This window comes from Pseudomonas fluorescens, assembly GCF_000968015.1.
Taxonomy (GTDB): Bacteria; Pseudomonadota; Gammaproteobacteria; order Pseudomonadales; family Pseudomonadaceae; genus Aquipseudomonas; species Aquipseudomonas fluorescens_W.
Map to the genome: position 1 here is coordinate 1 of NZ_LACH01000017.1, position 54,991 is coordinate 54,991.

The following is a 54,991-nucleotide window of genomic DNA, read 5'->3' on the forward strand; positions in this document are numbered from 1 at the left end:
CGGCGTTCCGACGATAGGGCCGCCAAAATCTGCACACATTTTACAGAGACCCCCGATGAGACTGTCCCGCTTCTTTATCGACGCCCCCTTGAGCACTGGCGAACACGAGTTGCCCGAGGCCCAGGCCCATTACATCAGCCGCGTTTTGCGCATGGCCGAAGGTGATGCGCTGCAACTGTTCGACGGTTCGGGCCATGAGTTTCGCGCCACGCTGGTGGAGGTCGGCAAGAAGCGCGTCGTCGTGCAGATCGATGAAAGCTTCGTCGGGCAGATTGAGTCGCCATTGTCGATCCATCTCGGCCAGGGCTTGTCCCGCGGCGAGCGGATGGATTGGGCGATTCAGAAAGCCACCGAACTGGGTGTCACTGAAATCACCCCGATCTTCAGCGACCGCTGTGAAGTCCGACTCAAGGACGAACGCGCCGACAAACGCCTGATGCACTGGCGCCAGGTGGCGATCAGCGCGTGCGAGCAATGCGGGCGTTCACGGGTGCCGGTGATTCATCCGCCGCTGCTGCTGGCGGACTGGTTGAAGCAGACCCAGGCAGAATTGAAGTTGGTGCTGCATCCGGTGGCCGAACCCTTGGTGAGCCATGCGAAACCGGCGACGCTGGCGTTTTTGATCGGCCCGGAAGGCGGGTTGTCCGATGCTGAGGTGGATCAGGCCAAGAGTACCGGGTTCCATGCTGCTCGACTTGGGCCTCGGGTGTTGCGGACAGAGACCGCGCCGGTAGTTGCGCTTGCGGTTGCCCAACAGTTGTGGGGTGACTTCTAGGGCCCTATCGTCGGAACGCCGCCCGGAGCAAGCTCGCTCCCACAGGGGTATGCATTCCAAAGTGGGAGCGTGCAAGGATCAAGAGGAGATTACTGCACCGGATCACTCACCGGTTTGGCGATGATTGCCTTCAGTTCGCTGGTCATCGGAAATTCCAGGTTCAGGCCTTTGGGCGGAATCGGTTGCTGGAACCAGCGCTGGTAGATGCCATTGATCTCGCCCGAGCTGTACAGATCGGCGAGGGTCGAGTTCACCAACTGAAGAAACTGCGGATCATCCTTGCGCACCATGCAGCTGTAGATTTCCCGCGACTGCTCCTCACCCACCACAACCCAGTTATGCGGATCGCGGGCCTTGGCGCGTTCGCCGTAAAGCAGCGCGTCATCCATATAGAACGCCGCTGCCCGACCTGACTGCAACATCTGGAACGCTTCGCCGTGGTCCTTGGCGCTGATCACGAACATATCGATCTTGTGATCGATGTTGTAGCTCTTCAGAAACCGTTCGTTGGTGGTGCCCGCGGTGGTCACGACGTTCTTGCCACGCAGGTCGGCGAAGCTTTTGATGCCACTGTCCTTCGCCGTGAGCAACTGCCCCTTCACGTAGATAAACCCGTAAGAAAACGCCACTTGCTGCATGCGCTCGGCGGTCACGCCGGTGGAGCCGCACTCAAGGTCGACCGTGCCGTTCTGCACCAGCGGAATGCGCGTTTGCGAGGTCACCAGGTTGTACTTCACCTGCAGGTCCGGCAGCTCGAGCTTTTGCTTGATGCGCTCGACAATCTTGCTCGCCAGGTCCACCGAATAGCCCATCGGCTGCCCCGTGTGATCACCCACGTAGGAGAACGGCACCGACGCGTCGCGATAGCCCAGGGTGATGCTCTTGGCATTGGCAACCTTGTTCAGCGTGCCGGTCAGTGGCGCTTCGTTGGCCTGGACCTGACTGGCGAGCAGCAGACCGAGGGTGCAGCCGATCAACGTGATTTTTTGCATTGTTATTCTCCGTTGTGGGTCAGTTGATTAGCGGCGGGCGGCGATCACGGTGATTTCCACCAGCACCTCTGGACGGGCCAGTTGCGCCTGCAAGGTGGTGCGGGTCGGTGCTTTGCCCGGTGACAGCCACTGCGACCACACCTCGTTCATGGCGGCAAAGTCGCGGCCAATGTCGTTCAGGTAAATGGTCGCGTTGAGCAGATGATCCTTGTCGCTGCCAGCTTCGGCCAACAACGCATCGATCTTCGCCAGCACTTCGGCGGTCTGGCCGGTGACGTCGGTGCTATCACCCGGAACCTGTCCCGAGAGAAACACCAGATCGCCAAAGGTCACCGCGCCAGAGAGACGACTGTTGCTGTTGATTCGGTTGATGTTCATCGGTTTTTCCTTTTCAAGTCAGGCGACGCGGGGGGCGAGGCCCTGCATTTCAATTGAAGGTGCGCGCCGGGCGATCAACTCGCTGAGCAACCGGGCGCTGCCACAAGCCAGGGTAAAACCCAGGGCGCCATGGCCGAGGTTGAGCCAGAGATTGCGGTACGCCGTGGCCCCGATCAACGGCACGCCGCTGGGGGTGGCCGGGCGCATGCCGGCCCATTCGATGGCGGCGTCGTAATCGCCGGCATTGGGCAAGGTTTCCTGTGCCTGGCGTTTGATCAGCGCCAGCCGTTTGGGGTCGATCGCCGGGTCGAAACCGACAATGTCGACCATCGCTGCCACGCGCAGCTGTTCACCGATGCGGGCGTAAACGATCTTGCGGTTGTAATCGGTGATGCTCAGTTCTGGCGCACGATGTTCGGCGCGGATCGGCAAGGTCAGGCTGTAGCCCTTGAGCGGATACAGCGGCAGGTTCATGCCCGGCAGCGCCAGCGCCGGACTGCGATGACCGGCGGCAATCACCAGTTGTTCGACCGGCAGCACCTGCGAACCCATTTCGACGGCCTGCACCGCGCCGTCCGCGTGGCGAATGCCGGTGACCTCGCGGCCGAGCAAAAACTCGCAACGCCCCGACGCCCGGAGTCGAGCCAGCAGTTTCTGGCAAAAAGCATGGCAATCGGCGACCTCCTCGTCAGGCGTATAAATCGCGCCCACAAACGGCGCCTCGGCGAGTGCAGGCTCCAGCTGCGCGCATTCGGCCCGCGACAGAACGTGCTGCTGTTGCGGATCGGCCAAGCCATGGCGAGCATGCTCAAAACTCGCGGGTTCACGAAACGTCACCAGTTTGCCGTTGCGCCGCCAGTCGAAACCATCGAGGCGGTCTTCTTCGCGCCAGCCTTGCAGCGTGGCCTGGCTCAGCAGCGCCAGACGCAGCAGGTGCGCGCCGTTGCGCTGATTCACCGAACGGCGGCAGGCCGCCAGGAAGGACGCCATCCAGCGCCATTGCGCCGGGTCCAGACGCGGGCGCAGCTTCAACGGCGAGTCACCGCGCAACATCCAGCCAAGCGCCTGCAACGGTACGCCGGCATCGGCCAGCGGCGCGACGTAACGGTAGGACAACTGGCCGCCGTTGGCGAAACTGGTCTCGCTGCCCAACGAATCCCGGGCCTCGATCAGCGTTACGTCGATGCCGTCGCGAACCAGTGCGTAAGCCGTCGTCAGCCCGATGACGCCGCCACCGATAATGCAAACCCGCTGAGCCATGTCTGTCCTTAACCGTTGTTGAAACAGGCTTCAGGTTAGGACCAGGTGACAGGCGTTGAACAATGCTTAAAGATGCCTGACCCATAAACAAAGGTTATGGACTTGCCATGCGACTGCGACACATCGAGATTTTCCAGGCCATTCGCCAGACCGGTTCGGTCAGTGGCGCCGCACAGTTGCTGCACGTGTCGCAGCCGGCGGTAAGCAAAGTGCTGCAACACGCCGAACAGCAACTGGGCTTCCCGTTGTTCCTGCGGGTGCGCGGTAAATTGCAGGCCACGCCCGAAGCGCTGGAACTTGAGCGTGAAGTCGACAAGGTCACCGAAAGCCTGCAAGGCGTGCGACGTCTGGCCCAGAGCCTGCGGCGCGAGCCGGGTCGCAGCGTACGGATCGGCGCGATCCCGGCGCTGGCCCTGTCACTGCTGCCGCCGGCCATCAACGAGTGGACGCAACACTACCCGGACATCATCTGCGAACTGTCCAGCGCCCACAGCCGTGAGCTGATGCAGAATTTGTTGATGCGCGAAGTGGATGTCGCCCTGACCTTGCAGCCGCCGGATCATCCGGGCCTGAAGGCGCAAGCCCTGGCCTGCGGGGTTTTGGTGGCGCTGGCGCCGTTGGGTTATTGGGCCGACGACGCCCTGGGTCAACCGTTGCCGTTGAGCGAACTGGCCGGCGCGCCGCTGATCGGCCTGTCCAGCGCCGACCCGCTGGCAGCCAGGCTCGACAGCTACCTTGAGGCGGTCGATCCGCCGCCACGGGTTCGCATCGCTGTGCAGACCTATTCGCTGGCGCGGGCGATGGTTGAATCCGGTGCAGGACTGGCGGTGATTGATCCGTTTACCGCACTCGGCGCATCCCCCGCGGCCACGGCGATTCGACCTCTGGCACCCGCACTACCGATCACCCTATACGCAGTGACCCGCGCCGACGAACCGCCACCCCACACCTTGAGCGACTTGTTGCAGGTGTTCAGCCGACGGGCGCAGGCGCAACTGGATCGCTTGATCCCTTAGAGGCTTCAAAGGACATAAAACAGAATCGCCACGAAGTGCAGCAAACTCCCGGCGATCACGAACAGATGCCAGATCCCGTGGGCATGGCGCAAACGACTGTCCAGCGCAAAAAAGATAATACCCACGGTGTACAACACGCCGCCCGACGCCAGCCAGGCGAAACCTGTGCTGCCCAACGCCGCCAGTAACGGCTTGACTGCCACCAGCACGATCCAGCCCATCACCGCGTAAATCACGATCGACAAAATCCGCGCTTCCGAACGCGGTTTGATCTCTTGCAGGATGCCGATCAGCGCCAGCCCCCAGACAATCCCGAACAGCGTCCAGCCCCACGGCCCACGTAGCGTCACAAGACAGAACGGCGTGTAGCTGCCGGCAATCAGCAGGTAGATCGAAAAGTGATCGACCTTCTGCATGATCGCTTTCTTGCGCCCACGCACGCTGTGGTAAACGGTCGACGCGCTGTAAAGCACCAGCAAGGTGAACCCGTAAATCGCCACGCTGACGATCTTCCATGGGCTGCCGTCCATGCTGGCGATCACCAGCATCCACACCACCCCCACCACCGCGGCCACCGCCCCGACCAGATGCGTCCAGGCGTTCAATCTTTCCCCGTGATACATGCGTTGCTCACCTCAAAATTCACTGCAACATTGCGCAAACTGTAGGAGCTGTCGAGTGAAACGAGGCTGCGATCTTTTGATCTTGCTTTTAAAAAGATCAAAATCAAAAGATCGCAGCCTCGTTTCTCTCGACAGCTCCTACATAGTTCCAACAAAAACCCGCATGCGTGCACAATCGAGCTATTCGAATAAGAGCGACGCCCATGCTGATCGATGAAGAGTTGACCCTGAAAAAACTCGAGGTGTTCCTGGCCTTCATGCGCACCGGCAACCTGGCCCGGGCCGCCGCCGAATTGCAAACCAGCAATGTCAGCGTGCACCGGGCGATCCATTCCCTGGAAAGCGCCCTGCGCTGCCCACTGTTCAAGCACGAAGGCCGCAATCTCACGCCGCTGGAAAGCGCTTATGTGCTGGAAGAACGCGCGCAGAAGCTGATTCAGGACGTGGTCGAAACCGTGCGCCTGACCCGCGAAGCGGCCGGGTTTTCCGCCGAGCGTTTCAAGCTCGGCTCGCTGTATTCGCTGACGGTGAAAACCGTGCCGCAGCTGATCATGGGCCTGAAGATCCGACGCAGCGAACTCAACATCGACCTGATCCTCGGCTCGAATTTCGACCTGCTGTACAAGCTCAAGAACATGGAAGTCGACGCGATCCTCGTGTCCCTGGACGAGAGCGTCAACGACCCGGACTGCGAGCAGATCCCGCTGTTTTCCGACGATATCTTTCTCGCCACACCGGCGGATTCAAAGTTTGCCCAACGGACCGAAGTCGACCTTGCCGAAGTGCGCGATGAGACATTCATTACGCTGACCCAGGGCTTTGCCACGCACCAGGACGGTAATCGGGTGTTCAAGCAGGCGGGGTTCGAACCGAAGGTGGCGATGCAGGTCAACGACATCTTCACCCTGCTGAGCATGGTCAGCTCGGGCGTGGGTTATGCGTTGCTGCCGGGACGGATTGCCGCAGTGTATGAGAACAGGGTGAAGCTGATTCCGTTGCAGGAAAAGTATCGGTTGCAGCAGCACATTGGGGTGGTGTTTTTGAAGGCCAAGGAGCGGGATCCGAATCTGTTGGCGTTGTTGGCGGAGTGTCGGATGTACGCCAATCGCCAGGCCTGAGACCGCAGCGCTCCTATCGCGAGCAGGCTCACTCCTACCCTGGAATGCATTCCCCTGTAGGAGTGAGCCTGCTCGCGATGGCGTCGGTACAGTCAGCGATGATCTACCGGTTCAGCCAACAATCCCGCGAACAATGAAGTACAGCAGCGAAGGCCCCAACAAGCACCCAAGCCCGGTGTGGAACGTCGCGGTCAACGCGCCATAAGGCACCAACCGCCGATCCGTCGCCGCCAACCCGGCCGTCACACCGCTCACCGTCCCGGCCAACCCACCAAACACCATCGCCGAGCGCGGGTTATCCAGCCCCATCCATTTCGCGGCCATTGGCGTGCCGACCATCACAAAAATCGCCTTGATCAACCCGGTGGCAATCGACAACGCCACCACATCGGAACTCGCGCCAATCGCCGCCCCGGTCACTGGCCCGACGATATAAGTCACCGCGCCCGCGCCGATGGTGGTCATGCTGATCGCATCGCGATAACCGAACGCCCAGGCCATGCTTGCGCCGACAATGAATGGCAGGATCGTGCCCAGCAGCAGCGCGATCACGCCAATCAACCCAGCCTTCTTCGCTTCGGTGGCTTGCACTTCAAACGCCGTGGCGACAATGGCAAAGTCCCGCAGCATGGCGCCGCCCATCAACCCGATGCCGGAGAACAGCGACAAGTCCGCCAGACCTTTTTGCCCGCCGGTCATGGTGCCGCCGACCCACGCCAACACCAGCCCGATGACAATCGCAATCGCCGAGCCGTGAATCCGTCCGTACGTCAGGCGCTTGGACAGAACCACTGACACCCACATAATCACGCCGACGAATGCGAACGCCGTGACCAGACCGTTATGTTCCAGGCCTTTCTCGATGAGATCCCACATATCAGCGACCTCCTACTGGTGTGCCGACCGGCGTTATGTCCGCCGGTTCATCGGGCAACGGTTCGCCTTTGTGAGTCCGGCTGATCAGGGCAATGGTACAGCCGCAGATCACTACCGAACCGATCGCCGCCAGCACTGCCACCGGGCCACCGTGCAGGGCGGTGACGACGTTCTGTTGCGCGGCCATTGCGACCACGACGGGAATGTACATGGCGCCCCAGAAACCGACGCCCATCTCGCAATCCTTGGTCATGCCGCCGTGTTTATGCATCCACAAACGTGCGCAAATCAACAGGATCATCGCGATCCCGACACCGCCAACGTTGGATTTCACGCCCAGCAACACGCCGAGCATGTCCCCCACGATCACCCCTGCCAGCGTACAAATCGCCAACAGCGCCACACCGTAAATAATCATTGTTGTTGTCCTCAAAGTGCATCGTCGAATGTTGTTTTTGTTGTTCGAAGGCCTGAGTCGGTGTTCTAGGGTTGGTGGCTTCCCTCCTCACGCAACAGCGCCTGCAAGGTATCGAGCCGCGCACTGTCGAAGGCAATCACGGTGCCCTGCTCGAACACCCGGCGCGCCAGCCCGGTCAGCACCGCACCGGGCGGCAGTTCGATCTGTAGACGTACGCCGCGCTCGTAAGCGCTTTGTACCGTGCCGCGCCAATCCACCACGCGGCACATGTTGAACGCCAGGTCGTCGCGCAAGGCTTCAGTGTTGATAACGGGCCGGGCGCGACTGCCGCTCAGGTAGCCCAGCGTCGGCGTTTTCAGCTGCACCTTGGCGAAGGCTTCGGCCAGGGTTTTCGCCGGTGCTTCCAGCAGCGGACAGTGGGACGGCACGCTGACGGCCAGACGTTTGGCCAGACCTGCACCGCGACTTTTCGCCAACTCGGCGACGGCTTTCATCGCGCCATCGCTGCCGGCAATCACCACCTGGTTATCGGCGTTGATGTTGGCCAGGTAAACCGGTGTTGCGTCGCTGTGAACTTGCGCCAGCAACTCTTCCACCCTGGTCAAGTCCAGACCGATGATCGCGGTCATGCCATAGCCTTGTGGATATGCCTGTTGCATCAGCTCACCGCGCAGGCTCACCAGATGCAACGCATCGCTGAAGCTCAAGGCGCCGGCGACCACCGCTGCCGGGTAGGCGCCGATGGAAAGCCCGGCCACGTAATCCGCCGCCCACCGCAACTGGCGTGAAGCCGCGACGCCGGCAATCAGCAAGCAAAGCTGAACAGCCCTTGTCGACGTCAACGACTCGGCAGAATCCAGCAGCAATGTATCTTCGCCGAGCACTTCACTCGCCTCGGTCACTGTTTCCCGAGGCAAACGATGGAGCATGCCCGGCTGCTGCGCGCCCTGGCCGGGGAACACCAGCAAACTGCTCACGCTGCTTGCTCCTGTGGGTTCCAGGGATTGCCTACCAGACAGGCTTCACTGGCGTTTTTTAGCAGGACCCGTTTCGAGGGACCGGCCCATTCGCGCAGGGCGACAGCGCCGTTTGGCGTTTGCAGTTGCATGTCCACCCAGCACACCGCGGCATCGAGAAACTTCACCAGTTCCTGCCCCTGCACACGAGATAACGGCTGCGGTGTACGCAGGATAAGGTCGAGGTCGCTGCTCTCATGCAACGCCTGAAAACCGCTGGCCATTTCAAACCCGGCACTGCCGCTGACACCCCAAACCCACTCAAAGGAATCGAGCATTGGCCGCAGTTGATTGAGGGCGCGCACTGCCGGCAAATCCCGATCAATCGAGACATGACAAAGCGCTTCCGGCCGCACGTGACGCTGGATCGCGTCGACCGACATCACCGTTGCATACCGCTGCTCACGCAAACGCCCACGCACGCCGACCGCGATGTGATCCGCCGCGCTCAACGCACGCCGAACCACCACCGGTTGACCCCCACGGATCGACTCGATCACCCACGAAGGTGCATCCGCAGGCAACTGCTCCGGGGTCATCCCCCAGAGCAGGTCGTGGGCCAGAAGCGTGTTCACCACTGCTCTCTCAGCAATTGGCGAACCTGGCTCGACGCCGCACGGTTGCTCGCGCCCAAGCGGCTGCTCAGGTCTCGGCCGCTGGTTGCGACATCGCCAATCGCCTGGCTCAGGCATTCAGTCACCCGCGTCAGATCCGCCGCCGTCGGCTGCTCGATCTGTTCCACCGACAAGGTTTCCCAAAGCAGTCCAAGGCTCGCGTAGCTGTCGATGTCATACGCCATCGGCGGCACGCTGGCGGCCAAGGCTTCGAGTTCTTCGACGCTGCGCAAAGTCACCCGCGCCGCCGAAGCCTTGCCCATCGCGTGAACCATCACGCCCGGATCGCGCAGCGCAATCAGCCGATTGGCCTGATACCCATGAGCCAGAAACGCCCCGGACATCGCCTTGCCCACCAGCAAACCGATCACGGCATGGCCGGCCAGTCGGGCGCGGGCATAACTGTCTGCCGCACCGGCCAAAGCCTGATGAATGCCGAGCGCTTCTTCGCGCCGGCCATACGCCTGACTCGGCACATCGACGATGGCGATCAAGGCGCGTTTCTGTGGTTTATCCAAGTCAGCTGCGATGACTTCATCCACGGCCTTCGCCAAGCCCCAACCTTCCAGCAAACCGACCTCGCCATTGCGGGCGCGGACGAAACGGTTGTCGGGATCAGCCACCACCGCGATAAAGCGAACGGGCTGGTCACCCAATACACCGTCGGCAACCTTCAATGAAGCGGGCAAACCATCAACCGGTTTCGCGCCCGCACTCAAGGCGTTGAACCAGTTCAAACCTCTCAGGGAATACGAACTCATGAGCGCTCTCCTTGATACAGATCGCGAACCGTTGACGGCTCGATTTGCGGCTCGGCGTCCAGACGGGCCAACCGTTGCAGGAACAGCTCGGCCTGGCGGCTGCGTTGCTGTTCCGGCAAACCTTGTTGCAACAATTCGCTGACCTGCTGCTGAACCTGCGCCACGTCGTCAGCGACAAAACGATCCACCAAGCCACTGGCGAAACGTTGCTCGCCACCGGTCAGGCTCCAGATAAAGGGACGATCACGGGAGTCATATTCTTCAAGCCCGGCTTCCTGTTCGATCACTTGCGGACCGTTGAGGCCAAGCCGCGCTTCCTGCGTCACCAGCAAATAGCTGCACAACCCGGCAGCAATCGACATCCCGCCAAAGCAACCCACGCTGCCCGCCACCACGCCAACCACTGGCTGGTATTGGCGCAGATCGACAATCGCCGCATGAATATCGGCAATCGCCGCCAGCCCGAGGTTGGCTTCCTGCAAACGCACGCCACCGGTTTCCAGCAGCAACACGGCGCGAGTGGGAATGCCATTGCGGTTGTCTTCGGCCGCCAGCTCCAGTGCACCGGCAATCTTCGCCCCGCCGACCTCACCGAGGCTGCCGCCCTGAAATGCGCCTTCGATCGCGGCGATCACCACCGGCAAACCGCCGATGCTGCCCTTGGCGATCACCACGCCGTCATCGGCTTGCGGCACCACACCCTGGCGCGACAGCCACGGCGACATGACACGCTGAAACGGGTCGAGCAATTCGCGGAAAGTACCGGCGTCGAGCAAAGCCTTGGCACGTTGTCGGCCGCCGAGTTCGACGAAGCTATGCTTGTGCAACAACGCTGCGCTGTCAGTCATGGCCGATCTCCTCAAAGCCTTGTTCCAGACGCAAGCGCACCACGCCCGGTGTGGCGCCGAAATCGTGGATATCAATCGCCATCGCCGGCGGTGTCTGACCGTCGAACATCCGCGCAAACAGATGCTGCCAGCGTTGTTCGCTGCCATTGACCGAGGTCTGCACCTTGATCGTCAGCTTGCCGGCCCGTCCCGGTTCGATCAGCACTTCCAGATCGCCCGAGCCGACACAACCCACCAGCGTCCGGCCGCGTGGCGGCTGCCCGGCGGGGAATTCAAAAGATAAGGTTTCCATCAGAAAGCTCCGGACTCGATGCGGTCGATAAACAGGCAGGCGGCGAACAAATCCGCTGCACCACCGGGCGACGCATTCAATGCGATTAATTGTTCGTCCAATTCGTGCAGACGGCGGCGACCGGCGAGGCTGGCGCTGCCGCCCGCATCGAGCACGGCTTGGGCGCCGAGTTGCATGGTCTGCAGGCCCTGTTCGCCTGCGCGGTAGAGCACGCAGGTGTCGGCCAGATTCGTCATGATCGCCAGCAAGGCATCGAGCCGGGCGTTCTGCTCGCCATGACCGGCGGCGCGGCTGCGTTTGAGTTGTGGCAGCGCCCGTTGAGTCACCGCCGGAAAACCGAGCTGGGCTTCTTCACGGGCACCGCGAGCGCCGTAACGCTGGGCGACTTGCGCGCCGTGGCTCAGAGGACGCGGTGCGTAACGGTCGTCGAGCAAGGCCAGACGTGCAGCACGCAAAGTGATCGAGCCTGCGGCAATGGATTCGGGCTCCAGCGCAGCCGCCGCGACCAACAGACCCAAGGCCCAGATGGCACCGCGATGAGTATTCACGCCGCCCGTGGTGGCGAGCATCACTTCCTCGCCTTCACGACCGATCAGGCCAATGGCTTCTCGCAGCGGCACACCGACTTCGCCAAACTCGATGGCCGCTTCAGCCATTTCCTTGAACGCAGGCCACAGGGACAGCGCCGACGCGTGCATCAGCCCGAGGTGCAAATCGGTGTGCGCGCCATTGCCACGACGGTCGACCAGCGCCGGTTTCGGCGACAGGTCCGCTTCGTCGATCAGCGCGTCCACCGCCAGATCCGCCAGCCGCTCAGCCGGGGACAGGGTTTTCGGTTGCAGGTTAAATGCGTGCATTACCAGCTCCTGAACTTGGCGGGCGGGTTGTAGAGGCCACCGGACCACTCGACCAGATCGGCCACGCTTTTGGCGGCGAGCAATTCGCGGGTGGCGTCGGTACGGCGGATGCCGAGGTCTTCGGGCAAGGCGATCAGGCCTTCGCGGCGCATGCGCGCGGTGTCTTTCGGGTTGTGGCGCAGGCCGATCACGGTGACTCCGGCCACGGCCGCGATCATCGCCTGACGTTCTTCAAGCGAACGCGCCTTGTAGAGATAGGCGATGCCTTCCTCGGTCAGCAGGTGGGTGACGTCGTCGCCGTAGATCATGATCGGTGCCAGCGGCATGCCGCTTTTCTTCGCCACTTCCACTGCGTCGAGGGTTTCGACAAAGGTCGGTTTGCCGCCCTCCTGGAAGGTCTCGACCATTTGCACCACGAGTTTCTTGCCCCGCTCCAGCAACGCTTCGGGCGCATCGTCGTGGCGCATGTCGAGCCAGGCCGGTGTGCCGTGGCGGCGACCGCGTGGGTCATGGCCCATGTTCGGCGCACCACCGAAACCGGCCAGGCGTCCGCGCGTCACGGTGGAGGAATGGCCGTCGCCGTCGACTTGCAGCGTCGCGCCGATGAACAAGTCCACCGCGTATTGCCCGGCCAGTTGGCAGAACATCCGGTTGGAACGCAGGGAGCCATCGCGGCCGGTGAAGAACACGTCAGGCCGGGCGGCGATGTAGTTTTCCATGCCCAATTCGGTGCCGAAGCAATGCACGCTTTCGACCCAACCGCTTTCGATGGCAGGGATTAGGGTTGGATGCGGATTGAGCGTCCAGTTGCGGCAAATCTTGCCCTTCAGGCCGAGGGATTCGCCGTAGGTCGGCAGGATCAATTCGATGGCGGCAGTGTTGAAACCGATGCCGTGGTTCAGGGACTGGACGTTGTGTTTTTCGTAGATCCCGCGGATCGCCATCATCGCCATCAACACGTGCACAGGCTTGATGTGACGCGGGTCGCGGGTGAACAGCGGCTCGATGTAGAACGGCTTGTCGGCCACCACCACGAAGTCGACCCAGGAGGCCGGGATGTCGACGCGAGGCAACTCGCTGACGTCGTCCACCAGTTGATTGACCTGAACGATGACGATGCCGTCGCTGAAGGCGGCCGGTTCGATTAATGCGGGGGTGTCTTCAGTGCTCGGGCCGGTGTAGATGTTGCCGGCGCGGTCGGCCATGAAACCGGCCGAGAGCACGACGTTGGGGATCAGGTCGACCACCAGCCGTGCATAGAGCTCGATGTAGGTGTGGATCGCGCCGATTTCCAGCAGGCCGTCTTCCAGCAACTGGCTGATGCGCAGGCTCTGGGTGCCAGCGAAGGAGAAATCGAGCTTGCGGGCGATGCCGCGTTCAAACAGGTCCAGATGCTCGGAGCGACCGACGCTGGGCATGATCATGTGCAGGTCATGCAGCTTCGCCGGATCAGCCTTGGCCAGCGAGCGGGAGAGAAAATCCGCCTGCTTCTGGTTATTGCCCTCCAGCACCACACGGTCGCCGGGCAGGATCAAGGCCTCCAGCGCCGCAACGATTTTGTCGGTGGGCAAGACCACACCGTCGGCGAGACCCCGTACCAGCTCGAGACGCCGCTGCTTTTCGCTGCGCCGCCGCGTCCATCGCGAGTCGGGGGATATTGTTGTTGTCATGACCACTCCACGGGTTCGCTGTCGTGGGAGTCACCTTAGGAGTGTTGGGTGGGAGGCATCAATCAAGCAGAGAGACGGATCGTTACGCTTGGAGTAATGGTTGTCAGTGCCGACGCCATCGCGAGCAAGCTCGCTCCCACATTAGGTCTCCGTCGTACACAAAACCCCTGTGGGAGCGAGCTTGCTCGCGATGGGGCCAGAACAATCCCCGCCGGTTTCAATGCCGGAGTGCAATGATCGATAAGTCCCAAAACAGGACCGATCGGTCCCTTTTTGGGACTCTTCAACCTTCGCCAGCCAAATGGGTTTTGTGTTTAAAAGTTTCTCCGCAGGAAGGGTGAGCGGCTACGCAGTCTGGCGTCGCTGCCTACAGCATTGCCGGAACCCGCCGACTGGTGCGTTTTTGCGTTGATCTTTATCGTTTCCGGGTCGCTGCCAATTCAGCGACCGGGTCTGGAAAACCCGAAGGACAGGATCAATGCACATGACATAATGCGGCGCTTTTTTGCTCCGTAGCTCTAAGTTATGGCGGCTGTGCGTGGGAGACCTTCGGGTCTGCCGGGTTTGATCCTATCTCGGTTTTTCCAGTCCGCGTACAGCTGCCACCCTTTTCGTCTGGAAAACGAAAAATGGCAGCTCCATCACTACAAGGATCTTTGCCATGTTCAAACCAACTCCCAACCCGCCGGAAACCGACACCGGTTCCGAAGCATCCCTCGAAGCTGAAAAACTCAAGGAAGCCGCCGACCGCGTCTTTTCCTACTACTTCCCACCCCAAGAAAAACCGGGCAAGCGCCGCAAGCATCACCTCTTCAGCGTCTCCCCCGATATCGACACCGAAGCCCTGCTGGCCAATGCATCCGAAGACCTGCTGTCCATCAGCGCCATTGCTGCCGATCTGGCGGACGATGTGGAAGGCTCACGCCGCTCCGTAGCCTTGGCGCTCAGCCGCATGGCGGATGGGGTGCAGTTGTTGGTGGAGCGGGCGCTGGATCATCATGAGTCGTTGCAGATGAAGGCTCAGCCCAGGGTTTAGCGCAGAAACCCTTGTGGCGAGGGAGCTTGCTCCCGTTCGGCTGCGAAGCAGTCGTAAAACCATTGCATGCGGTGTACCTGATACACCTCGGTTACAGGTTTTGGGGCCGCTTCGCGACCCAGCGGGAGCAAGCTCCCTCGCCACAGGGATCCGGTCAGACCAGACCCGCACTCACTAGCAGTTCTTCCAACGCCAGCAAATTCGGCACCTTGGCCACTTGCTCCCCCACCTGCACCGCCGCCTGTTCCAGCGAACACAACGGCACATCCACATAACTCAACTGGCTATCAAGCTTGTAAGACCGCGGAATCCCCTGCACCAGCAAGGCGATGAATTTCAAATCAGGCCGCCCACCAAGGGCATTGAGGATGACAATCCGCGCCCGCTCACCGATCACGATTTTCTGCCCACACGCCGACTCAAAACTCAGCAACGGAATCTGCCGGTTCCGCCACATTACCCGCCCGAGGTACCACGGCGGGGTGTCGAGGTCGAAGGCGCTGGGTTGGTAATCAATAAGCTCCGCAACAGCGACGTTAGGCAGGATCAGGTTGCGGTCAGCCAAGGGCAGCAACAGCCCCGTCAGGTTGCTGGTGCGGTGTTCAAGCATGGGTTTTGCTCCACAGGGCGATGCTTTCGAGCAGCACCGATTCCTGGTACGGCTTGCCAAGGTAGTCGTTGACGCCGATGGCCATGGCGCGGTCGCGGTGTTTCTGCCCGGTGCGGGAGGTGATCATGATGATCGGCAGGTGCTGCAGACGCTCGTTGGCGCGTACCTGGGTCGCGACTTCGAAGCCGTCCATGCGCGGCATTTCGATGTCCAGCAGCATCAGGTCAGGCATGTGTTCTTCAAGCAGCAGCATGGCATCAACACCGTCCTTGGCGGTCAGCACGTTCATGCCGTGGCGTTCCAGCAGACGGCTGGTGACCTTGCGCACCGTCACCGAATCATCGACCACCAACACCAGCAATGGCTTGTGCGGCTCGACCTCCGCCTCCTGAGCCACTGGCTGTTGCGGCACGCGGGCCTGCATCGCGCGGATCGGCGCCAGCAAATCGAGAATCAGCACCACCCGCCCATCGCCGAGAATCGTGGCCCCAGACAAACCCTGCACCGCCGCAAATTGCGGGCCGAGGCTTTTGACCACGATCTCGCGAGTGCCAGCCATGGAGTCGACTTGCACCGCGATGTGCCGCTCGTTGCACTGCACCAGCAACACCGGCAGCGGCAGGCTCTGGCCGAGTAGTTTCGGGCGATGGCTGGTTTTCAGCAGTTCGCCCAGGTAACACAGCTCATAGTGTTGACCGGCGTATTTGTAGGTCGGCGGATCGAGCCGGTAATGCCCTTCAAGCTCGTTGGGCAGCACGCGAACGATACCGTCGATAGTGTTCAGCGGGATCGCGTATTGATCATCAAAGCACTGCACCATCAGCGCCCGGTTGACCGACACGGTAAACGGCAGTCGAATCCGGAAGTGCACGCCCTGCCCCGGCACCGAGTCGATGCTCATGCTGCCGCCGAGCTGCCGGACCTCTTCATGCACCACGTCCATGCCGACGCCGCGTCCGGAAATCTGGGTGATTTTCTCGGCGGTGGAGAACCCCGGTTGCAGGATGAATTGCAACACGTCGCGGTCGCTGATGTCGCTGTCCGGGGCCAGCAACCCGCGTTTGATTGCCTTGCGCCGCACCGCGTCCAGCGGCACGCCGGCACCGTCGTCGCGGATGTCGAAAATGATGTCGCCGCCCTCTCGCGACAGGTCGAGCGTGATACGCCCCTGAGCCGGTTTACCCGCCGCGATACGCACCTCGGCCGATTCCAGGCCATGATCCACGGCATTGCGCAGCATGTGTTCCAACGGCGCGGCCATGCGTTCGAGGACGTTGCGGTCCATCTCGCCTTCGGCATTGCCGACGATGAATTCCACGTCCTTGCCCAGCTCGCTGGAGACCTGGCGGACGATCCGCTTCAAGCGCGGCAGCATCCGTTCGAACGGCACCATGCGCGTACGCATCAGGCCTTCCTGCAATTCGGTGTTGATGCGGCCCTGCTGTTGCAGCAGGTTTTCCGCGTCCTGATTGCGTCGGTCGAGGGTTTCCTTGAGGTCGAGCAAGTCGGAGGCGGATTCGAACAGCGCGCGCGACAGTTGCTGCAACTGCGAGTGGCGGTCCATTTCCAGCGGATCGAATTCTTCGTAACCCAGTCGTTCGGCTTCGACTTGCTGGCGGCTGAGAATCCGCCCTTGGGTTTCCGTGTCGAGACGACGCAACTGGTCGCGCATGCGCTCGATGGTGGTTTCCATCTCGCTCAGGGTCACGCGCGCATCGTTGACCTGTTGTTCGATCCGGCCACGGAAGATCGACGTTTCGCCGGCCAGGTTGACCAGATCGTCGAGCAGTTCTGCCGAGACCTTGACCATGTCCGCGCCGGCATCGGGTTGCGGCGCGGGCGTCTCGACTTTCGGCGTGGTGGACACCACGACCGGTGCCGGGGCTTCGGGCACGGACGGATGACTGAAATTCTTGATCGCGTCGATCAGTTGATCGGCAGGCGGCAATGGCTGACCGGCACGGGCCGCGTCGAGCATCTGCGCCAGCCGGTCGTGGCTGCTTTGCAACAAGCCGAACAACGCGGCGGTGGGTTGCAGCACGCCAGCCGACAGGCCTTCGTAGAGAAATTCCAGCTCATGGGCGAGATCGCCAATCGGCGTGATTTCCACCATCCGCGCACCACCCTTGAGGGTATGCAGATCACGCAGCAGGGTTTCCACTTCCTGACGATTCGACGGCTCGGCCTGCCAGCGCACCAGCGCCGCGCCGGAGTTTTCGATGATGTCGAAACCTTCCTCGAGGAAGATCTCCAGAAGCTCCGGATCATGCCCCGACGAATCCTCGGCCCGTGCCGGTTCGACCGCTTCAACAGCGCTGGCGTTGCCTTGGCGAAACTCACGAATGGCCTCGATCAGCTCACCCGGATCGCCCAATGGCCGCTGGTTCTGCAACTGATCCAGCAGCTGCGCGAGCCGGTCATGACTGTGTTGCAGCAGGTGCGCCAAGGCTTCGCTGTAGGTGTAACGGCGGTCCACCAGCCCTTCGTAAAGGCTTTCCAGTTCATGGGCCAGTTCACCGACCGGCTCGACCTCGGCCATCCGCGCGCCACCCTTGAGGGTGTGCAAATCTCGCTGCAACGACAACAACGGCGCAGCGTTGTCCGGCTCGCTCAGCCAGCGTTGCAAAGCCTGGCCGGCGCTTTCGAGAATATCCACCGCCTCTTCGAGGAAGATCGAAACGATCTCATCGTCCAGCTCAACCTGGGTCGCGGTCTGCTCCAGCTCAGCCGTGGCGCTGCCCAGTTCCCGGATGCTCAACGTGCGGCTGCCATCGCTGCGAATCAGGCCCATGGCCGACGGATCAAGGCTCTCATCGAGCAACCCGCGCAAGGCCCGGATGCGTTCCGGTTGCGGGCTGACTTCCTGGCCGGCGGCCAGTTCGTCGAGCATGTTGATCAGCGCTTCATGGGCACTTTGCGCTTCATGGAAAAACGCCTCGCTGACCGCCAGGCTGCTTTCTTCCACCGCACCATAGAGGTCGAGCAAGGCTTCACAGAGTTCATCCACCGGATGCAGATCCGCCAGATGCGCGCCTTCGCCGAGGGTGGTCAATTCGTCCAGCAATGCGCTGAGTTCCTGACGCTCGCCGGGATGTTGCTGCCAGCGTTGCAACAGGCTTTCGGCGTCCAGCAGGATGTCCATGCCTTGCGCGAGGAAGTTGTTGATCAGTTGCGGATCACGTTTGATGCGCAACCCGGTATTCGGTGCACTCAGGAGCGTTTCCAGACGCTCGGCCAGCAACGCCTGGGTTCGCTCGATCAATGAGCGGGCGCCAGGGATTTCTGCCTGCGGATCACTCTTGAGCTTTCGCAGCCCGAGACGGAACAGTCCTTCGGCTTCGAGTAACAGTTCGACTTCGTCCAGGTCGAGGGCGAGCAGGTGCGCCTTGTACTCCCGGGCCAGATTATCCAGCGGTGTTGCCAGCTCGGCGATCGGCAATACGCCAGCCATGGAGGCGCTGCCCTTGAGCGTGTGCAGCGCCCGCTGCAACTCGTCGCTGGCCTGCAATGGCACGTGCTCGGCGGCTTTATCGAGGAAACGGTTGAGGCTGCCCAAATGGGTTTCGGCTTCGTTGCGGAAGATCTCAAGCAGCAGCGGATCGAGGGCTGCGACATCTTGTGCGTCTTCATCGAGTATCGATTCATCGCCCTTGGCCAAGGCGTGGGCGCGTGCGGCCAATTGGTCAACGTCGTTGCGCTGGCGCTGGGCATGGTTAGCAAACTCGGCCACCAGTTCGGGCAGCAAATTCAGCACATCGCCCAGCAGTTGTTGCACCTCCGGCCCCGGCGGAACGCTGTGTTCCAATACGCGGTTGAGCAGGTTTTCCACCGCCCAGGCCAGTTCGCCCAGGACCAAAGCGCGGACCATCCGGCCACTGCCCTTGAGCGTATGGAAGGCCCGGCGCAGTTCGCTCAGGACCGACTTGCTCTCGGGATCGGCCGACCAGCGTGGCAGGTACTCCCGGAGGATTTCCAGGACTTCATCGGTCTCTTCGAGGAACACTTCCCGCAGTTCATCGTCCACCGGTTCTTCACCGGCAGGCGGCGGCAACAGGCTTCCCGGGGTCGTCAGGGCCGGCGGGTTGACGGAGGACACAGGGCTGGCCAATACATCGGCCAGTGACTTGACGGTCTCAGGGTCGTCCAGCTCCTGCAGATCCTGCATGACCTGCGCTTCACTCGGGCTGAGCACATCTTCAAGCACCGGCACCTGCCGCTCGATGGGAAAAAAGCCGAGTGCGGCCAGACTCTTTTCCGCGACGTCGAGCAACTTTTCGCCCGGCGCTTCGGGGTCGTCGCTGAGGCGCTCCAGGTAATACTCGATGCTGGTGATGACGTCGGCCAGGCTGTCCAGTTCCTGCCAGCCGGGATGATCCAGATCCAGCAGCAGGTGCTCGCGAATGAAGTGGTTGCACGTTTCGATCAGACTCGCCGCACGGCTCAACGGAATCATCGCCAGCGCACCGCGCACTTGGGTCAGCAAGGCCGGCAGTGGCTGCAAGTGCTGGCGGTCCCAATCGGCGTCGATGTAGTCGACGATCATGTCCTTGGCCTGTTGCAGGCAGATGCGCGCTTCCTTGATCACGATCTGATGGATCTGTGTCAGGTCGGTGGTCGGCAGGCGGCTGTCTTCCTGGCTTTCCGGCTCGACGGTGCCGACCATGCCGGCCAGTGTCGCTTCGACGTAGAGCAAGGCACCGGCGACGTCCACCAGGATCGCGTCGTTGGGCTCACGCTGGCCTTGGGCGAGGCTCAGCACCACCGCCAGTTGATCGATGATGACCTTGCGTGGCTGGCCGAAACCGAGCACCGCCAGGGTGTCGGCGATTTGCCGCAGGGGCGCCAGCAGGCTTTCGAGGTCTGAGGTGTGTTGGCGGTCACTGCGCACGAACAGGTCCAGGCGTTCCTTGACCCGCACCAGCTCTTCACACAAAGCGGCCAACACCGAGCGCATGGCATCGCGGTCGGGACCGGCCAGCCGTGCTCGTTCTTCGTCGACCATTGCGCTGTCAGGCAGCGCGTCGTCCAGTCCGTAGCGATCTTTCATGGTCAGCATCTGCCCGGTGGGATGTTCGGCCTTGGCAATGTAGAACAGCAAACTCTTGAGCAACTCCAGCGGCGCTGGCTGATTGATTCCGGGCATGCCCTGTTCGAGCAGGCGCTTCAGTTCTTTATCGGCCTCCTTGAACAGACTACGCAACGCCGGACTGTTAGCAATCGAGCCGCCGCGCATGCCTTCGACCAACGCCGAGGCGACTTGCCACAACGGGCTCAGGGGTGCGTTGCCGCACAGTCCTTCGAGGCGCGCAAAAACCTTGGTCAGGTAACCGAGGTTGGTTTCGCCATCCTGCTCACGCAGCAATCCGACCAAAGCCATCTGCAACATCTGCCGCAACTTGCGCAGCACATTCGGTAAATCTGCCGGCTCCAGCAGTGCCAGCGACTCTTCGTCCAGTGGCGGCAGGTCAGGCAATTGCGGGCTGAACAGGCTGGTTTCCGACAACAGGCTTTCGCCACGGGCGCTGCGCAGATCGTTGATCAGCGGCAGCACCACCAGCGGCAGGTCGCGGCGCGCACCTTGCACCCGGTCGAGGTAAGTCGGCAGCTGCCCAAGGGCTTGCAGCAACAGGTGGAGCGTCTCATCGCGATGACTGACGCGGTTCTGTTGCAAGGCCGTGGTCAGATGCTCCATCTCTTCGGCGAGCAGCGCCGCGCCGTAGAACTCGACCATCTGCAAACTGCCGTGAACCTGATGGATGCACGCCAGGCATTCACTGAGCGCGTGCGTCGCCTGCGGGTCATCAAGCAACGTTTCAATCGCCTGGTGAGCCACTTTCAGCGTTTCGGCAATCTCGCCTTTGACCCACTCAAGGGCCACATAGTCGTGCCGATCACCCATAACCACTCCACTCATCATTCGCGCGCCTCAAGGCGCATCACACTTTATCCGCAGCCTGCGCCTTGGCGGCCGGCAAGGTGAAACCGGACACCGAACGCCGCAACTGGCTGGCCATTTTCGCCAGGTTGCCAATGCTCTCGGCGGTCGCGGTCGAGCCGGACGAGGTCTGCGTGGTGATCTGCTGGATCACGTTCATCGTCAGGGAAATCTGACCGGCCGAAGACGTCTGTTGCTGCGCCGCGTTGGAAATACTCTGGATCAACGCGGCGAGGGTCTTCGACACGCCTTCGATTTCTTCCAGGGCCACCCCGGCATCCTGCGCCAGACGAGCGCCACGTACCACTTCGGTGGTGGTCTGCTCCATGGAAATCACCGCTTCGTTGGTGTCGGTCTGAATCGCCCGCACCAGGGTTTCGATCTGGCGGGTGGCGGCGGACGAGCGCTCGGCCAGCCGCTGCACTTCATCGGCGACCACCGCAAAACCGCGCCCGGCATCACCGGCCATGGAAGCCTGAATCGCCGCGTTGAGCGCAAGGATGTTGGTCTGGTCGGCAATGTCATCGATCAGGCTGACAATGTCGCCGATTTCCTGAGAAGACTCGCCGAGGCGTTTGATGCGTTTGGCGGTGTCTTGAATCTGCTCGCGAATATTGTCCATGCCGTGGATGGTGTTATGCACCACCTCGTTGCCCTTGTTGGCGATTTCCACCGAGCGTTCGGCCACCGCTGAAGATTCCGCAGCGTTGGCCGAGACCTGATCGATGGACTCGGCCATGTCGTTGATCGCGGTGGAGGCTTCGGCAATCTGCTGCGCCTGATGCTCCGAAGCCTGGGCCAGGTGCATGGCGGTGGCCTGGGTTTCCTGCACGGCAGCAGCGACCTGGCCAGCGGTGAGGTTGATGGTCGCCACCAGATCGCGTAATTGGTCCACGGAATAGTTGATCGAGTCGGCGATGGTCCCGGTGAAGTCTTCGGTCACCGACGCGGTCACGGTCAGGTCGCCGTCCGCCAGGTCTTCGATCTCGTCGAGCAGGCGCATGATCGCGTTCTGGTTACGCTCGTTCTTCTCAGCCGTTTCGCGCAGCTGACGATTGGTTTCCCGCACCATCACCAGACCAATGAGGATGATCGACATCAGCGCCAACAGCCCCAGCACGTAGCCGCCAATGGTGTCGGTGTTGCGCCCGCCAGCCAGGTTTTCGAAACCGCCGGCCAAGTGCGAGGCTTCTTCGAGCAGGGTCTGCGACAGGGTGAAAATATTGGTGGCCGATTCACGGACCTTGAACAGCTCCGGCGAGGTTTCAAGGATTTCATCCACCGAACCCGAGACGAATTCGAACAGCTCGGAAATCTCGATCAATCGCGCGCGTGCATCGCGGTCTTCAACCTGGCTGACTTTCAGTGTCGGATTGCCCTGGAGCATGCCATTGAGCACCTGGCCAAATCGCGCCGCATCGCGACCGAAGGCGTCGGCGGCCTGCTGCGAGTTTTCATCACCGGACAGCACGGTGTTCACCGCACCGAGAATTCGTTCAGCCAATAGCGACTGGCGCTGGGCCATGGCCACCTGCGCGGCCGGGGCACCGCGCTGGAGGAGCGTTTCGACGACTTTTTCGTACTCGACCTGCAACTGCGGCACGGTTTCGGCCAGGGTCGCGGCGACTTGATGCAGCGAGAGCACGGTCTGTTCGCTGGAGAGGATCGCGTCGGTGTTTTTCAGCAGGCGTTCCCAGTCCAGTTGCACGGCACGCATTTCCGGGCGCACGGTGGACGGTGCCGGCGGCAGGCCGGTGGAAGGGTCGCCTTTCTTCAGATAGCCCCAGCGTTGGGCAAAGTCGTTGCGCGCATCGCTCAGCAGTTTGAACGCCGCAGCCTTGCCGGCAGCGGCTTCAGTGGCGTTCTTGGCAATGCGCTGGGACAGCACGCGCAGCTCACCGGCGTGGCCGATGTACTGTTTGTCGTACGTGGCCTGGGTGTTGAGGTACGCGAAGTTGGCGAACAGCAGCATGATGAAGACGATCAGCGCCATGAACAGCGCGATGATCTGTGACCGGCTGCGCGACCCTTCTGGCTTGCCTGTTTTTGCTTTTATCATCGGTCCTCGCCTGTTAACCAACACCCTTTAAAGCTTGCTGAAGTACCTGTGGGAGCGAGCTTGCTCGCGATGAGGACATGTCAGTCGATATCAATGCAACCTGTCACACCGCTATCGCGAGCAAGCTCGCTCCCACAGGGGTTGCGCCGCGCGTTAGACCGCTACATGCATGAAACTTTGTGACTGCACCAACGCAAACGGGCTGAACACCTGCCAGGTCTGCTCGCGCTGAAACTGGCCCTGGATGAAGGGTGCAATCGGGCCGCTCAAGGTATCTGCCGGCTCCAGACTGTCCTGGGCAAAATGCTGGAGGCCGAAGACTTCATCGACCATCAACCCGGCAAACACCTCGTTATGCTCGATCACCAATACTCGGCGCTGCTTGCGCACGGCCGACAGCTCATGTCCGAAGAAGCCGCACAAGTCGATGATCGGCAACAGACGCCCGCGCAGGTTGGCCACGCCCTTGACCCAGGGTCTGACCCCCGGCAGCTGGGTACACCTCGGCTCGTGCAACACTTCGCTGACCTCGCCCATCGGCGCGACGTACCAGTGCTCGCCCAGACGGAAGCCGATGCCGCTCCAACTGTCTTGCCGGGTCGGCTGGGACGGCAAGTCCGCCGCCAGCAGACGACAACGCTGGTCGATCTGCAGCAGCAGTTCGAAAGCCGTCAGCGACTCGGTCATGGCCGGACGATCAACCGGCCAGCACGTTGTTCAGGGTCTTGATCAGGGTCTCTTCGTCGACCGGTTTGGTCAGGTAGTCCTTGGCGCCCTGGCGCGTGCCCCAGACCTTGTCGGTTTCCTGATCCTTGGTGGTGATGATGATCACCGGAATGTGCCCGGTTTCCGGGTCTTTGGTCAGCTGACGGGTCGCCTGGAAACCATTGAGGCCAGGCATGACGATGTCCATCAGCACGGCGTCGGGTTTTTCCTGACGGGCCAGGGCCACGCCGTCGGCGCCGTTTTCGGCTTTCAACACTTCATGACCGTTCTTTTCCAGCATGCCGGTCAGTTTGTACATTTCGGTCGGCGAATCATCGACGATCAGAATACGTGCCATGGTCTTCCCCATTCTTGTCGACGCCGGGCCCGCTGGCCGAGCGTCACTGTGCGTGTCCTACTGCGGCAAAACGGCGGCGAAGCCCGGTACATGGGCCTGGATCGCGTTCAGCAGTTCTTCCTTGCTGAAAGGCTTGGTCAAAAACTGGTCGGAGCCGACGATGCGCCCCTTGGCCTTGTCGAACAGCCCGTCCTTGGACGACAGCATAATCACTGGCGTGGACTTGAACGCACTGTTGTTCTTGATTAAAGCGCAGGTCTGATAACCATCCAGACGCGGCATCATGATGTCGACAAAGATGATGCCGGGGTGATTGTCGGCAATCTTGGCCAGGGCATCGAAACCATCGATGGCCGTGATCACTTCACACCCCACGTTCTTCAACAGCGTTTCGGCGGTGCGGCGAATCGTTTTCGAATCGTCGATCACCATGACCTTCAAGGCGCTGGGTTGCTGTTCCATAGTTGCTCTACCGTCGCCTTTACGAATCTATTTGTCCGCTTGCGGTTAATCGGTGGCTCGAAACCCTTGATGCTCAAGGCCCGGCACGACATGGCAGCCTTTTTAGCACAGTCTCCAACTCCAATCTATCGGGCGACTGGCGCAGTGGTTTTTCCTTGACCGGGAACACACTCAGCGCCACTCTGACGCCACTTTTGCAGGTCACTGCGACCCACCCAATTTCGAGGAAAAACCCATGAGCGTTCGCGTCGGGATTGTCATGGACCCTATCGCCAGCATCTCCTATAAAAAGGATAGCTCGCTGGCCATGTTGCTGGCCGCACAGAAGCGCGGCTGGGAACTGTTCTATATGGAACAGGGCGATTTGTACCAGGCTGAAGGCGAAGCGCGGGCGCGGATGCGTCCGTTGAAAGTCTTCGCCAACCCGGAAAAATGGTTCGAACTCGACGCCGAGACCGACGCGTTGCTGAGCGATCTGGACGTGATCCTGATGCGCAAGGATCCGCCGTTCGACATGGAATTCGTCTACTCCACTTATCTGCTGGAGCAAGCCGAACGCGCGGGCGTGCTGGTGGTCAACAAGCCGCAAAGCCTGCGTGACTGCAACGAAAAGCTGTTCGCCACGCTGTTTCCGCAGTGCACGCCGCCGACCATCGTCAGCCGTCGCCCGGACGTACTGCGTGAATTCGCCGATCACCACGGCGATGTGATCCTCAAGCCGCTGGACGGCATGGGCGGTTCGTCGATCTTCCGTCACACCGCTGGCCACCCGAACCTGTCGGTGATCCTCGAAACTCTGACCCTGCACGGCAAACAGCAAATCATGATCCAGGGTTATCTGCCGGCAATCAAAGACGGTGACAAGCGCATCCTGATGATCGACGGCGAGCCGGTGGATTACTGCCTGGCACGAATTCCGGCCGCTGGCGAAACCCGTGGCAACCTCGCCGCCGGTGGCCGTGGCGAAGCCCGACCGCTGACCGAGAAAGATCGCTGGATCGCCGCACAAGTCGGCCCGACCCTGCGCGAAAAAGGCCTGTTGTTCGTCGGTCTGGACGTGATCGGCGAGCATCTGACGGAAATCAACGTCACCAGCCCGACCTGCATTCGCGAGATTGATAACGCGTTTGGCACCGACATCGGCGGCCTGCTGATGGATGCCATCGATCAGAAGCTCAAGGCCCGTTGATATAGAACAGCCAAGAAACGACCAACATTGCGTTATCATCCGCGGCCTGTGAAAAACGCGATGTTGGTTTTTTTGTCATGACGCTCCCGTCCGATCTGCCCGCTGAACTCGCCCATCGTGGCGTGCGCCCGGCTGATCGCCTCGGTTTTACCCTGTTTCTCGCGGCGCTGATTCACCTGGCCGTGCTGTTGGGCGTCGGCTTTACGATGGTCGAACCCAAGCAAATCAGCAAAACCCTGGAAATCACCCTCGCCACCTTCAAAAGCGAAAAGAAGCCTGAGAAAGCCGATTTCCTCGCTCAAGAGAATCAGGAAGGCAGTGGCACCCTGGATAAAAAGGCAATTCCCAAGACCACCGAGGTCGCGCCTTTCCAGGACAACAAGGTGCAGAAAGTCACGCCACCGCCAGCAGCCAAACCTCAAGTGCAGGAAGCCGCACCGAAGGCAGCCGTGACGACCATCGCGCCCAAGCCGAAAAAGGCCGCGACCAAAACCGAAGAACCCAAGCCCGTCACCAAACCCGCCGTCGCCGCGCCGACGTTCGACAGTGAACAGCTGTCCACCGACATCGCCAGCCTGGAAGCGGAACTGGCCAACGAACAACAGCTGTATGCCAAGCGCCCGCGTATCCACCGCCTGAGCGCCGCGTCGACCATGCGCGACAAGGGTGCCTGGTATAAGGACGAGTGGCGCAAGAAGGTCGAGCGCATCGGCAACCTGAATTACCCCGACGAAGCGCGACGCAAGCAGATCTACGGCAATTTGCGCCTGATGGTTTCGATCAACCGTGACGGCTCGCTCTTTGAAGTGCTGGTGCTGGAGTCGTCCGGGCAACCGCTGCTGGATCAGGCAGCGCAGCGCATCGTACGGCTGGCGGCGCCGTTTTCACCGTTTACCGGGGATTTGTCGGATATCGATCGTCTGGAAATCATCCGCACCTGGAAGTTTGCCCGCGGGGACCGGTTGTCCAGTAATTGAACACCACACCCCCTGTGGGAGCGGGCTATGTGGTGAGGGGATTTAGCGGAACGCCGCACCGCCCCGTTCGGCTGCGCAGCAGTCGTAAAACCATTGCATGCGTTGTGTCAGACACAACGGGGTTGCAAGCTTGGGGTCGCTTCGCAACCCAACGGGGATAAATCCCCTCGCCACACAAGCTCGCTCCCACATTTGATCTGTGTCGACTGCCAAATTGCGGCATCCTCAGCTTGTCAGTTTGCCCCTCCAACGCCACACTAGCGCTCATGAAGAACGTCAGCCCCAGCTACCTCAAGCATCAATTCCTGATCGCCATGCCTCACATGGTCGACCCGAACTTTGCGCACACCTTGACCTACATCGTCGAGCACACGGCCAATGGTGCCATGGGCCTGGTGGTCAATCGTCCGCAAGACCTCAACCTGGCCGATATCCTCGAGCAACTGCGCCCCGACATCGAACCGCCGATGCTCTGCCAGCATGTGCCGATCTTCATCGGCGGCCCGGTGCAGACCGATCGCGGTTTTGTCCTGCACCCCTCGGGGCAGAGTTATCAGGCCACCGTTGAGCTTGATGAGAAACTGGCCCTGTCGACCTCCCAGGATGTGCTGTTCGCTATCGCCGACGGTGTCGGTCCGGCGAAAAGCCTGATCGCCCTCGGATACGCTGGCTGGGAAGCCGGCCAGCTGGAAGCCGAGCTGGCCCAGAACGCCTGGCTGACGTGCCCGTTCGATGCCGAAATCTTGTTCAACACCAGCAGCGAACTGCGCCTGGAAGCAGCGGCCAAGCACCTGGGTGTGAATCTCAGCCTGCTGACCAGCCAGGCGGGACACGCCTGATGGCCCTGCGCCTGATTTTGGGTTTCGACTACGGCACCAAACAGATCGGCGTGGCGGTCGGCCAGGTGATTACCGGCCAGGCCCGCGAGCTGTGCACCTTGAAGGCACAAAACGGTATTCCCGACTGGAATCAGGTCGAAGCCCTGATTAAAGAGTGGAAACCTGATGCCGTGGTGGTGGGCCTGCCCTTGAACATGGACGGCACGCCAAGCGACATGTGCCTGCGCGCCGAGAAATTCGCCCGCCGCCTGAATGGCCGCTACAACCTGCCCTTCTATACCCACGATGAACGCCTGACCACCTTCGAAGCCAAGGGCGAACGGCGTGATCGTGGCGGACAAAAGGGCAGCTACCGCGACAACCCGGTGGACGCCATCGCCGCCGCCCTGCTGCTGCAAGGCTGGCTCGACGAAAACACCGCACTGTTCGAATCCTGAAGAGCCGCAACAAGCGTCTCTACTTAGCGACAACCCGAGCCATCTCTCCAGCAGAACCCGGCTCGGGCCCAAGAAGGAGCAACCATGAGCCTGCCCAATCCCGTTGAACTGATCAGCCAGATGGCGACCCGGCTTGACGCCTATCTGGCCAAACGTGGCATCAGCGAACCGCGCTACATCGGTATTCGTACCGGTGGTGTCTGGGTCGCCCAGGCGTTGCTCGATGAACTGGGCAGCGACTCGCCCCTCGGCACCCTGGACGTTTCCTTCTACCGCGACGACTTCAGCCAGAACGGCCTGCACCCGCAAGTGCGCCCGTCCGCCCTGCCGTTCGAGATCGAAGGCCAACACCTGGTGCTGATCGATGACGTGCTGATGAGCGGCCGGACCATCCGCGCCGCCCTCAATGAGCTGTTCGACTACGGCCGCCCGGCCAGCGTGACATTGGTGTGCCTGCTGGATCTGGACGCCGGCGAGCTGCCGATCCGCCCGAATGTGGTCGGCGCGACCCTGTCGCTGGCCGCCCACGAACGGGTGAAACTGTCCGGCCCGGAACTCAAGCTCGAACTGCAAGACCTCGCCCTTTAATTCGCCCTATTGAGAGTCCCCCTCGCGATGACGCCTCTAGAAACCAAGCGCCCGCTGCAGCTCAATGATCAGGGCCAGCTGCGCCACTTCCTCTCGCTCGACGGTTTGCGCCGCGAGCTGCTGACGGAAATCCTCGACACCGCCGACTCGTTCCTCGAAGTCGGCGCCCGGGCAGTAAAGAAAGTCCCGTTGCTGCGCGGCAAGACCGTGTGCAACGTGTTCTTCGAGAACTCCACCCGCACCCGCACCACCTTCGAACTGGCGGCCCAGCGGCTGTCGGCGGACGTGATCACCCTGAACGTATCCACGTCGTCGGCGAGCAAGGGCGAAACCCTGCTCGACACCCTGCGCAACCTGGAAGCCATGGCCGCCGACATGTTCGTCGTGCGGCACGGTGATTCCGGTGCGGCGCACTTCATCGCCGAACATGTCTGCCCGCAAGTGGCGATCATCAACGGCGGCGACGGCCGTCACGCCCACCCGACCCAGGGCATGCTCGACATGCTCACCATCCGTCGGCACAAGGGCGGCTTCGAAAACCTTTCCGTAGCCATCGTCGGCGACATCCTGCACTCGCGGGTGGCGCGCTCGAACATGCTCGCGCTGAAAACCCTCGGCTGCCCGGACATCCGCGTGATCGCGCCGAAAACCCTGCTGCCGATCGGCATCGAGCAATATGGCGTGAAGGTTTACACCGACATGACCGAAGGCCTTAAAGACGTCGACGTGGTGATCATGCTGCGTCTGCAGCGTGAACGCATGACTGGCGGTCTGCTGCCGAGCGAAGGCGAGTTCTACCGCCTGTTCGGCCTGACCACCGCGCGCCTGGCCGGAGCCAAACCGGATTGCATCGTCATGCACCCGGGGCCGATCAACCGCGGCGTGGAGATTGAGTCGGCGGTGGCCGACGGCCCGCACTCGGTGATCCTCAACCAGGTCACCTACGGTATTGCGATTCGTATGGCCGTGCTGTCCATGGCCATGAGCGGGCAGACTGCCCAGCGCCAATTCGAGCAGGAGAACGCCCAGTGAAGCTCAGCATTCTCGGCGCCCGTGTCATCGATCCAGCCAGCGGCCTGGATCAAGTTACCGATATCCATATTGAAGCCTGCAAGATCATTGCCCTTGGCGCCGCGCCAGCCGGTTTTGTCGCCGTCGACACCCTCGACGCCAAAGGCCTGGTCGCCGCCCCTGGGCTGGTTGACCTGAACGTCGCCCTGCGCGAGCCGGGCTACAGCCGTAAAGGCTCAATCGTCAGTGAAACCCGCGCCGCCGCGGCCGGTGGCGTCACCAGCCTGTGCTGCCCACCGAAAACCAAACCGGTGCTGGACACCTCGGCCGTGGCCGAATTGATCCTCGACCGCGCCCGCGAAGCCGGCAACACCAAGGTCTTCCCGATCGGCGCCCTGAGCAAAGGCCTGGACGGCGAACAGCTGGCCGAACTGGTCGCCTTGCGCGATGCCGGTTGCGTGGCCTTCGGCAACGGCCTGGACAGCTTCCGCAACACCCGCACGCTGTGCCGGGCGCTGGAATACGCCGCAACATTCGACCTGACGGTGATTTTCAACTCTCAGGACCACGACCTGGCTGAAGGTGGTCTGGCCCACGAAGGCCCGACCGCCAGCTTCCTCGGTTTGCCGGGCATCCCCGAAACTGCCGAAACCGTGGCTCTCGCGCGGGATCTGCTGCTGGTCGAGCAAAGCGGCGTGCGCGCGCACTTCAGCCAGCTCACCAGCGCCCGTGGCGTGGCCCTGATCGCTCAGGCCCAAGCTCGCGGCCTGCCGGTGACCGCCGATGTGGCCTTGTATCAGCTGATCCTGACCGACGAAGCGCTGATCGACTTCAGCAGCCTCTATCACGTCCAGCCGCCGCTGCGCACCCGCGCTGACCGCGATGGCCTGCGTGAAGCGGTGAAATTGGGCGTGGTCTCAGCTATCTCCAGCCATCACCAACCCCACGAGCGGGATGCCAAACTGGCGCCGTTCGGGGCCACCGAGCCTGGCATCAGCAGCGTTGAGCTGCTGCTGCCGTTGGCAATGACGCTGGTGGAAGACGGTTTGCTGGACCTGCCGACGCTGTTGGCGCGCTTGAGCACCGGACCTGCCGAGGCGTTGCGCCTGCCGGCGGGCAAACTGGCGGTAGGTGGACCGGCGGATATCGTGCTGTTCGATCCGACGGCTTCGACCGTGGCCGGCGAGACCTGGCTGTCCAAAGGCGAAAACTGCCCGTTCATTGGCCACAGCCTGCCGGGCGTGGTGCGTTACACCTTGGTGGATGGACGCATCAGTCACCAGGCGTAAGCCCGCGTCGCCTGCATTCGCGAGCAGGCTCGCTCCCACAAGGGCCGCATCAACCCTGTGGGGGCGAGCCTGCTCGCGAAGACTTACTGGAAGGTGCCTCGGTTCTGCGAATTGCGAATCGACACCTGGTCATTCAGCGTCCAGAAGTCATACAGCACCCCCAGAAAGAACAACCCGCCCGTCACCAGGTACAGCAACCCGCTGATCCACTTCCCCTGATACATCCGGTGCACGCCGAACACCCCAAGAAACGTCAGCAGAATCCACGCGACGTTGTATTCGATAGGCCCCGCGGTGAACCGCAGGTCTGCTTCACGGTCCATTGCCGGGATCAGAAACAGGTCGATCAGCCAGCCGATACCCAACAAACCGAGTGTTAAGAACCAGATCGTCCCCGTCACCGGCTTGCCGTAATAGAAGCGGTGAGCGCCGGTAAAACCGAAAATCCACAGCAGGTAACCGATCACTTTGCTGTGCGTGTCTTGATGCGGTACGGGCTGTTGATAGGTGTTCATGAAGGACCTCGATTCACACGATAGATAAATATTCTTTAAATCTTTGTGACTTTTTTACGAGTTGCCGACGTATGGCAAATGGTACTGTCTCTCCCGTCAAAGCCTTATACCACCTGACGTCTGTCCGACAATCGCGTCTATTTTCCGCTTATTTGGTTCCGTTGACCCCAAGGTTGAATCGACCAACGGCCTCGGAAGGGCCAAAAAAGCTGTTATAAAGTTGCGCGCTAACTTATATGAGCCTTGCCTAATGCGTCCATTTTTCAAGACATGGCTAACCATTTGCCTTTTGATGCCACTGGCCGCCCACGCCACCAATCGTGAGCAACGTCTTCCTAACGTTAATGGTTACACCCCAAAATCCCATATTTCTGCTCCTTCGAGCAAAAACAAACAGACCTTAAAACGCGCTCCCCAACTGAGCAGCAAAAGCAGCCTTGTTCCGCCAATGGCGAGCAAGGAAAGCAGCAACGTGCTGAGCCGCGCCGTAAACGTCCTCGGTACACCCTATCGTTGGGGCGGCAGCAGCCCAAGTAAAGGCTTCGACTGCAGTGGCCTGGTGAAATACGCGTTTAACGACGCCACGTTTGACCTGCCGCGCACTTCCAACGCCATGGCCAGTGGTCATGGGGAGAAAGTCGATCGCAAGGATCTGAAGCCTGGCGACCTGATTTTCTTCAACATCAAGAGCCGTCGGGTCAATCACGTTGCCATCTACCTGGGCAACGACCGCTTCATCCACGCACCACGTCGTGGCAAGTCGGTGACCATCGACACGCTGAAGAAACCCTACTGGGAAAGCCACTACGTGGTTGCCAAGCGGGTGATGCCGAAAGAGAAGAACACCCTGCAGGTTGTTCAACGCTGATTTGAAGCAAGATCAAAAGATCGCAGCCTGCGGCAGCTCCTACACGGGATTATGCATTTCCCTGTAGGAGCTGCCGCAGGCTGCGATCTTTTGCTTTAAGCCTCAAAAACCATCCGGCGTGCGCGCCTTCTCCCGCGCATGCTCGCGGCTGATCAAGCCCTTGCTCACCAGCTCCTTCAAGCACATATCCAGCGTCTGCATCCCCAGGTTTCCCCCGGTCTGAATCGACGAGTACATCTGCGCCACCTTGTCTTCGCGGATCAGGTTACGGATCGCTGAAGTGCCGAGCATGATTTCATGGGCCGCGATCCGCCCGCCGCCGATCTTCTTGACCAACGTCTGCGACACCACCGCCAGTAACGACTCGGACAACATCGAACGAACCATCGACTTCTCGTCCCCCGGAAACACGTCCACCACCCGGTCGATGGTTTTCGCCGCCGAGGTCGTGTGCAGCGTGCCAAACACCAGGTGACCGGTTTCAGCGGCGGTCAATGCCAGGCGAATGGTCTCCAGATCCCGCATCTCCCCCACCAGAATCACGTCCGGGTCCTCCCGCAGGGCCGAGCGTAGAGCCGTGGCGAAACTGCGTGTATCACGATGGACTTCACGCTGGTTGATCAAGCATTTGCGCGACTCGTGGACGAACTCGATCGGGTCTTCGATGGTGAGGATGTGGTGATGGCGATGGGAGTTCAGGTGATCGATCATCGCCGCCAGGGTCGTGGATTTGCCGGAACCGGTCGGACCGGTCACCAGCACCAGCCCCCGCGGCGCTTCGGTAATCTTGCGAAACACTTCCCCCATACCGAGGTCGTCCATGCTCAGGACCTTGGACGGAATGGTCCGGAACACCGCGCCAGCACCACGATTGTGGTTGAACGCGTTAACCCGAAAACGCGCCACGCCGGGCACATCAAAGGAGAAGTCGGTCTCCAGGTGCTTCTCGAAGTCCACCCGCTGGGTGTCGTTCATGATGTCGTAGATCAGCGCCTGCACCTGTTTGTGGTCCAGGGCCGGCAGGTTGATGCGCCGCACATCGCCGTCGACCCGAATCATCGGTGGCAGGCCGGCAGACAGATGCAAGTCGGACGCGCCCTGTTTCGCGCTGAAAGCCAGCAGCTCAGTGATATCCATAGCGTTCCTCAATTCCAGTAGAATGCCGCGAACCTTCAGCCGCCGGCGCCTCTTGATGTCCACGATAGCAGACAACATTGCTCAGGTTAGTTCACGCATCCATGCTGCTGCCGTCGCCGCAAAGCGCGACGAAGACAGCGTCCAGCTGCTGGCCGTGAGCAAGACCAAGCCCGCCGAAGCCCTGCGCGAAGCGTATGCCGCGGGGCTGCGCGACTTTGGCGAAAACTACCTGCAGGAAGCCCTGAGCAAACAGCTCGAATTGGCCGACCTGCCCTTGATCTGGCACTTCATCGGCCCCATTCAATCGAACAAGACTCGCGCTATCGCCGAGCACTTCGCCTGGGTGCATTCCGTGGATCGTTTGAAAATCGCACAACGCCTGTCCGAACAACGTCCCGCCGATCTGCCGCCACTGAACATCTGCATCCAGGTCAACGTCAGCGGTGAAGCCAGCAAGTCCGGCTGCACCCCGGCCGACCTGCCGGCCTTGGCCAATGCCATCAGCGAACTGCCGCGCATCAAGCTGCGCGGGTTGATGGCAATCCCCGAGCCGACCGATGATCGCGCCGCCCAGGATGCCGCTTTTGCTGCCGTACAGCGCCTGCAAACCAGCCTGAACCTACCGCTCGACACACTTTCCATGGGCATGAGCCACGACCTCGAGTCGGCCATCGCCCAAGGCGCCACCTGGGTCCGTATCGGTACGGCCCTGTTTGGCGCCCGTGATTACAGTCAACCGTGAACAATGGCTGACTCCTCTCTCTATAAGGACCTGACATGAGCAAGACTCGTATTGCCTTTATCGGTGCCGGCAACATGGCCGCCAGCCTGATCGGCGGCCTGCGCGCCAAAGGTCTGGACGCCGCGCAGATCCGCGCCAGTGATCCGGGCGCTGAAACCCGCGCTCGTGTGAGCGCTGAACACGGCATCGAGGTGTTCGCCGACAACGCCGACGCCATCCAGGGCGCCGAAGTCGTCGTACTGGCGGTCAAACCCCAAGCGATGAAAGCCGTCTGCGAAGCGCTTCGCCCAAGCCTCAAGCCGAATCAACTGGTGGTTTCGATTGCGGCCGGCATCACCTGCGCCAGCATGAACAACTGGCTCGGCGCCCAACCGATCGTACGTTGTATGCCCAACACCCCGGCGCTGCTGCGTCAGGGCGTGAGCGGTTTGTTCGCCACTACTGAAGTGAGTACCGAGCAACGCCAACAGGCGCAAGAACTGCTGTCCGCCGTCGGCATCGCACTGTGGCTGAACGAAGAGCAGCAACTGGACGCGGTCACCGCCGTTTCCGGCTCGGGCCCTGCGTACTTCTTCCTGCTGATCGAAGCCATGACCGCCGCTGGCGTGAAACTTGGCCTGCCAGCAGACATCGCGGCACAACTGACCCTGCAAACCGCTTTGGGCGCCGCTCACATGGCCGTGGCCAGTGACGTCGACGCGGCTGAACTGCGTCGCCGCGTGACGTCGCCTGCGGGCACGACGGAAGCGGCGATCAAGTCGTTCCAGGCCGGCGGCTTCGAAGCCTTGGTAGAAAAAGCACTTGGCGCCGCTGCGCACCGCTCGGCCGAGATGGCCGAACAATTGGGTCAATAAGGAGCCTTACATGATTGGATTGAACACTGCAGCGGTCTACGTGCTGCAAACCCTCGGCAGCCTGTACCTGCTGATCGTGCTGCTGCGCTTCGTGCTGCAACTGGTACGCGCGAACTTCTACAACCCGCTCTGCCAGTTCGCCGTGAAAGCCACTCAGCCGCTGCTCAAGCCATTGCGCCGGATCATCCCGAGCATGTTCGGCCTGGACATGTCCTCGCTGGTGCTGGCGATCCTCGTGCAACTGGCGCTGATGGCCCTGACCCTGCTGCTGACTTACGGCACCACCGGCAACCCGCTGCAATTGCTGATCTGGTCGCTGATCGGCGTGACCGCGCTGTTCCTGAAGATTTTCTTCTTCGCCCTGATCATCAGCGTGATCCTGTCGTGGGTCGCACCGGGCAGCCACAACCCTGGCGCCGAGCTGGTGAACCAGATCTGCGAGCCGGCCCTGGCGCCGTTCCGCAAGATCCTGCCGAACCTTGGCGGCCTGGATATCTCGCCGATCCTGGCGTTCATGGTGCTCAAGTTGATCGACATGCTGGTGATCAACAACCTCGCCGCCATGACGATGATGCCGGAAATCCTGCGCCTGCTGATCTGACCCGGTGAGCTACTTTCGCTGGGACGGTGACGACCTGATTCTGGAATGTCACCTGCAACCGGCGGCCCGCAGCGATGATTTCTGCGGGCTGCATGGTGATCGATTGAAGATTCGCCTGACGGCCCCGCCGGTTGAAGGCAAGGCCAACGCGTATTTGATGGCGTTTCTGGCCAAGGCGTTTGGGGTTTCCAAGAGCCAGGTGAGTTTGATTAGCGGCGAGCTAAACCGGCAGAAGCGGGTGCGGATATGTTCGCCGAAGAAGTTGCCGGATTTACCTGGTTTGGTGCAGCGTTCGCTTTGATTGGGTGTCGCTTCAAAAAGCCACCCCTCACCCCAGCCCTCCCGAAACGTCGGACCGCCCCATAGGGGAGAGGGGGAAAGGGAGCAGATCGGGGACTTTTCAGAACCTGAGTTCGACTCAGACTTTCAGGTCGATGTAACTCGAATGAGGACCTCGGTCAGTCCCCTCTACCCCCTGGGGAGAGGGTTAGGGTGAGGGGTCGATCCAACGCCGAGCACCCATTTCCCAAACACCTCGGCCTTTGCTTGCTGCTAAAGGCAGCGGTCTTTAGACTTACGCCTCATTTCAACGAGAGCAGGGTCGATGCCAGCTGCCTTCCCCCCCGATTCTGTTGGTCTGGTGACGCCGCAAGTGGCGCACTTCAGTGAACCCCTGGCCTTGGCCTGCGGTCGTTCGCTCCCAGCTTATGACCTGATCTACGAAACCTACGGCACGCTGAACGCCGCGGCGAGCAACGCCGTGCTGATCTGCCACGCCTTGTCCGGTCACCATCACGCTGCCGGCTTCCACAGCCTCGACGACCGAAAACCCGGTTGGTGGGACAGCTGCATCGGCCCTGGCAAGCCGATCGACACCAACAAATTCTTCGTGGTCAGCCTGAACAACCTCGGCGGCTGCAACGGCTCAACCGGCCCGAGCAGCACCAACCCGGAAACCGGCAAGCCGTTTGGCGCCGACTTCCCGGTGCTGACCGTGGAAGACTGGGTTCACAGCCAGGCGCGCCTGGCAGACCTGCTCGGCATTGGCCAATGGGCCGCCGTGATTGGCGGCAGTCTCGGTGGCATGCAGGCGATGCAGTGGAGCATCACTTACCCGGATCGCATTCGCCACTGCCTGGCCATCGCCTCGGCCCCCAAGCTGTCGGCGCAGAACATTGCCTTCAACGAAGTGGCGCGCCAGGCGATCCTCACCGACCCCGAGTTCCACGGCGGTTCGTTCCAGGAAGCCGGCGTGATCCCCAAGCGTGGCTTGATGCTGGCGCGGATGGTCGGGCACATCACGTACCTGTCCGATGACTCCATGGGTGAGAAATTTGGTCGTGGCCTGAAGAGCGAAAAGCTCAACTACGACTTCCACAGCGTCGAGTTCCAGGTCGAAAGCTACCTGCGTTATCAAGGCGAAGAGTTCTCCGGGCGCTTCGACGCCAACACGTACCTGCTGATGACCAAGGCGCTGGACTACTTCGATCCGGCGGCGAACTTCGACGATGACCTGGCGAAAACCTTCGCCAATGCCCAAGCCAAGTTCTGCGTGATGTCCTTCACCACCGACTGGCGCTTCTCCCCTGCCCGCTCGCGGGAACTGGTGGACGCGCTGATGGCGGCCAAGAAAGACGTCTGCTACCTCGAGATCGACGCTCCGCAAGGCCACGACGCCTTCCTGATTCCGATCCCGCGCTACTTGCAGGCATTCAGCAATTACATGAACCGCATTTCGTTGTGAGAAAGCCATGAGAGCTGATCTGGAAATCATCCAGGAATGGATCCCCGCTGGCAGCCGCGTGCTCGACCTCGGTTGCGGCGACGGTGAGCTGCTGACCTGGCTGCGCGATAACAAGCAAGTGACCGGCTATGGCCTGGAAAACGACCCGGAGAACATCGCCGAGTGCGTGGCCAAGGGCATCAACGTGATCGAGCAGGACCTGGACAAGGGCCTGGGCAACTTTGCCAGCAACAGCTTCGACGTCGTGGTCATGACCCAGGCGCTGCAAGCCGTGCACTACCCGGACAAGATCCTCGACGAAATGCTGCGCGTCGGTCGCCAGTGCATCATCACCTTCCCCAACTTCGGTCACTGGCGCTGCCGCTGGTACCTGGCGAGCAAGGGCCGGATGCCGGTGTCTGATTTTCTGCCCTACACCTGGTACAACACACCGAACATCCACTTTTGCACCTTCGAAGACTTTGAAGCGCTGTGTCGCGAACGTGAAGCCAGGGTCATTGATCGGCTTGCCGTGGATCAACAGCACCGTCACGGGTGGGCCAGTAAGCTATGGCCTAATCTATTAGGTGAAATCGGTATTTACCGCGTCAGCAGCCCCGGGCTGCAAGACCACAAGGTCGCGGTCTGAGTCACGACACTTCGAGGAGAACGATCATGGGTCGACTAGCGCTGTTTGTACTTACTGCCTGCCTGAGCGTCACCGCCATGGCCGCCGACGTCATCAAAGGCGAGCGCAAAGAAACCTTTGGCGATGTAACGGTGCACTACAACACTTTCAACTCCACCTTCCTGACACCGGATATCGCCAAAGCAGCCGGGCTGACTCGAAGCAAGAACCAGGGCGTGATAAACGTCTCTGTGCTCAAGGATGGCAAACCACTGAGCGCTGAAGTCAGCGGATCGGTGAAAGACCTGACCAGTCAGACTGTACCGTTGAAGTTCAAACAGATCACTGAACAAGGCGCGATCTACTACATCGCCCAGTTCCCCGTCGATCAACAGGAAGTCCGCACCTTCGACATCAAGGTGCAGAACGGCGATAAAATCAACACCATCAATTTCAACCAAGAGCTCTTCCCCGGCGAATGATCAATTTCACGCAACTCGTACTGGCCAGCCACAACGCCGGCAAACTCAAGGAACTTCAGGCCATGCTCGGCGAATCGGTGCAACTGCGCTCGATCGGCGAGTTCAGCAGCGTCGAGCCTGAAGAAACCGGCCTGTCGTTCGTCGAAAACGCCATCCTCAAGGCCCGCAATGCCGCGCGCATTTCCGGCCTGCCTGCACTGGCAGACGATTCGGGGTTGGCCGTGGATTTCCTCGGCGGTGCGCCGGGTATCTACTCGGCTCGTTACGCCGATGGTCAGGGCGATGCGGCGAACAACGCCAAACTGCTTGATGCGTTGAAAGACGTGCCGGAAGCCGAACGTGGTGCGCAATTCGTTTGCGTGCTGGCGCTGGTGCGTCACGCCGATGATCCGTTGCCGATCCTTTGCGAAGGTCTGTGGCACGGACGAATCCTGACCCAAGCCAGTGGCGAACACGGTTTTGGTTACGATCCGCTGTTCTGGGTGCCGGAGCGCGATTGCTCCAGCGCCGAACTGAGCCCGAGCGACAAGAACCTCATCAGCCACCGCGCCCGTGCAATGGATCTGCTGCGCCAGCGTCTGGGCCTGAAATGATCCATGACTCATCCGCGTCGCCGCTGATCTTCGGCGGCGCCGCCCAATCGCCTCGGGCCGCCCTGCCTGTGCTGCCGCCCTTGGCGCTGTACATCCACATCCCGTGGTGTGTGCGCAAATGCCCTTATTGCGACTTCAATTCCCACACCGCCAGCCCAGTGTTGCCGGAAGAAGAATATGTGGACGCGCTGCTGGCCGACCTCGATCAGGACCTGCATGCGGTTTACGGCCGTGAGCTGAGTTCGATCTTCTTTGGTGGCGGCACGCCAAGCCTGTTTAGCGCCGAGGCTTTGGGCCGCTTGCTCAAAGGCGTCGAGCAACGCATTCCGTTCGCCAGCGACATCGAAATCACGCTGGAAGCGAATCCTGGGACGTTCGAACAAGAGAAGTTCGTCGCTTACCGCGCGCTGGGCATCAATCGCCTGTCGATCGGCATCCAAAGCTTTCAGGAAGAGAAACTCAAGGCTTTGGGGCGGATTCACAACGGCGACGAAGCGGTACGTGCCGCCGGCATGGCCCGTCAGGCCGGGTTCGACAACTTCAATCTGGACCTGATGCACGGTTTGCCCGATCAGTCCCTGGACGACGCCTTGAGCGATCTGCGCCAGGCCATCGCCCTGAAACCGACCCACTTGTCCTGGTATCAGTTGACCCTGGAACCGAACACGGTGTTCTGGAACCAGCCGCCGACACTGCCGGAAGACGACACGCTGTGGGACATTCAGGAAGCCGGTCAGGCGCTGTTGGCCGAGCACGGTTACGCGCAATACGAAGTCTCGGCGTATGCCCAACCCGGCCGTCCGGCGCGGCACAACCTCAATTACTGGAGTTTCGGCGACTTCATCGGCATCGGTGCCGGGGCTCACGGCAAACTCAGCCACCCGGACGGGCGCATCGTCCGTACCTGGAAGACCCGTCTGCCGAAGGACTACCTCAACCCGGCCAAAAGCTTCAAGGCTGGGGAGAAAGCCCTGACCAATGAAGAAATGCCGTTCGAGTTCCTGATGAACGCCTTACGCCTGACCGAGGGCGTGGAATCGCGACTGTACCCGGAACGCACCGGGATGAGCCTGGAAAGCCTCGCCGAAGGCCGCCGCGAAGCAGAACAAAGTGGCTTGTTGCAGGTCGAACCGTCACGTCTGGCGGCCACCGAGCGCGGACAACTCTTCCTCAATGACTTGCTGCAGACATTTCTGAGCTGATTTCAGCCTTAAGGGAAAACGAATGGATTTGATACTCGACCTGCTCGCCACCGCGTCCCGCTGGAGCCGTAGCAACTTGTCTGAAATCGCGCTGGCACTGGTGGGCTGCCTGCTGGTGTTGTTTGGTGCCGATATCAAAGGCTGGGTCGACGCACGCCTGGGCAGCATCGCCGGCGCCTTGCGCGTCCCGCTGATGGCCCTGCTGTGCATGGTCGGCAGCGGCGTCGCGCTGATCTACGCCACACCATGGATCATCAAAGGCCTGAGCCAGTTCAACAACTACAGCCTGGCGCCGGTGTTGTTGGTGGTGTTGGTGCTGATTGGCGTCGTAGCAGACCGCCGCTGACTTTTCGTTACACCTAAAACAACTGTAGGAGTGAGCCTGCTCGCGATAGCGGTCTGACATTCAACCTCTTAGGTGACTGTCAGACCGCTATCGCGAGCAGGCTCACTCCTACATTTTTTACCGCGTGATGTTCAGGACTGTTTTTCGAACTTCAGGTCCCACACGCCATGCCCAAGACGTTCGCCGCGGCGTTCGAACTTGGTGATCGGGCGCTCGGTCGGGCGCGGGACGCATTTGCCGTCTTCGGCCAGGTTGCGATAACCCGGCGCGACGTTCATCACTTCCAGCATGTACTCGGCGTACGGTTCCCAGTCGGTGGCCATGTGCAGCACACCGCCGACCTTCAACTTGCTGCGCACCAGTTCAGCGAACGACGCCTGAACGATACGACGCTTGTGGTGACGGCTCTTGTGCCATGGGTCCGGGAAAAACAGCATCAGGCGATCGAGGCTGTTGTCGGCCACGCAGCGGTTGAGCACTTCAATCGCATCGCAATCGTAGACCCGCAGGTTGGTCAGGCCCTGAGTCAGCACGCCATTGAGCAGCGCGCCAACACCCGGACGGTGCACTTCCACGCCAATGAAATCCTGCTCCGGCGAGGCCGCGGCCATTTCCAGCAGCGAATGGCCCATGCCGAAACCGATTTCCAGCGAGCGCGGCGCCGAACGACCGAACACCTGATCGAAGTCCACCGGCGCATCGGCCAGAGGCAACACGAACAGCGGCGTGCCCTGCTCCAGACCTTTTTGCTGGCCTTCGGTCATGCGCCCGGCGCGCATCACAAAACTCTTGATGCGGCGGTGTTGGCGCTCTTCGCCTTCTTCCGGCTGGATAGGCGTTTCGTTTGATTCAGTCATCAATGGCTCTTACTTGATCAGACCATCCAGCGGCGAGGAGGCGCTGGCATAGAGTTTTTTCGGCATGCGGCCGGCGAGGTAGGCCAGGCGGCCCGCGACAATGGCGTGTTTCATGGCTTCAGCCATCATGATCGGCTGCTGGGCATGGGCGATGGCCGAGTTCATCAGCACCGCTTCGCAACCCAGTTCCATGGCGATGGTGGCATCGGAGGCGGTACCGACACCGGCATCCACCAACACCGGGATCTTGGCTTCTTCAAGGATGATCTGCAGGTTGTACGGGTTGCAGATCCCCAGGCCCGTGCCGATCAGACCGGCCAGCGGCATGACCGCGATGCAGCCGATTTCCGCCAGTTGACGGGCAATGATCGGGTCATCACTGGTGTAGACCATCACGTCGAAACCTTCCTTGACCAGCACTTCGGCGGCCTTGAGGGTTTCGATCACGTTGGGGAACAGGGTTTTCTGGTCGGCCAGCACTTCCAGCTTCACCAGGTTGTGGCCGCCGAGCAGCTCACGGGCCAGGCGGCAGGTGCGCACAGCCTCGGTAGCGTCGAAGCAACCGGCGGTGTTAGGCAGGAAGGTGTAGCGATCCGGCGACAGGACTTCGAGCAGGTTCGGTTCGCCCGGGTTCTGGCCGAGGTTGGTGCGGCGCACCGCGAAGGTGACGATCTCGGCACCCGAGGCTTCGATGGCCAGGCGGGTTTCTTCCATGTCGCGGTACTTGCCAGTACCTACCAGCAAACGCGACTGGTAAGTACGACCGGCCAGGACGAAGGGCTTGTCGCTACGAACGATGCTCATGGGAAATCCTCTGTAGGGGTGAGGTTCTTGCAGAATTCCTTATTAACCAAACGCTGTGAAAACGTCGCGAGCGAAGGAAAGACAAGGCAAAAACAGGCGAGGAAGCGGAGTTTACGGGTTGTAAATGAGCATTCCGAGCCTGTTTTTAACGCAGTATTTCCGAGCGCAGCAGTTTTCACAGTGTTTGGCGACTAGCCGCCGCCGATGGCGTGAACCACTTCGACGCAATCGCCGTCGTTCAGCGTGGTTTCTGCGTGCTGGCTGCGCGGGACGATATCCAGATTGAGTTCGACCGCCACCCGGCGCCCGGTCAGTTCCAGACGGGTCAGCAGGGCCGCAACGGTTTCACCGTCGGGCAGTTCAAGGGATTCGCCGTTCAACTGAATGCGCATACCGAATGCCGCCATCATTTTTAGGGGCTGGCATTCTAGCCCGATCAGTCTTGGCGACCCAAGCCATTCGTCATGAAATGGACCACCCGGTCAGCTCAACCGCCAGGCGGCAAGCCCCAGGCAGAACCAGCCGACCAGAAATGCCAGGCCGCCGAAGGGGGTGATGATCCCGAGCTTGCTGACGCTGGTCACGGTCAACAGGTACAGACTGCCGGAAAACAGCAGGATGCCGACGACAAACGATGCACCCGCCCACGTGATCAGACGACCGGGAATCTGCGTGGCCAGCAGCGCAACGCCCAGCAACGCCAAGGTGTGCACCAATTGGTAGGTCACGCCGGTGTGGAAAATCGCCAGGTACTCGGGCGTCAGACGGCTTTTCAAGCCATGGGCGGCGAACGCGCCAAGGGCAACACCGGTGAAGCCGAAAAAAGCGGCCAGCATCAGAAAGCCACGCAGCATGAAGAACTCCAGTCAGACTCGATCCACAGGGTCTGTATAATGGCCCGCTCAACGGGTTCGGCCAAGCCATCTCTATGCTGCGTATATTTTTACGACGATTCACGAAGTCCCTGCTCTGGTTCGCGGGTGGCAGCGTATTGCTGGTGCTGATCTTTCGCGTGGTACCGCCACCGGGAACGGCGTTGATGGTCGAGCGCAAGGTCGAATCCTGGTTCGACGGCGAGCCCATCGATCTGCAACGCACCTGGAAACCCTGGGATGAAATCTCCGACGACCTAAAAGTCGCGGTGATTGCCGGCGAGGATCAGAAATTCCCGGAGCATTGGGGTTTTGACTTTGGCGCGATCCAGGCCGCACTGGCTCACAACGAGCTCGGTGGAACGATTCGTGGCGCCAGCACCCTGAGCCAGCAGGTCTCGAAGAATCTGTTTCTGTGGTCCGGCCGCAGCTGGCTGCGCAAAGGCCTGGAGGCGTGGTTTACCGGGCTGATCGAAGTGTTCTGGCCCAAGCAGCGAATTCTTGAGGTGTATCTCAACAGTGTCGAGTGGGATGACGGTGTGTTTGGCGCGGAAGCGGCGGCCAGGCATCACTTTGGTGTAAGCGCTAAAGGTTTGAGTCGCCAGCAATCGAGCCTGCTGGCCGCCGTACTGCCAAACCCGCGGGTTTGGAGTGCGAGTCATCCGACCAATTACGTCGCACGGCGGGCCGGGTGGATTCGGCAGCAGATGAGTCAGTTGGGGGGCGATAGCTATCTGGTTGGCATCAACGATTCACGCCGGGCGCCTTGGGCCGAGTAACCGATCCTCTGAACACCTGAGACTCCTGTGGGAGCGAGCTTGCTCGCGATAGCGGTTGATCATTCAACATCTGTATCCACTGACCCGACGCCATCGCGAGCAAGCTCGCTCCCACATGGGTTATGTGTTGAGCACACAAACAAAAACGCCCCGATCAATGATCGGGGCGTTTTTTTATGTCGGCGCGCAGGTTATGCGGCAATCGACAACTTGAGCTTGTTCATCGCGCTCTTCTCGAGCTGACGAATACGCTCGGCCGACACGTTGTACTTCTGCGCCAGGTCGTGCAGCGTGGCTTTTTCTTCTGCCAGCCAGCGCTGGTAGAGGATGTCACGGCTGCGGTCGTCCAGCACTTCAAGCGCTTCGTGCAGGTTGTGGTTCGAGTTGTCGCTCCAGTCAGCATCTTCCAGCTGACGGGCCGGGTCGTACCGGTGGTCTTCCAGATAGTTGGCTGGCGACTGGAAAGCACTGTCGTCGTCCGCTTCCGCGGCCGGGTCGAAGGCCATGTCATGGCCGGTCAGGCGACTTTCCATCTCACGCACTTCCCGAGGCTCTACACCGAGGCTTTCCGCCACACGGTGGACTTCCTCGTTGTTCAGCCACGCCAGACGTTTTTTCTGGCTGCGCAGGTTGAAGAACAGCTTGCGCTGGGCCTTGGTGGTCGCGACTTTCACAATGCGCCAGTTGCGCAGGATGAACTCGTGGATTTCCGCCTTGATCCAGTGCACAGCGAACGAAACCAGACGCACACCCATTTCCGGGTTGAAGCGCTTCACGGCCTTCATCAGGCCGACGTTGCCTTCCTGGATCAGGTCAGCCTGAGCCAGACCGTAGCCGGAATAGCTACGGGCGATATGTACGACAAAACGCAGGTGGGCGAGCACCATCTGCCGAGCCGCCCCCAAATCCTGCTCATAATAGAGACTCTCGGCCAGTTCACGCTCCTGCTCCGGCGTCAGCAATGGAATGCTGTTCACGGTGTGCACATAGGCCTCCAGGTTCGCACCCGGGACCAGAGCATATGCAGGTTGCAAAGAATTGGTCATACGAAAAAACCTCCGACTTACATAACTCGTGCAGTTCAGCACTGCGAAAATTGACCGGAAACCGAAAGACAAGTTCCCATAAATACTGAAAGGTCAATACGAGCAAAGTGATACTACTTAGGCGCAAGCTCCCTCAGGTGGCGTGCGACTGCAATCCATGCACCGATATACCCCAACAGCACCGCGCCAAGCAAGAGAGACAGACCGTCGGCAACCGGCACTCCGGCCAGCGCGAAATCACTGCCGTACAAACCGGCCAGCCCCACCACCGCGTCGTTCAGCCAATCAAGGCCGAACGCCAATACGCCCCAGGAAAGAATCCCCGCACCGAAGCCATAAAGCGCACCCATATACAGAAAAGGCCTGCGCACATAGCTGTCAGTGCCGCCGACGAGTTTAATCACTTCTATCTCTGTGCGGCGGTTTTCAATATGAAGACGAATGGTATTGCCTATCACCAAAAGTAATGCAGAAACCAGAAGCACGGTCAGACCGAAGACAAAACGGTCACCCAGCTTGAGGATGGCTGCCAGACGCTCGACCCAGACTAGATCAAGTTGCGCCTGTTGTACCTTGGGCAACTCGGAAAGTTTTTGTCGTAATGCTTCAAGGGCCGGCTTGTCGACTTCGTTCGGCGTCACCAGAACCACGCCTGGCAGCGGGTTTTCTGGCAATTCCTTGAGCGCCTCACCCAGACCTGATTGCTGCTGGAACTCTTCCAGCGCCTGATCGCGGCCGACATATTCAGCATCAGCTACGCCAGGCATCCCCTTGATCTGCTCGCGCAACGACTCACCCTCCGCAGGGCTGGCCTCGATTTGCAGGTACAGGGAAATCTGCGCCGCACGCTGCCAGGAACCGCCGAGACGCTCGACGTTATTTAGCAAAAGTGACAGGCCCATCGGCAAACTCAGGGCAACCGCCATCACCATGCAGGTGAAGAAGCTACCGACTGGCTGTTTGCCCAAACGACGCAAGCTATCGAGCAAGCTGGCGCGATGACTCTCGACCCAGGCGCGGAACAGAGTGGCGAAATCCGGGCCGTCATCATCGTCGCGTTTTTTCTTCTGCGGCTGCTGGTCGGCGGCCTTCGGGGCCACACGCTCGGAAACCTTGGGGCTGCGTGTCGCACTCATACGCCGGCCTCCCCGTCACCGATCAACCGACCGCGCTGCAGGGTCAGCATGCGGTGGCGCATGCGGGCAATCAGTGCCAGGTCGTGACTGGCAATCAGCACGCTGGTGCCCAGACGGTTGATGTCTTCGAACACGCCCATGATTTCAGCCGCCAGACGTGGATCGAGGTTACCGGTCGGTTCGTCTGCCAGCAGCAAGGCCGGGCGGTGAACGATGGCGCGGGCGATGCCGACGCGCTGTTGCTGACCGGTGGACAAGTCGCCCGGGTACAAATCGGTCTTGTCCGACAGCGCCACACGTTCCAGGGCCGAATCCACGCGCTTGGCGATCTCGGCCTTGGACAGCCCAAGGATCTGCAACGGCAGCGCGATGTTGTTGAACACCGTGCGATCGAACAGCAGCTGGTGGTTCTGGAATACCACGCCGATCTGCCGGCGCAAGTAAGGAATCTGTGCGTTGCTGATGGTGCTGAGGTCTTGCCCGGCCAGCAGCAATTTGCCAGTGGTCGGACGCTCCATAGCCAGCAGCAGGCGCAACAAAGTGCTTTTACCAGCGCCAGAGTGGCCAGTCACAAACAAAAACTCGCCCCGACGGACTCGAAAGCTCAGCTCATGCAAGCCGACGTGACCGTTCGGGTAGCGCTTACCGACCTGTTCGAAACGAATCATGAACGCTCCCGCTCGGCAAACAATGCCTGGACAAAGGGCTCTGCTTCAAAAGTACGCAAATCATCGATGCCTTCACCGACGCCGATGTAGCGAATCGGCAAGCCAAACTGCTTGGCGAGGGCGAAAATCACCCCGCCTTTGGCGGTGCCGTCGAGCTTGGTCAGCGCCAGGCCGGTTAGTTCGACGGTCTGGTTGAATTGTTTGGCCTGGCTGATCGCGTTCTGCCCCGTACCGGCATCAAGCACCAACAGCACCTCGTGAGGCGCATCGGCGTCGAGTTTGCTGATAACCCGGCGAACCTTTTTCAGCTCTTCCATCAAATTGTCTTTGGTATGCAGGCGACCGGCGGTGTCGGCGATCAGCACGTCGATGCCACGGGCCTTGGCGGCTTGCACGGCATCGAAGATAACCGAAGCCGAGTCAGCGCCAGTGTGCTGGGCGATGACCGGGATCTTGTTGCGTTCCCCCCAGACCTGCAATTGTTCGACGGCGGCGGCGCGGAAGGTATCGCCGGCCGCGAGCATGACTTTCTTGCCTTCGAGCTGCAGCTTCTTCGCCAGTTTGCCGATGGTGGTGGTCTTGCCCGCACCGTTGACGCCGACAACCAGAATCACGAACGGCTTGTTCTGCGAAGCGATTTTCAGCGGTTGCTCGACGGGTTTGAGCATCGCCGCCAGTTCCGCTTGCAGGGATTTGTACAGCGCATCGGCATCGGCCAGTTCTTTGCGAGCGACCTTCTGGGTCAGACGCTGAATGATCACCGACGTAGCCTCGACGCCAACGTCGGCGGTCAGCAGGCGGGTTTCGATGTCTTCGAGCAGTTCGTCATCGATGATCTTCTTGCCCAGGAACAGGGCGGCCATGCCTTCGCCAATGGTGGCGCTGGTCTTGGACAAGCCTTGTTTCAGGCGGGCGAAGAAACCGGCTTTGGTTTCTTCGGTACGCGCGGGCTCGGCAGGCGCTTCGACGGGAACGACAGGTGCGGCGGCAACGGGAGCGACGACCGGCGCCGGCGCTTGAACAACCGGAGCAACCGGAGCAAGGAATGCGGGCACCACAGGTTCTGGAACAACCGGTTCAGGCTCAGCCACTACCACTGGTGCGACAACCGGCTCAACCACTGGCGCTTGAACGGGCTCAGGAGCAAAGGCAGTCGGGGCTGGAATGGGTGGTGTAACGTGAGGTGCCAGGTCATCTACGACCAATGCCACCGGCTCTTCCGCCACTGGCAACGTCAGCCATGGCTCGGCAACGGGCGTGAGCGGCACCTGGGCCACGACTTCGGCGACGACATCAGGCTCAAGCTCGGCGACCGGTTGCAGCACCGGCTCGGCGACCGGCAGGACAATCGGCGCGGGCTCTGCTTCTATTACCGGCGCAGGCGTGGGCTCAGGAAGTGGCTGTGGCTGTTCGACGACGGGTTCCTGCGGCTTTTTGCGCAGCCATCCGAACAGGCTTTTCTTCTCACCAGCCGCAGCTGGGGCTTTCTTGTCGTCGTTGGAACCAAACATGGAGGACGGCTATCTCACAGTAGCGACGCGCCTAAGGGCGCCTCGGCAAATAAATATTCGATGCAGAACAGACTGCGATTGACCCAGCTTGTTCACGCGCAACATTTTGTCGAGGTGCAAACGGCACCTTACAAAAACGATTTCACGAAGGACTGGAGCGGCAAAATCGGCGAAAAAGCAGAGTTTAGTTGATAAACCACAGCCTTCTGCCGCAAACCCAAACAACCTGATCAAACCCGAAGGCCTGATAGGCGTGGCCGCCAGTAAAACGGATCAGTATCCTAGCACCCTCTCGCCCGCCGACGCTAAGACCAAGCGGGCAGCCCCAAAGGTTTAAAAACGAATGAATGCTCTAGCCCGCCGCGCTGCAGGCCTGCTGCTCAGCACAGTTTGTCTGCCCCTCTCGGCCCTGGCCGCCGATCCACAACCCACTCACGAATTCACCCTCGATAACGGCCTGAAGGTCGTCGTGCGCGAAGACCATCGTGCGCCGGTGGTGGTTTCCCAGGTCTGGTACAAGGTCGGCTCCAGCTACGAGACCCCGGGTCAAACCGGTTTGTCCCACGCTCTGGAACACATGATGTTCAAGGGCAGCGAGAAAATCGGCCCCGGCGAAGCCTCGCTGATCCTGCGCGACCTCGGCGCCGAAGAGAACGCGTTCACCAGCGATGACTTCACGGCGTATTACCAGGTACTGGCCCGCGACCGTCTGGGCGTGGCCTTCGAGCTGGAAGCCGATCGCATGGCCAGCCTGCGTCTGCCGGCCGACGAGTTCGCCCGCGAGATCGAAGTCATTAAAGAAGAACGTCGCCTGCGCACTGACGACAAGCCAATGTCCAAGGCCTACGAACGCTTCAAGGCCATGGCTTACCCGGGCAGCGGTTACCACACGCCGACCATCGGCTGGATGGCTGACCTGGACCGCATGAAAGTCGAAGAGCTGCGCCACTGGTACCAATCCTGGTACGTGCCGAACAACGCCACATTGGTGGTGGTGGGCGACGTGACCCCGGACGAGGTCAAAACTCTGGCCCAGCGCTATTTCGGCCCGATCGCCAAACGTGATGTGCCATCGGCGAAAATCCCGCTGGAACTGGCCGAACCCGGCGAACGGCAGATCACCCTGCATGTGAAGACCCAATTGCCGAGCCTGATGCTGGGTTTCAACGTGCCAAGCATCGCCACCGCTGAAGACAAACGCTCGGTCCACGCCTTGCGCTTGATCTCCGCCCTGCTCGACGGCGGCTACAGCGGACGTATCCCGACACAACTGGAGCGCGGCGAAGAGCTGGTGTCTGGCGGTTCGTCGAGCTACGACGCCTACACCCGTGGCGACAGCCTGTTCACCTTGTCCGCAACACCCAATACCCAGAAAAACAAAACCATGGCCCAGGCCGAAGCCGGCCTGTGGAAGCTGCTCGAACAGCTGAAAACCACCGCGCCGTCCGCTGAAGAACTGGAACGAGTGCGCGCACAGGTCATCGCTGGCCTGGTCTACGAGCGTGATTCGATCACCAGCCAGGCCACCGCCATTGGCCAACTGGAAACTGTCGGCCTGTCGTGGAAGCTGATGGACACCGAACTCGCCGAGCTGGAAAGCGTGACCCCGGAAGACATCCAGAAAGCCGCCAAGCTGTATTTCACCCGCGAACGTCTCAGCGTCGCCCATGTATTGCCGGAGGAGACGACTCATGAGTGAGCGTAAAAAACCGCGCCTGGCCTTGATGGGCCTGATCGCTGTCGCATTGATCGGGTCTGCCGCGTTTTACTTTTCAAAGACCGACGAATCCAAGGCCAGCGAAGCCCTCGACAAGGCCAAGTCCAGCCAGAAGCTGCAATCGCTGGCTGAACTTGACGGCAAGGCGCCAAGCCACCGCGCGCTGGACGTGCAGACCTGGAAAACCGCCGAGGGCGCCAAGGTGCTGTTCGTTGAAGCCCGGGAGCTGCCGATGTTCGACATGCGCCTGATCTTCGCCGCCGGCAGCAGCCAGGACGGCGATGCACCCGGTCTCTCCGTGCTGACCAACGCCATGCTCAACGAAGGTGTGGCCGGCAAAGATGTCGGCGCCATTGCTCAGGGCTTCGAAGGCCTGGGCGCAGACTTTGGCAACGGCGCGTTCAAGGACATGGCCCTGGCGTCCCTGCGCAGCCTCAGCGCCGCGGACAAACGCGAACCGGCCCTGAAATTGTTCTCTGAAGTCGTCGGTAAACCAACCTTCCCGGCCGATTCCTTTGCGCGCATCAAGAACCAGATGCTCGCCGGTTTCGAGTACCAGAAGCAGAACCCCGGCAAACTCGCGAGCCTGGAGCTGATGAACCGTCTGTACGGCGATCACCCGTACGCGCACTCCAGCGACGGCACGGCGAAAACCGTTCCAGCGATCACACTGGCTCAACTGAAGGCGTTCCATGAGAAGGCCTACGCCGCTGGCAACGTGGTGATTGCGCTGGTGGGCGACCTGTCTCGTGCCGAGGCGGAGGCGATTGCTGCACAAGTCTCCAGCGCGCTGCCAAAAGGCCCGGAGCTGGCGAAAATCCCGCAACCGGAGGAACCGAAAGCCAGCATCGGTCACATCGAGTTTCCGTCCAAGCAGACCAACCTGATGCTCGCGCAATTGGGCATCGACCGTGACGACCCGGACTACGCGGCACTCTCCATGGGTAACCAGATTCTTGGCGGCGGAGGCTTCGGCACGCGGTTGATGAGCGAAGTGCGCGAGAAGCGCGGCCTGACTTATGGCGTGTATTCGGGCTTCACCCCGATGCAGGCGCGCGGCCCGTTCATGATCAATCTGCAAACCCGCGCCGAGATGAGCGAAGGTACGCTGAAACTGGTGCAGGACGTGCTCGCCGACTACCTTAAAACCGGCCCGACCCAGAAAGAACTCGACGACGCCAAGCGTGAACTGGCCGGCAGCTTCCCGCTGTCCACCGCCAGCAACGCCGATATCGTCGGCCAACTCGGCGCCATGGGTTTCTACAACCTGCCGCTGAGTTACCTGGATGACTTCATGCGCGAGTCCCAGAGCCTGACGGTCGAACAGGTCAAAACCGCACTGAACAAACACTTGAGCACGGATAAAATGGTCATCGTCAGCGCTGGCCCGACCGTGCCGCAAAAGCCGTTACCGGCCCCAACTGATAAACCTGCCGAGCAACCGCTCGGGGTTCCGGAGCATTAATGGCCACTCGCCCTAAAAAACCCGTACACAACGTCCATAACGGCGTGAACCAACTGCGCATCATCGGCGGTGAATGGGGCAGCCGAAAGCTGAGCTTCCCGGATGCACCGGGCCTGCGTCCGACCCCGGACCGGGTCCGTGAAACCCTGTTCAACTGGCTCGCGCCGTATGTCGCTGGCGCCAAGGTTCTGGACCCGTTCGCCGGCAGCGGCGCGCTGTTCCTCGAAGCCTTGTCCCGTGGCGCGGCCATGGGTCAGGCGCTGGACGCCAGTAATATCGCGGTCGCCAGCATCAAGGAACATCTGGGCACGCTGCGTTGCACCACCGGCCAGATTCAGACCGCCGATGCCCTGCGCTACCTGGAAACCCAGACAGCGACCGCTTACGACGTGGTGTTCCTCGACCCGCCCTTCAACCAGAACCTGTTGCCGGGCGTTTGCGCATTGCTTGAAGAGCGTCAGTGGCTGGCCGACGAAGCCTGGATCTACACTGAAAGCGAGAATGCGCCATCGAGCCTTGGCTTGCCAGGCAACTGGCGCCTGCACCGGGAGCAGAAATCCGGGCGGGTGTATTACGCGTTGTGGCAACGTATGGCAGAGATTGCCGGTTAATCAACCGGCCTGAAAAAGGTGCGCGCCTCAAGCGAGGCTCGCACCGCTGCATCGAGAACCATCGTGTCCCATCCGACAGAACGTTTCACCCCCGCCTTCGGCCTCGGCAACCCGCACTTGCAAACCTTGTGGGGGCCGCTGTGGCGCAAAACCACGCACATCGAACGCCAGCGCGAACGCTTGTGGCTTGAGGATGGCGACTTTCTCGATCTCGACTGGCACGGCCCGCACAGCGCCGATGCGCCACTGGTGCTGGTGTTGCACGGCCTGACCGGTTCTTCAAATTCGCCTTACGTGGCCGGGGTGCAGAAAGCACTGGGCGCCCAAGGCTGGGCCAGCGTCGCACTGAACTGGCGCGGCTGTTCGGGCGAACCGAATCTGCTGCCACGTAGCTACCATTCCGGCGCCAGTGAAGACCTGGCCGAAACCATTAAGCACCTGAAGGCCCAACGACCGCTCGCGCCGTTGTATGCGGTCGGCTATTCCCTGGGCGGCAATGTGTTGCTCAAGCATTTGGGCGAATCCGGCAGCAACAGTGGCGTGGTCGGTGCGGTGGCGGTGTCGGTGCCGTTTCGTCTCGATCAATGCGCCGACCGTATCGGCCAGGGCTTTTCCAAGGTCTATCAGGCGCATTTCATGCGAGAGATGGTGGCCTACATCAAGAATAAACAACGCAAGTTTCAGCATGACGGGCGCGAGGATGGACTGGCGGCATTGGCCGCGCTGGGCTCGCTGGAGAACATGCGCACGTTCTGGGATTTCGATGGCCGGGTCACCGCGCCACTGAACGGTTTTGCCGATGCCGAGGATTACTATCGCCGCGCCTCGAGTCGCTATTTCCTGGGCGAGATTCGTACGCCGACACTGATCATTCAAGCGGCCGATGACCCGTTTGTCTTTCCTCATAGCCTGCCGCAAGCCAACGAATTGTCCGCCTGCACTCAATTCGAGTTACAGACCAAGGGTGGGCATGTCGGCTTCGTCGATGGTTCGTTCAAGCAACCGGGTTACTACCTGGAACGCCGCATCCCGCAATGGCTGACCACCATGGGTCGACAGTAAGACCATGGACGTCGATCAGGGCGAGTCGATCCGATTCTGGCAAACAGCGCCGTTGGCCGGTGTCGAGTTATTGTCCGCACGTTACATCGAACACCGTTTCGCGCCCCATGTGCATGACGGCTACGTGATCGGCATGATCATGGCCGGCGCCCAGCGTTATCGCTATCGCGGCGCCGAACACCTGGCCGGTAGCGGCACGCTGGTTCTGATCAATCCGGACGAACTGCACACCGGCCATAAAGGCACGGAGGATGGTTGGTTGTATCGGGCGTTTTATCCGGACAGCGGGCAGATTCTGTCGCTACTCGATGAACTGGAACTGCCGACCAACAACTTGCCGGCGTTTGGCGCGACGCTGTATCGCGATCCGGATCTGGTGAAGGGTTTCTGCCAACTGCACCGTCTACTGGAAAGTCCGTCCACTGCCTTGCAACAACAAACGGTCTGGCGGGAAATGATGCTGTCGCTGCTGCAACGGCACGCGGCCGTGCCGGTTGCCGGCAAGCCGGGCAAGGAACATCGGGCGGTGACACTGGCCAAGGATCTGCTGCAGGCGCAATTGGCGACGCCGCCTTCGCTGGAAGAACTGGCAGCGGCGGTCAACCTTTCGCCCTTCCACTTCGCCCGGGTGTTCCGCCGTGCCACGGGCATGCCGCCGCACACCTGGCTGATGCAGCAGCGCATCGCCCGGGCACGGGCGCTGTTACAGAACGGCTGTTTGCCGCTGGAAGTGGCGACACTGCTGGGGTTTGCTGACCAGAGTCATCTGAGCCGGCAGTTCAAGCAGGTTTACGGCGTGGGGCCGGGCGCGTATCGAAGTGCGCGGCAACTCCCCGGAAGTTGAGGTCGACACAGGTCCAAATGTGGGAGCGAGCCTTTGTGGCGAGGGGATTTATCCCCGTTCGGCTGCGAAGCAGTCGTAAACCATTGTAAGCGGTGTACCTGACACACCGCGGTTTTCGATTTCGGGGCCGCTTCGCAGCCCAACGGGGATAAATCCCCTCGCCACAAAGGCTCACTCCTACAGGGGGATTGGGGTTATTCGCCGATGGCGATGCCATGCGCGGGATCGTTGATCCACTCGCTCCATGAACCGGCATACAACGCGCCCAACGGATAACCCGCCAGGCACAGCGCGAACAGGTTGTGACAGGCCGTCACGCCAGAACCGCAGTACGCCACCAGATCGGCCGGCGAACGATCACCGAGCTTTTCGGCAAAACGCTGTTTGAGCTGATCGGCCGGCAGAAAACGCCCGTCGCTGCCCAGGTTGTCGGTGAACGCCGCACATTGCGCGCCGGGGATGTGCCCGGCAATCGGGTCGATCGGCTCTACTTCTCCCTTGAAACGCGGCAAGCCGCGGGCATCAAGCAGGGTCAGCGCAGGCTGGCCGAGACGTTGCTGGAGCTGTTCGGCGCTCAAGATCAGCGCGTTGTCCGGCGACCCCGTGAAGGTGCCCCGTTCAATCTGCGGTGCATCAAGACTCAGGGGCAAACCGGCCGCGTGCCAGGCCTTGAGTCCGCCATCCAGAATAAACACGCCGTCACGTTTGCCCAACCAGGCCAGCAACCACCAGGCCCGCGCCGCATACGCGCCCGGACCGTCGTCATACAAAACCACATCGCTGTCGGCGTTGACGCCCCAGGCTTGCAGACGCTCGATCAAGTCTTCAGGTTCAGGCAACGGATGACGCCCGGTCACACCCTTGATCACTGTCCCGCTCAAATCACGCTCAAGATCGGCGAAGCTCGACTCGGCAATAT

The 54,991-nt window shown here is 60.9% G+C and carries 58 protein-coding genes (1 of these 58 cut by a window edge); 28 read left to right on the forward strand and 30 right to left on the reverse strand.

Translation table 11 applies throughout. The features are described from left to right. Positions 1-55: 55 nt before the first annotated feature. Positions 56-775: a 16S rRNA (uracil(1498)-N(3))-methyltransferase gene (locus tag VD17_RS09655; RefSeq protein WP_046053646.1), complete on the forward strand. Its 720-nt coding sequence runs from the start codon at positions 56-58 to the stop codon at positions 773-775. A gap of 89 nt (positions 776-864) precedes the next feature. Here VD17_RS09655 and VD17_RS09660 read toward each other — a convergent pair whose 3' ends face one another. The 3 genes from VD17_RS09660 to VD17_RS09670 are packed head-to-tail and all read right to left on the reverse strand — an operon-like array spanning position 865 to position 3,405. After that, positions 865-1,767, reverse strand: a complete 903-nt coding sequence (locus VD17_RS09660) for a transporter substrate-binding domain-containing protein (protein ID WP_033060429.1) — start codon at positions 1,765-1,767, stop codon at positions 865-867. A 27-nt stretch (positions 1,768-1,794) separates the two neighbouring features. Further along, positions 1,795-2,145 (reverse strand): RidA family protein, encoded by a 351-nt coding sequence (locus VD17_RS09665; RefSeq protein ID WP_046053647.1) that lies wholly within the window; start codon positions 2,143-2,145, stop codon positions 1,795-1,797. Positions 2,146-2,163: 18 nt separating this feature from the next. Further along, positions 2,164-3,405: a D-amino acid dehydrogenase gene (locus VD17_RS09670; protein ID WP_046053648.1), complete on the reverse strand. Its 1,242-nt coding sequence runs from the start codon at positions 3,403-3,405 to the stop codon at positions 2,164-2,166. A 107-nt stretch (positions 3,406-3,512) separates the two neighbouring features. Here VD17_RS09670 and VD17_RS09675 point away from each other — a divergent pair, with 107 nt between their 5' ends. Beyond that, positions 3,513-4,421 carry a LysR family transcriptional regulator gene (locus tag VD17_RS09675; RefSeq protein ID WP_046053649.1) on the forward strand — a complete coding sequence of 303 codons (909 nt, stop codon included), beginning with the start codon at positions 3,513-3,515 and terminating at the stop codon, positions 4,419-4,421. Positions 4,422-4,426: 5 nt separating this feature from the next. Here the strand turns inward: VD17_RS09675 and trhA are convergent, their stop codons facing one another. After that, positions 4,427-5,044, reverse strand: coding sequence for a PAQR family membrane homeostasis protein TrhA (gene trhA, locus VD17_RS09680; protein ID WP_033060434.1), 618 nt, complete (start codon positions 5,042-5,044; stop codon positions 4,427-4,429). Between the two features lie 203 nt (positions 5,045-5,247). On the opposite strand from trhA, the gene VD17_RS09685 reads away from it, so the two are divergent. Continuing rightward, entirely contained in the window at positions 5,248-6,162 is a 915-nt protein-coding gene (locus VD17_RS09685) for a LysR family transcriptional regulator (RefSeq protein WP_008033325.1), read from the forward strand. Between the two features lie 111 nt (positions 6,163-6,273). Here VD17_RS09685 and madM read toward each other — a convergent pair whose 3' ends face one another. From madM to mdcA, 9 genes are all read right to left on the reverse strand, one after another. Continuing rightward, a complete protein-coding gene (gene madM / locus VD17_RS09690; protein ID WP_046053650.1) occupies positions 6,274-7,038 on the reverse strand; it encodes a malonate transporter subunit MadM in 765 nt (254 codons plus the stop codon). A gap of 1 nt (position 7,039) precedes the next feature. Next, complete coding sequence (gene madL, locus VD17_RS09695; RefSeq protein ID WP_033060440.1) at positions 7,040-7,456, reverse strand: malonate transporter subunit MadL; 417 nt, start codon at positions 7,454-7,456, stop codon at positions 7,040-7,042. Positions 7,457-7,521: 65 nt separating this feature from the next. Beyond that, positions 7,522-8,433 (reverse strand): malonate decarboxylase subunit epsilon, encoded by a 912-nt coding sequence (gene mdcH, locus VD17_RS09700; RefSeq protein WP_046053651.1) that lies wholly within the window; start codon positions 8,431-8,433, stop codon positions 7,522-7,524. Then, on the reverse strand, positions 8,430-9,050 hold the full coding sequence (locus VD17_RS09705; RefSeq protein WP_046053652.1) for a malonate decarboxylase holo-ACP synthase: 621 nt from the start codon (positions 9,048-9,050) through the stop codon (positions 8,430-8,432). The genes mdcH and VD17_RS09705 overlap by 4 nt, the downstream gene beginning before the upstream one ends. Then, entirely contained in the window at positions 9,044-9,847 is an 804-nt protein-coding gene (gene mdcE / locus VD17_RS09710) for a biotin-independent malonate decarboxylase subunit gamma (RefSeq protein WP_046053653.1), read from the reverse strand. The genes VD17_RS09705 and mdcE overlap by 7 nt, the downstream gene beginning before the upstream one ends. Further along, the gene (locus tag VD17_RS09715; protein WP_046053654.1) at positions 9,844-10,695 is read right to left on the reverse strand and encodes a biotin-independent malonate decarboxylase subunit beta; all 852 of its coding nucleotides are present in this window, start codon (positions 10,693-10,695) and stop codon (positions 9,844-9,846) included. The genes mdcE and VD17_RS09715 overlap by 4 nt, the downstream gene beginning before the upstream one ends. Next, positions 10,688-10,987, reverse strand: coding sequence for a malonate decarboxylase subunit delta (locus tag VD17_RS09720; RefSeq protein WP_046053655.1), 300 nt, complete (start codon positions 10,985-10,987; stop codon positions 10,688-10,690). Before VD17_RS09720 ends, VD17_RS09715 begins: the two co-directional genes overlap by 8 nt. Continuing rightward, on the reverse strand, positions 10,987-11,844 hold the full coding sequence (locus VD17_RS09725) for a triphosphoribosyl-dephospho-CoA synthase (RefSeq protein ID WP_046053656.1): 858 nt from the start codon (positions 11,842-11,844) through the stop codon (positions 10,987-10,989). The genes VD17_RS09720 and VD17_RS09725 overlap by 1 nt, the downstream gene beginning before the upstream one ends. Then, positions 11,844-13,514 carry a malonate decarboxylase subunit alpha gene (mdcA, locus tag VD17_RS09730; protein ID WP_046053657.1) on the reverse strand — a complete coding sequence of 557 codons (1,671 nt, stop codon included), beginning with the start codon at positions 13,512-13,514 and terminating at the stop codon, positions 11,844-11,846. The genes VD17_RS09725 and mdcA overlap by 1 nt, the downstream gene beginning before the upstream one ends. 661 nt (positions 13,515-14,175) lie before the next feature. Here mdcA and VD17_RS09735 point away from each other — a divergent pair. Beyond that, a complete protein-coding gene (locus tag VD17_RS09735) occupies positions 14,176-14,550 on the forward strand; it encodes a DUF6124 family protein (protein WP_046053658.1) in 375 nt (124 codons plus the stop codon). Positions 14,551-14,704: 154 nt separating this feature from the next. Here the strand turns inward: VD17_RS09735 and VD17_RS09740 are convergent, their stop codons facing one another. From VD17_RS09740 to pilG, 6 genes are all read right to left on the reverse strand, one after another. Continuing rightward, positions 14,705-15,160 carry a chemotaxis protein CheW gene (locus tag VD17_RS09740; protein WP_046053659.1) on the reverse strand — a complete coding sequence of 152 codons (456 nt, stop codon included), beginning with the start codon at positions 15,158-15,160 and terminating at the stop codon, positions 14,705-14,707. Beyond that, positions 15,153-21,059, reverse strand: coding sequence for an Hpt domain-containing protein (locus VD17_RS09745; protein ID WP_046053660.1), 5,907 nt, complete (start codon positions 21,057-21,059; stop codon positions 15,153-15,155). Before VD17_RS09745 ends, VD17_RS09740 begins: the two co-directional genes overlap by 8 nt. Positions 21,060-21,096: 37 nt before the next feature. Continuing rightward, positions 21,097-23,154 (reverse strand): methyl-accepting chemotaxis protein, encoded by a 2,058-nt coding sequence (locus VD17_RS09750; protein WP_046053661.1) that lies wholly within the window; start codon positions 23,152-23,154, stop codon positions 21,097-21,099. A gap of 153 nt (positions 23,155-23,307) precedes the next feature. Beyond that, positions 23,308-23,841, reverse strand: a complete 534-nt coding sequence (locus tag VD17_RS09755) for a chemotaxis protein CheW (protein WP_046053662.1) — start codon at positions 23,839-23,841, stop codon at positions 23,308-23,310. 10 nt (positions 23,842-23,851) lie between these two features. Then, positions 23,852-24,217, reverse strand: a complete 366-nt coding sequence (gene pilH / locus VD17_RS09760; RefSeq protein WP_033060460.1) for a twitching motility response regulator PilH — start codon at positions 24,215-24,217, stop codon at positions 23,852-23,854. A 57-nt stretch (positions 24,218-24,274) separates the two neighbouring features. Next, positions 24,275-24,679, reverse strand: coding sequence for a twitching motility response regulator PilG (pilG, locus tag VD17_RS09765; RefSeq protein ID WP_046053663.1), 405 nt, complete (start codon positions 24,677-24,679; stop codon positions 24,275-24,277). Positions 24,680-24,914: 235 nt separating this feature from the next. On the opposite strand from pilG, the gene gshB reads away from it, so the two are divergent. The 7 genes from gshB to VD17_RS09800 all read left to right on the forward strand — a co-directional run bounded on the left by gshB (position 24,915) and on the right by VD17_RS09800 (position 31,009). Then, positions 24,915-25,868, forward strand: a complete 954-nt coding sequence (gene gshB / locus VD17_RS09770; RefSeq protein WP_046053664.1) for a glutathione synthase — start codon at positions 24,915-24,917, stop codon at positions 25,866-25,868. Between the two features lie 77 nt (positions 25,869-25,945). Further along, on the forward strand, positions 25,946-26,845 hold the full coding sequence (locus tag VD17_RS09775; RefSeq protein WP_046053665.1) for an energy transducer TonB: 900 nt from the start codon (positions 25,946-25,948) through the stop codon (positions 26,843-26,845). Positions 26,846-27,111: 266 nt separating this feature from the next. Continuing rightward, positions 27,112-27,684 (forward strand): YqgE/AlgH family protein, encoded by a 573-nt coding sequence (locus VD17_RS09780; protein WP_008152608.1) that lies wholly within the window; start codon positions 27,112-27,114, stop codon positions 27,682-27,684. Next, positions 27,684-28,121, forward strand: a complete 438-nt coding sequence (ruvX, locus tag VD17_RS09785; RefSeq protein ID WP_005792259.1) for a Holliday junction resolvase RuvX — start codon at positions 27,684-27,686, stop codon at positions 28,119-28,121. Before VD17_RS09780 ends, ruvX begins: the two co-directional genes overlap by 1 nt. Before the next feature lie 84 nt (positions 28,122-28,205). Then, a complete protein-coding gene (gene pyrR / locus VD17_RS09790) occupies positions 28,206-28,709 on the forward strand; it encodes a bifunctional pyr operon transcriptional regulator/uracil phosphoribosyltransferase PyrR (RefSeq protein WP_033060467.1) in 504 nt (167 codons plus the stop codon). A 27-nt stretch (positions 28,710-28,736) separates the two neighbouring features. Next, a complete protein-coding gene (locus VD17_RS09795; protein ID WP_007897943.1) occupies positions 28,737-29,741 on the forward strand; it encodes an aspartate carbamoyltransferase catalytic subunit in 1,005 nt (334 codons plus the stop codon). Further along, a complete protein-coding gene (locus tag VD17_RS09800) occupies positions 29,738-31,009 on the forward strand; it encodes a dihydroorotase (protein WP_046053666.1) in 1,272 nt (423 codons plus the stop codon). The genes VD17_RS09795 and VD17_RS09800 overlap by 4 nt, the downstream gene beginning before the upstream one ends. An 83-nt stretch (positions 31,010-31,092) precedes the next feature. Here VD17_RS09800 and VD17_RS09805 read toward each other — a convergent pair whose 3' ends face one another. Next, the gene (locus tag VD17_RS09805; protein ID WP_046053667.1) at positions 31,093-31,524 is read right to left on the reverse strand and encodes an NINE protein; all 432 of its coding nucleotides are present in this window, start codon (positions 31,522-31,524) and stop codon (positions 31,093-31,095) included. Positions 31,525-31,774: 250 nt separating this feature from the next. Here VD17_RS09805 and VD17_RS09810 point away from each other — a divergent pair, with 250 nt between their 5' ends. Then, positions 31,775-32,392 carry a C40 family peptidase gene (locus VD17_RS09810; RefSeq protein ID WP_046053668.1) on the forward strand — a complete coding sequence of 206 codons (618 nt, stop codon included), beginning with the start codon at positions 31,775-31,777 and terminating at the stop codon, positions 32,390-32,392. A gap of 102 nt (positions 32,393-32,494) precedes the next feature. On the opposite strand, the gene VD17_RS09815 is transcribed toward VD17_RS09810, so the two are convergent. Further along, entirely contained in the window at positions 32,495-33,529 is a 1,035-nt protein-coding gene (locus VD17_RS09815) for a type IV pilus twitching motility protein PilT (protein ID WP_046053669.1), read from the reverse strand. Positions 33,530-33,584: 55 nt separating this feature from the next. On the opposite strand from VD17_RS09815, the gene VD17_RS09820 reads away from it, so the two are divergent. The 10 genes from VD17_RS09820 (at position 33,585) to VD17_RS09865 (ending at position 40,700) form a co-directional block, all read left to right on the forward strand. Then, positions 33,585-34,271, forward strand: a complete 687-nt coding sequence (locus tag VD17_RS09820) for a YggS family pyridoxal phosphate-dependent enzyme (RefSeq protein ID WP_046053670.1) — start codon at positions 33,585-33,587, stop codon at positions 34,269-34,271. 35 nt (positions 34,272-34,306) lie between these two features. Continuing rightward, positions 34,307-35,125: a pyrroline-5-carboxylate reductase gene (gene proC / locus VD17_RS09825; RefSeq protein ID WP_046053671.1), complete on the forward strand. Its 819-nt coding sequence runs from the start codon at positions 34,307-34,309 to the stop codon at positions 35,123-35,125. Between the two features lie 10 nt (positions 35,126-35,135). Further along, positions 35,136-35,726: a YggT family protein gene (locus VD17_RS09830; RefSeq protein WP_017341276.1), complete on the forward strand. Its 591-nt coding sequence runs from the start codon at positions 35,136-35,138 to the stop codon at positions 35,724-35,726. A gap of 4 nt (positions 35,727-35,730) precedes the next feature. Beyond that, positions 35,731-36,027, forward strand: coding sequence for a DUF167 domain-containing protein (locus tag VD17_RS09835; protein ID WP_033060477.1), 297 nt, complete (start codon positions 35,731-35,733; stop codon positions 36,025-36,027). A gap of 303 nt (positions 36,028-36,330) precedes the next feature. Next, on the forward strand, positions 36,331-37,470 hold the full coding sequence (gene metX / locus VD17_RS09840; RefSeq protein ID WP_046053672.1) for a homoserine O-succinyltransferase MetX: 1,140 nt from the start codon (positions 36,331-36,333) through the stop codon (positions 37,468-37,470). A 7-nt stretch (positions 37,471-37,477) separates the two neighbouring features. Beyond that, positions 37,478-38,098 carry a methionine biosynthesis protein MetW gene (metW, locus tag VD17_RS09845; protein WP_046053673.1) on the forward strand — a complete coding sequence of 207 codons (621 nt, stop codon included), beginning with the start codon at positions 37,478-37,480 and terminating at the stop codon, positions 38,096-38,098. Positions 38,099-38,124: 26 nt separating this feature from the next. Next, positions 38,125-38,559 carry a DUF4426 domain-containing protein gene (locus VD17_RS09850; protein ID WP_046053674.1) on the forward strand — a complete coding sequence of 145 codons (435 nt, stop codon included), beginning with the start codon at positions 38,125-38,127 and terminating at the stop codon, positions 38,557-38,559. Then, on the forward strand, positions 38,556-39,152 hold the full coding sequence (gene rdgB, locus VD17_RS09855) for an RdgB/HAM1 family non-canonical purine NTP pyrophosphatase (protein WP_046053675.1): 597 nt from the start codon (positions 38,556-38,558) through the stop codon (positions 39,150-39,152). The genes VD17_RS09850 and rdgB overlap by 4 nt, the downstream gene beginning before the upstream one ends. Continuing rightward, positions 39,149-40,354, forward strand: coding sequence for a radical SAM family heme chaperone HemW (gene hemW, locus VD17_RS09860; protein WP_046053676.1), 1,206 nt, complete (start codon positions 39,149-39,151; stop codon positions 40,352-40,354). Before rdgB ends, hemW begins: the two co-directional genes overlap by 4 nt. Before the next feature lie 22 nt (positions 40,355-40,376). Then, positions 40,377-40,700 (forward strand): DUF3392 domain-containing protein, encoded by a 324-nt coding sequence (locus VD17_RS09865; RefSeq protein ID WP_033060485.1) that lies wholly within the window; start codon positions 40,377-40,379, stop codon positions 40,698-40,700. A gap of 131 nt (positions 40,701-40,831) precedes the next feature. Here VD17_RS09865 and trmB read toward each other — a convergent pair whose 3' ends face one another. The 4 genes from trmB to VD17_RS09885 all read right to left on the reverse strand — a co-directional run bounded on the left by trmB (position 40,832) and on the right by VD17_RS09885 (position 43,215). Next, a complete protein-coding gene (gene trmB, locus VD17_RS09870; protein WP_046053677.1) occupies positions 40,832-41,557 on the reverse strand; it encodes a tRNA (guanosine(46)-N7)-methyltransferase TrmB in 726 nt (241 codons plus the stop codon). Between the two features lie 9 nt (positions 41,558-41,566). Then, positions 41,567-42,361, reverse strand: coding sequence for a thiazole synthase (locus VD17_RS09875; protein WP_007897902.1), 795 nt, complete (start codon positions 42,359-42,361; stop codon positions 41,567-41,569). Between the two features lie 191 nt (positions 42,362-42,552). Next, a complete protein-coding gene (gene thiS, locus VD17_RS09880; protein WP_168185100.1) occupies positions 42,553-42,753 on the reverse strand; it encodes a sulfur carrier protein ThiS in 201 nt (66 codons plus the stop codon). A 90-nt stretch (positions 42,754-42,843) separates the two neighbouring features. Next, positions 42,844-43,215 (reverse strand): DUF423 domain-containing protein, encoded by a 372-nt coding sequence (locus VD17_RS09885; RefSeq protein ID WP_046053678.1) that lies wholly within the window; start codon positions 43,213-43,215, stop codon positions 42,844-42,846. 74 nt (positions 43,216-43,289) lie between these two features. Between VD17_RS09885 and mtgA the strand changes: the two genes are divergently transcribed. Next, positions 43,290-44,012 carry a monofunctional biosynthetic peptidoglycan transglycosylase gene (gene mtgA, locus VD17_RS09890; RefSeq protein ID WP_046053679.1) on the forward strand — a complete coding sequence of 241 codons (723 nt, stop codon included), beginning with the start codon at positions 43,290-43,292 and terminating at the stop codon, positions 44,010-44,012. A gap of 191 nt (positions 44,013-44,203) precedes the next feature. Here the strand turns inward: mtgA and rpoH are convergent, their stop codons facing one another. The 4 genes from rpoH to ftsY form a co-directional block, all read right to left on the reverse strand. Next, entirely contained in the window at positions 44,204-45,058 is an 855-nt protein-coding gene (gene rpoH, locus VD17_RS09895) for an RNA polymerase sigma factor RpoH (RefSeq protein WP_007897890.1), read from the reverse strand. Positions 45,059-45,171: 113 nt separating this feature from the next. Further along, a complete protein-coding gene (gene ftsX, locus VD17_RS09900) occupies positions 45,172-46,194 on the reverse strand; it encodes a permease-like cell division protein FtsX (RefSeq protein ID WP_046053680.1) in 1,023 nt (340 codons plus the stop codon). Then, positions 46,191-46,862, reverse strand: coding sequence for a cell division ATP-binding protein FtsE (gene ftsE / locus VD17_RS09905; protein ID WP_008152655.1), 672 nt, complete (start codon positions 46,860-46,862; stop codon positions 46,191-46,193). Before ftsE ends, ftsX begins: the two co-directional genes overlap by 4 nt. Then, positions 46,859-48,373, reverse strand: a complete 1,515-nt coding sequence (gene ftsY, locus VD17_RS09910; RefSeq protein ID WP_046053681.1) for a signal recognition particle-docking protein FtsY — start codon at positions 48,371-48,373, stop codon at positions 46,859-46,861. The genes ftsE and ftsY overlap by 4 nt, the downstream gene beginning before the upstream one ends. 343 nt (positions 48,374-48,716) lie before the next feature. On the opposite strand from ftsY, the gene VD17_RS09920 reads away from it, so the two are divergent. The 5 genes from VD17_RS09920 to VD17_RS09940 all read left to right on the forward strand — a co-directional run bounded on the left by VD17_RS09920 (position 48,717) and on the right by VD17_RS09940 (position 54,072). Continuing rightward, entirely contained in the window at positions 48,717-50,072 is a 1,356-nt protein-coding gene (locus VD17_RS09920) for a M16 family metallopeptidase (protein ID WP_046053682.1), read from the forward strand. Further along, positions 50,065-51,555, forward strand: coding sequence for a M16 family metallopeptidase (locus tag VD17_RS09925; protein ID WP_046053683.1), 1,491 nt, complete (start codon positions 50,065-50,067; stop codon positions 51,553-51,555). Before VD17_RS09920 ends, VD17_RS09925 begins: the two co-directional genes overlap by 8 nt. After that, on the forward strand, positions 51,555-52,166 hold the full coding sequence (gene rsmD, locus VD17_RS09930; RefSeq protein WP_046053684.1) for a 16S rRNA (guanine(966)-N(2))-methyltransferase RsmD: 612 nt from the start codon (positions 51,555-51,557) through the stop codon (positions 52,164-52,166). Before VD17_RS09925 ends, rsmD begins: the two co-directional genes overlap by 1 nt. 63 nt (positions 52,167-52,229) lie before the next feature. Then, positions 52,230-53,228 carry a hydrolase gene (locus VD17_RS09935; RefSeq protein WP_046053685.1) on the forward strand — a complete coding sequence of 333 codons (999 nt, stop codon included), beginning with the start codon at positions 52,230-52,232 and terminating at the stop codon, positions 53,226-53,228. A 4-nt stretch (positions 53,229-53,232) separates the two neighbouring features. Continuing rightward, positions 53,233-54,072, forward strand: a complete 840-nt coding sequence (locus tag VD17_RS09940) for an AraC family transcriptional regulator (RefSeq protein ID WP_046053686.1) — start codon at positions 53,233-53,235, stop codon at positions 54,070-54,072. A 194-nt stretch (positions 54,073-54,266) separates the two neighbouring features. Here VD17_RS09940 and VD17_RS09945 read toward each other — a convergent pair whose 3' ends face one another. Then, positions 54,267-54,991: the 3' portion of a sulfurtransferase gene (locus tag VD17_RS09945; protein WP_046053687.1), read on the reverse strand. Its footprint extends 130 nt past the window's final position; only the last 725 of its 855 coding nucleotides appear in the window; the start codon falls outside the window, past its right edge — the gene reads right to left on this strand; the stop codon is at positions 54,267-54,269.

What these genes read in the sequence shown, in the direction of transcription:
- gshB (WP_046053664.1), top strand. Translation starts at nt 24,915, where the DNA reads ATGAGCGTTCGCGTCGGGATTGTCATGGACCCTATCGCCAGCATCTCC.
- ruvX (WP_005792259.1), top strand. Translation starts at nt 27,684, where the DNA reads ATGGCCCTGCGCCTGATTTTGGGTTTCGACTACGGCACCAAACAGATC.
- VD17_RS09925 (WP_046053683.1), top strand. Translation starts at nt 50,065, where the DNA reads ATGAGTGAGCGTAAAAAACCGCGCCTGGCCTTGATGGGCCTGATCGCT.
- VD17_RS09875 (WP_007897902.1), bottom strand. Translation starts at nt 42,361, where the DNA reads ATGAGCATCGTTCGTAGCGACAAGCCCTTCGTCCTGGCCGGTCGTACT.
- VD17_RS09795 (WP_007897943.1), top strand. Translation starts at nt 28,737, where the DNA reads ATGACGCCTCTAGAAACCAAGCGCCCGCTGCAGCTCAATGATCAGGGC.
- thiS (WP_168185100.1), bottom strand. Translation starts at nt 42,753, where the DNA reads ATGCGCATTCAGTTGAACGGCGAATCCCTTGAACTGCCCGACGGTGAA.
- VD17_RS09885 (WP_046053678.1), bottom strand. Translation starts at nt 43,215, where the DNA reads ATGCTGCGTGGCTTTCTGATGCTGGCCGCTTTTTTCGGCTTCACCGGT.
- pyrR (WP_033060467.1), top strand. Translation starts at nt 28,206, where the DNA reads ATGAGCCTGCCCAATCCCGTTGAACTGATCAGCCAGATGGCGACCCGG.
- ftsY (WP_046053681.1), bottom strand. Translation starts at nt 48,373, where the DNA reads ATGTTTGGTTCCAACGACGACAAGAAAGCCCCAGCTGCGGCTGGTGAG.
- VD17_RS09780 (WP_008152608.1), top strand. Translation starts at nt 27,112, where the DNA reads ATGAAGAACGTCAGCCCCAGCTACCTCAAGCATCAATTCCTGATCGCC.
- VD17_RS09775 (WP_046053665.1), top strand. Translation starts at nt 25,946, where the DNA reads ATGACGCTCCCGTCCGATCTGCCCGCTGAACTCGCCCATCGTGGCGTG.
- VD17_RS09750 (WP_046053661.1), bottom strand. Translation starts at nt 23,154, where the DNA reads ATGATAAAAGCAAAAACAGGCAAGCCAGAAGGGTCGCGCAGCCGGTCA.
- VD17_RS09745 (WP_046053660.1), bottom strand. Translation starts at nt 21,059, where the DNA reads ATGGGTGATCGGCACGACTATGTGGCCCTTGAGTGGGTCAAAGGCGAG.
- VD17_RS09720 (WP_046053655.1), bottom strand. Translation starts at nt 10,987, where the DNA reads ATGGAAACCTTATCTTTTGAATTCCCCGCCGGGCAGCCGCCACGCGGC.
- VD17_RS09665 (WP_046053647.1), bottom strand. Translation starts at nt 2,145, where the DNA reads ATGAACATCAACCGAATCAACAGCAACAGTCGTCTCTCTGGCGCGGTG.
- VD17_RS09685 (WP_008033325.1), top strand. Translation starts at nt 5,248, where the DNA reads ATGCTGATCGATGAAGAGTTGACCCTGAAAAAACTCGAGGTGTTCCTG.
- trmB (WP_046053677.1), bottom strand. Translation starts at nt 41,557, where the DNA reads ATGACTGAATCAAACGAAACGCCTATCCAGCCGGAAGAAGGCGAAGAG.
- VD17_RS09940 (WP_046053686.1), top strand. Translation starts at nt 53,233, where the DNA reads ATGGACGTCGATCAGGGCGAGTCGATCCGATTCTGGCAAACAGCGCCG.
- VD17_RS09810 (WP_046053668.1), top strand. Translation starts at nt 31,775, where the DNA reads ATGCGTCCATTTTTCAAGACATGGCTAACCATTTGCCTTTTGATGCCA.
- VD17_RS09815 (WP_046053669.1), bottom strand. Translation starts at nt 33,529, where the DNA reads ATGGATATCACTGAGCTGCTGGCTTTCAGCGCGAAACAGGGCGCGTCC.
- VD17_RS09655 (WP_046053646.1), top strand. Translation starts at nt 56, where the DNA reads ATGAGACTGTCCCGCTTCTTTATCGACGCCCCCTTGAGCACTGGCGAA.
- metW (WP_046053673.1), top strand. Translation starts at nt 37,478, where the DNA reads ATGAGAGCTGATCTGGAAATCATCCAGGAATGGATCCCCGCTGGCAGC.
- pilH (WP_033060460.1), bottom strand. Translation starts at nt 24,217, where the DNA reads ATGGCACGTATTCTGATCGTCGATGATTCGCCGACCGAAATGTACAAA.
- VD17_RS09820 (WP_046053670.1), top strand. Translation starts at nt 33,585, where the DNA reads ATGTCCACGATAGCAGACAACATTGCTCAGGTTAGTTCACGCATCCAT.
- mdcE (WP_046053653.1), bottom strand. Translation starts at nt 9,847, where the DNA reads ATGAGTTCGTATTCCCTGAGAGGTTTGAACTGGTTCAACGCCTTGAGT.
- VD17_RS09805 (WP_046053667.1), bottom strand. Translation starts at nt 31,524, where the DNA reads ATGAACACCTATCAACAGCCCGTACCGCATCAAGACACGCACAGCAAA.
- VD17_RS09725 (WP_046053656.1), bottom strand. Translation starts at nt 11,844, where the DNA reads ATGCACGCATTTAACCTGCAACCGAAAACCCTGTCCCCGGCTGAGCGG.
- VD17_RS09830 (WP_017341276.1), top strand. Translation starts at nt 35,136, where the DNA reads ATGATTGGATTGAACACTGCAGCGGTCTACGTGCTGCAAACCCTCGGC.
- VD17_RS09735 (WP_046053658.1), top strand. Translation starts at nt 14,176, where the DNA reads ATGTTCAAACCAACTCCCAACCCGCCGGAAACCGACACCGGTTCCGAA.
- ftsX (WP_046053680.1), bottom strand. Translation starts at nt 46,194, where the DNA reads ATGAGTGCGACACGCAGCCCCAAGGTTTCCGAGCGTGTGGCCCCGAAG.
- trhA (WP_033060434.1), bottom strand. Translation starts at nt 5,044, where the DNA reads ATGTATCACGGGGAAAGATTGAACGCCTGGACGCATCTGGTCGGGGCG.
- proC (WP_046053671.1), top strand. Translation starts at nt 34,307, where the DNA reads ATGAGCAAGACTCGTATTGCCTTTATCGGTGCCGGCAACATGGCCGCC.
- VD17_RS09715 (WP_046053654.1), bottom strand. Translation starts at nt 10,695, where the DNA reads ATGACTGACAGCGCAGCGTTGTTGCACAAGCATAGCTTCGTCGAACTC.
- rpoH (WP_007897890.1), bottom strand. Translation starts at nt 45,058, where the DNA reads ATGACCAATTCTTTGCAACCTGCATATGCTCTGGTCCCGGGTGCGAAC.
- VD17_RS09755 (WP_046053662.1), bottom strand. Translation starts at nt 23,841, where the DNA reads ATGACCGAGTCGCTGACGGCTTTCGAACTGCTGCTGCAGATCGACCAG.
- VD17_RS09850 (WP_046053674.1), top strand. Translation starts at nt 38,125, where the DNA reads ATGGGTCGACTAGCGCTGTTTGTACTTACTGCCTGCCTGAGCGTCACC.
- metX (WP_046053672.1), top strand. Translation starts at nt 36,331, where the DNA reads ATGCCAGCTGCCTTCCCCCCCGATTCTGTTGGTCTGGTGACGCCGCAA.
- rdgB (WP_046053675.1), top strand. Translation starts at nt 38,556, where the DNA reads ATGATCAATTTCACGCAACTCGTACTGGCCAGCCACAACGCCGGCAAA.
- VD17_RS09740 (WP_046053659.1), bottom strand. Translation starts at nt 15,160, where the DNA reads ATGCTTGAACACCGCACCAGCAACCTGACGGGGCTGTTGCTGCCCTTG.
- madL (WP_033060440.1), bottom strand. Translation starts at nt 7,456, where the DNA reads ATGATTATTTACGGTGTGGCGCTGTTGGCGATTTGTACGCTGGCAGGG.
- ftsE (WP_008152655.1), bottom strand. Translation starts at nt 46,862, where the DNA reads ATGATTCGTTTCGAACAGGTCGGTAAGCGCTACCCGAACGGTCACGTC.
- hemW (WP_046053676.1), top strand. Translation starts at nt 39,149, where the DNA reads ATGATCCATGACTCATCCGCGTCGCCGCTGATCTTCGGCGGCGCCGCC.
- VD17_RS09865 (WP_033060485.1), top strand. Translation starts at nt 40,377, where the DNA reads ATGGATTTGATACTCGACCTGCTCGCCACCGCGTCCCGCTGGAGCCGT.
- rsmD (WP_046053684.1), top strand. Translation starts at nt 51,555, where the DNA reads ATGGCCACTCGCCCTAAAAAACCCGTACACAACGTCCATAACGGCGTG.
- mtgA (WP_046053679.1), top strand. Translation starts at nt 43,290, where the DNA reads ATGCTGCGTATATTTTTACGACGATTCACGAAGTCCCTGCTCTGGTTC.
- VD17_RS09660 (WP_033060429.1), bottom strand. Translation starts at nt 1,767, where the DNA reads ATGCAAAAAATCACGTTGATCGGCTGCACCCTCGGTCTGCTGCTCGCC.
- VD17_RS09920 (WP_046053682.1), top strand. Translation starts at nt 48,717, where the DNA reads ATGAATGCTCTAGCCCGCCGCGCTGCAGGCCTGCTGCTCAGCACAGTT.
- mdcA (WP_046053657.1), bottom strand. Translation starts at nt 13,514, where the DNA reads ATGACAACAACAATATCCCCCGACTCGCGATGGACGCGGCGGCGCAGC.
- pilG (WP_046053663.1), bottom strand. Translation starts at nt 24,679, where the DNA reads ATGGAACAGCAACCCAGCGCCTTGAAGGTCATGGTGATCGACGATTCG.
- VD17_RS09675 (WP_046053649.1), top strand. Translation starts at nt 3,513, where the DNA reads ATGCGACTGCGACACATCGAGATTTTCCAGGCCATTCGCCAGACCGGT.
- VD17_RS09670 (WP_046053648.1), bottom strand. Translation starts at nt 3,405, where the DNA reads ATGGCTCAGCGGGTTTGCATTATCGGTGGCGGCGTCATCGGGCTGACG.
- madM (WP_046053650.1), bottom strand. Translation starts at nt 7,038, where the DNA reads ATGTGGGATCTCATCGAGAAAGGCCTGGAACATAACGGTCTGGTCACG.